This window comes from Bacillus sp. FSL W7-1034, from assembly GCF_038593365.1.
GTDB lineage: Bacteria > Bacillota > Bacilli > Bacillales > Bacillaceae > Bacillus > Bacillus altitudinis.
Window position 1 is genome coordinate 2,190,467 of the sequence record NZ_CP151989.1, and the last position, 57,671, is coordinate 2,248,137.

A 57,671-nucleotide genomic window follows, 5' to 3' on the forward strand; every position below is an offset into this window, starting at 1 on the left:
AGTGCCGTTAAAAAATACCGGCCATCTTTCATTGGATGCAAAGCCAAGTGATCAGGATGCTGCTCAAAATATGGCCGCTCCCTCAGCAAGTAATATAAATATTCCGCTAATGCGACTTCTCCCGTTGTACCAGATATGCTTTCATACTGCATCAGAGCTGTGAGTAGCTCCTTTAGTTCACTTTCCGTTTGCCATTTCATCCGTTTATCCCCCTTTGATGTCCATATCTTTCATTATACAAAATCATGTTCAAAAGCTATATGGTTTGAGCACCTTTTATGACGAATGTTTGAATGACTGTTATAATCGGCTATACCATTCTATGAGGAGGCGAAAGTAATTGGAAACAAAGCTTTTTTCACCTTGGACATTAAAAGGTGTCACACTCAAAAACCGCATCGTCATGTCCCCGATGTGTATGTATTCATCCCATGACCGTGATGGAAAATTACAGCCTTTCCACTTTGCACATTATATTTCCCGTGCGCAAGGTCAGGCCGGATTAATTATGGTCGAGGCAAGTGCTGTTTCACCTGAGGGAAGAATTAGTGATCAGGACCTCGGAATTTGGAGTGATGAGCACATTGAAGGATTTGCCTCATTAAACGAACAAATCAAAGCGTACGGAACAAAAACGGCCATCCAGCTAGCCCATGCAGGACGCAAGGCTGAGCTAGATGGTGACATTCTTGCTCCATCCAGCATTCCATTTGACGAGCAATCTAAAACACCTCTTGAGATGTCTATCGATCAAATAAAAGACACAGTTCAGGCGTTTCAAGATGCCGCTGTCCGCGCCAAGAAAGCTGGATTTGACATCATTGAGATTCATGGTGCGCATGGCTATTTGATTAACGAATTTCTCTCACCGCTTGCCAATCACCGGACAGATGAATATGGCGGTTCACCAGAAAATCGTTATCGCTTCTTGAGAGAAGTTGTTGATGCAGTCAATGAAGTGTGGGATGGACCATTATTTGTCCGTGTATCCGCTTCTGATTACACAACAAAAGGACTAGATATTGCAGATTATATTGGCATTGCCGCATGGCTGAAAGAGCAAGGAGTCGATCTAATTGATGTGAGCTCAGGCGCTGTGGTGCAAGCCAGTATTAAAACATTCCCCGGCTACCAAGTCACCTTTGCTGAGAAAATAAGAGAAGGTGCCGGCATCCAAACAGCCGCTGTCGGTATGATCACATCTGGTGTACAGGCCGAAGAAATTTTACAAAATCAGCGTGCTGACTTGATCTTTATCGGCAGAGAATTTTTACGGGATCCGTATTTCCCCAAAACAGCCGCTAAAGAGCTTCGTACATCCATCGAAAGCCCGCGCCAATACGATCGCGCTTGGTAACATCTTTAAGCAAAAAGGTGTCTATTTTTTGAAATAGGCATCTTTTTTGTTTTTAAGAGAAACATCTTTGCCTTTTGTGCCGTCTTTTAGCTAAAGAACCACTTAGAGGAGATGGAAGAATGAACTCGGCATTGATTGAAAGAACGTATCATATAGATGGACATCACTTTTATACAAGGCATCGTCAAGGAAAAAAGCAAGCCACCATTATTTTTGAAGCAGGATATGGAATTTCAGGCGATACGTGGGCGAATATCGCTCGTGATATTGACCCAGAGCTTGGTGTTTTCTTATATGACCGTTTAGGCAATGGAAAAAGCAGTGAAAGCAAAGAAGGAAGAACTTTGCATGATCTTGCGGATGATTTAGATACACTCTTACATCAAGCCAATATTCAGCCGCCATTTCTCATTGTGGCGCATTCATTTGGCTCTCTTGTCAGCCGCTTATGGGCAAGCCGCAGAAAAGAAGATGTTATCGGTATGGTCCTTCTAGACCCAGCAAGTGAGGAGCAAGAGCAGGTCATTCTGCCGCTCTTATCAAAGGAAGAACGCACTTCATATATGGCGCAATTCACAGCAGAATGTACACATGAGGACTTTGAGCAAATGCTGCGTACGATCAAAGAGGAGCAAACGCATTATGGAATGATGCCCCTTCTTGTCATTTCATCAGGCAAAAGCCGCTTGTTTCATCCAGCACATGAAGCTTGGCTCAGGCTTCATAAACGAATGCTCACATTGTCATCCCAAAGCGGATGGATTCAGGCGCAGAACAGCTCGCACTATATTCATCACGATGAACCACATATTGTGCAGCTTGCGATTTATGATGTATGGTGTGCAGCAAAACAGCCTGTCTCTTATTATCAAACAGCCAACTAAAAACAAAAACTCCTTGACCGGACATCAGTCAAGGAGTTTTTTCATTATACCGTTGGTGCTGATTGACTTTTCTCAGACAACAACTTTTCAATGCTGACAAGCTGAACGCATAACGTAAAGATGTCAATCGCCTGCTCTAGTTCTTCAAGTGTTGGGAACGTTGGCGCAATACGGATGTTACGATCAAGCGGGTCGTTTCCATAAGGATATGTCGCCCCTGCACCCGTTAGTGTCACACCGGCTTCTTTCGCTTTTTGCACAACAGCTTTTGCACAATGATCGAGTGTATTTAAGCTGATAAAATATCCGCCATTTGGTTTGTGCCACTCAGCGATATCCTTTCCACCAAGCTTTTCATCAAGGATCGAAAGAACGAGGTCAAATTTCGGCTTAATAATCGCTGCATGCTTTTTCATATGTTCCTTCAATCCTTCTGGATTCTTGAAGAAACGAAGGTGTCTTAATTGATTGATTTTATCTGGCCCAATGGTTTGAACTGATAGCTGTTTTTGAATAAAACTGACGTTGTCCTGACTAGATGCCATTAGTGCAACACCTGAGCCTGGGAACGTAATTTTAGAAGTAGAGGCGAACATAAACACACGGTTTGCATGTCCTGCTTTGTCTACTGCTTGAAAAATATCTTTTAACGTATCAGGCGTATCTGTTAGATGGTGGACTGCATAAGCATCATCCCAAAAAATACGGAAGTCGTCTGCTTTTGTCTGCATGGAAGCAAGACGGTCAACAACCTCATCTGAATACGTAATGCCGTCAGGGTTACTATATTTCGGTACACACCAAATCCCTTTGATGGCTTCATCTTCTGCAACCAATTTTTCCACCTGATCCATGTCAGGTCCATCCGACTTCATATCTACCGTAATCATCTCTATGTTAAAATGCTCACAAATGGCAAAATGACGATCATATCCTGGGCTTGGTGCAAGGAATTTTACCTTTGGAAGCTCTCCCCAAGGTATTTTGCTGCCATATACGCCGTGAGTCATAGCACGTGCAATTGTGTCATGCATCATATTCAGACTAGAATTACCGCCAATGATGATTTGTTCTGGCTTCAGATTGAGCACACTTGCAAAAAATTTCTTTGTTTCAGGAAGGCCTGTCAAGCCGCCATAGTTTCGCACATCTGTACCATCCTCAGCTGTCATTGCATCCTTTGATGTCACGACATCGAGCATGCCCATAGATAAATCGAGCTGTTTTGGTGAAGGTTTCCCTCTAGACATGTCTAAGTGTAAGTTTTTACTTTTGTACGTTTCATATTCTTTTTGTCGTGCTGCATATAGGTCATTTAATTCTGCTTCACTTAACGCTGTAAAACCGCTCATCTTTGATTGTGCCTCCCGTATTCTTCATAGTGTAATTCGTCATTTGTTTTTTCTTCACCATTTTACCACTACCTGAAAAAGAGCGTCATCATAAATATCAAAAAAATCACACAACTTTTTTTGACGATTCATCCAATTTTTACAGGGTACGGTCAATAGGAAAAGAAAAGAAATCATGTGCAGCTTCAGTCAGCGGGAATATATCGCGGGCTTCTTTGAGTAATTGTTTCAGTGACTCTTCCCCTTGGTACCGTGCACTAATATGGGTCAAAATCAGTCTTTTTGCGCCTGCTTCCTGCGCTGTTTTTGCTGCCTGTTCTGTCGTACTGTGATAATAATTATAGGCTAGTTCTGCATCTTCTTTCCCAAATGTTGCTTCATGGACTAACACATCCGCATTCTTGGCAAGCCTTGTTATATTCTCGCACAAACGGGTATCTCCTGAAAATGCAACGATTCTCCCTTTTTTAGGGGGTTCCAAATAATCGGTTCCATCAATCATTCTTCCATCTTCGAGTGTAACGGTTTCCCCATTTTTCAACTTCTGATACAAAGGTCCAGGTTTTACACCGATTTTTTTTAGGTCTTCGGCTTTTAGTGCACCAGGTACATCTTTTTCCACGACCCGATAACCGTAAGCTGGGATCCCATGAGACACTCGTCTTGCTTCTACTTGAAAGGTCTCATCTTCAAAAACGATCCCTTCCTCTATTTCTATGATATGCAGCGGATAAGTCAAATGCGTTTGTGTCGCTGAAAGTGTCGCGTTTACAAAAGCTTTAATGCCGCTTGGACCATATATCGTCAATTCATCCTCTCCGCCTTGAAAGGACCTGCTGCCAAGCAGACCCGGGAGACCATATACATGATCACCGTGCATATGCGTGATAAAGATCTTCTCAATTTTTCTTGGTTTAATCGTTGTATGTAATATTTGATGCTGCGTCGCTTCTCCGCAATCAAAAAGCCACACGGCTTTTCTCTCTTCTAAAAGCTTCAGCGCAGTGCAAGTGACGTTTCTTGTTTTTGCAGGAATGCCTGCACCTGTTCCTAAAAAGAGCAGTTCCATTACGATTTCCTCCTACAGCCGGTATACAATCTCTTCATTCATATAGAATACATGAAGACAGGATAAATGTGAATTCAGCGGAATTTTTGAAAAAAGTCAAACTCGGGCAGAAAAAGTCGAATCAAATGTTTGCTTTACGAACAATGAACCTTTAAAATAAAGAAAATGTACATACATTCTCGGTTTTTACAACAATGCTACGAATAAAGTGAGGTACTTTTCGTGAATACAGAAACTAACTATCCAAAAGCAGTCATTGTCATTTTTGGCGCAACAGGAGACCTTGCAAAACGCAAGCTCTACCCTTCTATACATAGACTTTATCATAGCGGAAAGCTTGGAGATCAATTCGCCGTTGTAGGTGTTGGACGTCGTCCTTGGTCTCATGAAGACCTAAGAGCTGTGGTAAAAGAATCGGTCTCTTCTGATGATGCAGAAGCAAAAGCAGAGGAATTTATTTCTCATTTCTATTACCATGATTTTGATGTCTCAAGCCCTGCTTCCTATCAAGCACTGAACACGCTTCTTTCTGGTCTTGAAGATACATACAGTATCCCGAATAACCGGATGTTCTATTTAGCGATGGCACCAGAATTCTTCGGAACCATTGCGAAGTTTTTAAAAAGTGAAGGCGTATCAGAAACGACTGGATGGTCTCGACTTGTTATTGAAAAACCGTTTGGTCATGACCTGCCTAGTGCCAAAACATTAAATGAAGAGATCCGAGATGCATTTACAGAGGATCAAATTTATCGTATTGACCACTATCTTGGTAAACAGATGGTGCAAAACATTGAGGTAATTCGTTTTGCGAATGCGATCTTTGAACCGCTTTGGACAAACCGCTATATTTCAAACATTCAAATCACATCGAGTGAATCATTAGGTGTCGAAGACCGTGCGAGATATTACGAGAGTTCTGGTGCACTGAGAGATATGGTACAAAACCATATGCTTCAAATGGTTGCACTACTAGCCATGGAGCCACCGATTAAGCTCAATACAGAGGAAATCCGTAGCGAAAAACGGAAAGCATTGCGTGCGCTTCGTCCATTCTCGAAAGATGAAGTGGATCAATTCTTTGTCCGCGGACAGTATGATGCAGGAACGATTGATGGCAATATGGTTCCTTCCTATCTTGAAGAGCAAAATGTCGACCCAAACTCCAACACAGAAACATTCGTTGCAGGAAAACTTCTCATCGATAACTTCAGATGGGCCGGGGTACCATTTTACATTCGTACAGGAAAACGTCTAGAAAAGAAATCCACTCAAATCGTGGTGCAATTTAAAGACATTCCGATGAACCTGTACTACGGAAACGGGAATTCCATGCATCCAAACTTACTTGTGATTCACATTCAGCCAGACGAAGGCATCACCCTTCACCTGAATGCTCGCAAGCTTGATGGCGGAACGTATGCTAAACCAATTAAGCTTGACTATCAAACAAATTACAACGACATCATGAATACACCAGAAGCGTATGAAAAGCTAATTCATGACTGTTTGCTAGGTGACGCAACAAACTTTGCCCACTGGGATGAAGTAGCACTGTCTTGGAACTTTGTTGATCCAATTTCAGAAAAATGGGCTGAAACCAAAACGTTAAAACCAAATTATCCTGCTGGTTCTATGGGACCAAAAGAAGCAGATCAGCTTCTTGAAAAAGATGGATATCACTGGTGGAATATATAAAATCAACAAAAAAAGAGCAGTCTCCCGATTGAGGGGGTTCTGCTCTTTTTTTAAAGTCGTGTTTTCGTAATTTCAACCGTTGAAAAATCAAATTTATCATAGCGATGATGGCTAAAGGAATATTCAAACGGCCGACCTGTGTTTAAATAAGCCACCTGTTCCACTTCTAGCACCGGATCCGTAGGGTCACAGCCTAAATATTGCTGATCAAGCTGATCTGATTTAGCCGCTCTAATTTTTTTGTGCGCTCCTGCTACTTTTAATTGCAGTGTGTTTGTAATGTAGCTATAGATGGAACCCAATAAAACCTCTTCATCTATTCCCTTAATGACATTGACAGGCATAAAGGTTTTTTCTAATACATATGGCTCTTCTTCTACCAAACGGAGCCGAATAATGTCATAGACAGGTGTGCTTGAGTCAATGGATAAATGAGCTGCCACCTCTTCACTTGGAAAATGCACATCAAAGCGAATGATTTGGCTCGTCACGTTTTTATCTGCCATCACTTTCGTGAACCCTTTATTTTCATGACCTGATACGTTGATCGCACCTTGATTTAGTGCTGCCTTCACAATAAATGTGCCATGACCTCTTTTTCTAAAGAGCAGACCTTCCGCCACTAAAAGATCGAGCGCACGCTTCATCGTCATTCTGCTGCATTTAAATTCAGCGGCAAGCGAGTTTTCATCTGGAATGGGTTGATCTTCTGGATAATATGCTGTTCCTATTCTTTTTCTAATTTCTTCTGAAATGAGTTCGTACTTTGTCATCTCACACCACCAACTGACTTGTTTTTTCATATCCTATTATAGCGCTTTCTAGCCTTCCTCTCATTCTACACTAAGCCTAGTGCGCTTAAAAGGTTCGAGCCACTTTCATTTCAACCCTTTCATCTTTACATAAGAAAAATACTTGCCCTTTTCAAGGAAAGAGCAAGTATCTTGATTAGAAACCATTATTCTCTGAAACCGATTGAAACCAGTAGCCACTTTTTTTGATGGTACGTTTCCCGTCTTCCTCAAGGTCCACTGAGACAAATCCATAGCGATTTTTATAGGCATTCGACCATGACCAATTATCCATAAACGTCCACAGATGATAGCCTTTTACATGACTTCCTTCTTGAATGGCTTGATGCACCCATTTAAGATGGTCAGAAATAAAATCAATGCGGTAATCGTCATGAATCATTCCTTCTTCATCCTGAAACCGCTCTTCTCCTTCGACACCCATTCCATTTTCAGAAATAAAGCATTCAATATTCCCATAGTCTGTCTGGACTTTTTTCAATATATCGTAAATACCCTTTTCATAGATTTCCCAGCCGCGGTACACATTCATTTTTCTGCCCGGCATTTCAAAAGAATCAAAATAATGATCTGGCATAAATGGTGCATCAGGGTGAGGCATATGTTCCTTTGCTTTCACTCTTCTTGGCTGATAATAGTTGATGCCGAGAAGGTCGATCGTGTTCTCTTGAATGAGTTCAAGGTCTCCTTCCTCCATAGCCGGCATCAATCCTTCTTTCTTTAACACGTCCACTAGCTTTTCAGGGAAATGTCCTTTCACTGCTGGATCTAGGAAGGACCGGTTAAAGAAGGCGTCAGCCATCTCAGCTGCTTCGACATCCCGCGGATTCTGGCTTCGTGGATACGAAGGAGTAAGGTTCAGGATAATGCCTATTTTCCCATCCTGCTTCATCTCTTTATAAGCCGCAATGGCCTTAGCATTTGATAAAATCTCATGAAATCCAACTTGTACTGCCTTTTGGAAATCAACTTCGTTTGGATAATGGAAGCTATACATATATCCACCCTCTACAGGGACAATCGGCTCGTTATGGGTAAACCATTTTTTCACCCGGTCGCCAAATAGCTGAAAACACAATGTCGCATAGCTGACATAATCGTCTACAACCTGCCTGTTTACCCATCCTCCCGTCTCCTGCAACGCCATTGGCATATCAAAATGATACAAGTTCACAAACGGTTCAATGTCATTCGCTATCAGTTCATTGATCACATCATTGTAAAAAGCCACAGCTTCTTCATTAACAGCCCCTTTTCCCTCAGGTAAAAGGCGTGACCATGAAATAGATAGACGAAACGAGTTGTGCCCAATCTCCTTCATGAGGCGGATATCCTCTTTGTATTTACGATAAAATTGTGAGGTTACACCTGGACCGACGCCCTGAAAAAAACGATTCGGCTCTTTTTCAAACCAGTGATCCCAAATGTTCGGCCCCTTTCCATCTCCTGGATAACTGCCTTCTGTTTGCGTAGCAGAGGCAGAAGATCCCCACCAGAAACCTTCTGGAAATGTATATAATTGACTGTTAGTTTCCATCGACATGTATTGAGTCTCCTTCACCTTTGATGTTTGTTTGTTTCGTTTTTTCTGTCGTGACTATTTTTTCATTTTTCACATTCATACGATCAATAAATTTTAGGAACGGGAACCAAATGACAAACACAATCATTAAATTAAACAGCTGAAGCAGACCGCCCGCTAATGAATTTGTTGCCATGACTCCGCTAATAAAGATCGGTACTGTCCAAGGTATATTCACGCCTGTCGGAGGCGGCACAATACCTGCGGCCATCGCAAAATAAGAAATACAAGTAATCACCATTGGCGCCAAAATCCATGGAATGAGAATAAGCGGGTTCATCACAATCGGTAAACCGAAGATAATGGGTTCATTGACGTTAAATAAACCTGGTCCTAAGCCGAGCTTTGCTACTTGTTTCAATTGCTTACTTTTAAGAAAAATTAAAATCGTAAACACAACAGCTAGCGTCATACCGGTTCCACCCATACCCACTGTATAGATTTCGATAAACTGCTTGCTGATAATGTTTGGAACCTCACCTGTTTTTGTGTAGCTTTCTAGATTTTGAATGGACAATGTATTCCAAATCGGGTCCATGACAGAGTTGATAATAATTTGGCCGTGGAGCCCAAAGAACCAAAGAATTTGTATAAAGAAAATAGCGATCAAGGTCGGAATGATACCGCTTCCAAGTCCGACAAGCGGCGCCTGAATCGCATTGTAAATCAAGTCATGCATGTTGGTTTTGAACCCTTGTGTAATGATGATATTGATCAGTAAAAAGGTTGTAAGTGTCAAAGTAGCCGGGATAAGTGCAGCAAAAGACTTAGAGACAGCTGGCGGAACCCCTTGCGGCATATTGATGACAAATTTCTTTTGAACAAAATAGCGATAAATTTCAGCAGACAAAAAGCCTGTGATCATTCCAAGGAACATTCCCTTTGCGCCTAAACGATCGACTGGGATGACGCCTGCAATGGATGCACCGCCCTCTTGTTCTAGTAAAAATGGCGTAAGGAGTAGAAAAGAGGCTAAAGCGATCACACCGCCAAAGACAGCTTCCACATCATAGCTTTTCGATAAATAGTAGCCAATCCCAAATACAACAAACACACTCATAATGCTGATGGTCGCACTAGGTGCAATATTCAGTGCAGACTGAACACCTTCCAGTGCTGTTTGACTCATGATCTTATCTAAAAATGGCAAATTCATTAATACGACCATGATGGAACCAAAAATTGTTAATGGGAACGCAAGCATAAAGGCATCCCTTAATACCCCTAGATAGCGATTGTTGTTCAATCTCCCAGCAATCGGAACCAAAATCGCACTTATTTTATCAAACATTGGTTTCCCCCCTTGTTTACACCCTTTATTGTTTCAGTGATTGCAATATCGGTAAGAGCTCTCCCACAAGCTCTTTTATTGTCATCGTTGACATGAAATGATCTTCGGCATGCATGAGCAGCAAGGAGAATGAAATCGTTTCTCCGCTTGCCTCTTGCTGTACCATTTGAAAATGGATATCATGTGCATTCCGCAAATCATCTTCCGCTTCTTTGAGAAGGTCAGATGCTACTGTTTCATGACCTTCTCTAAATTGTTTAAGAGATTGAAGCAATTTGCTTCGTGCATTTCCGCTGTGTAAGATCAATTGAAAACTGATTTGTTCTTCCGTGAGTCCTTCGAGCGTTTTCTTTTCCATCCTTTAAGATTCCCCCATCAATGAAACCGCTTGTTCATACGCTTTTTGTCCATCTGCTAGCCCATACGCCTGCATATCGATGACCTCTACTTCAATCCCATATTTTTGAGCTTCTTTTTGAAGATCCCCTTTTAAAAAGCTCATTTGCGGTCCAATTAATACAACATCGGCATGTGCCATTTCTTTTTTCGCTTGGTCTTGTCCGACTGCCCAAATCTCTGCTTCTTCCCCTATAGACTCAGCATGTGCTTTCATCTTTGTGACTAGTAAACTCGTAGACATACCTGAACTGCATGCTAATAAAATACGTTTCATTTCTCTCACCCCATTGTTGTAATAAAAGCGCTTCCAGTTAATATTATATATTTTTATTTTTAAATGTCTAGACATTTAATTTTATATGTATGTATTTTATTTTAAAAATGACCGTATCATTATTCATAACAAGCTTTCAGAACAAAAGAGATCTCATCCAGATATGAACGAGGCCCCTTTTCTTTTAAAAAATACTCTCCGAATGAACCATAAAGTAGCTTCTTCTTCAGAAGACAGTCTTTGAGAACTTTGTTAAAATAAGTGCTAATGACTTAGCTCATTCAAAAACCCATAAATCATGAGAAGTAACTGCCCCGAGATGGAAACAGATGCTATTCCCACTCAATTTGATAGATAGGTAAACGTCTTTTGCTGCTACTTTTCGAGTCTATTCATATCTTTGCAATCAAAAGGAGTCGATATCATGGCAGTCACTCATTTGTGTGAAGCCTGTAAAAGAAACGAGATTGATGTTGTAAAAACTTCTGATGAACCAGCTCAGCCTTATCGTTTATGCAATGATTGTCACAGGCGGCTCTTAACCTATTCTTTACGTCCAATTGAATGGTATCACTTAGCGATCATCCACTCTCCAAAGAAATTTTTATTGCACGATGATTTTTATGAAGAAGACGGAGAGGGTTGTCAGCCAGAAGAAGATGTATTGGTCACAGCAGAAGAGAAAATACCCACATTACAAGCGCTTCAACACGATTTGGAGTCTTTATTAGATTTCTCAATCACAAGATGGTTTCTTCAATACGATGTCATCAATGCCCTGAAAAAACACGATACACAAAAAATTTTGATGTCTGTAAAATCTAGATTTTATGGAACGGAAAATCATGAAGTTAAATCAAGAATGCTGGAGATCGCAGCTGATGTTTTAGGTACTACAGCTTCGGATTGGGTAAGAGAGCTTTGGGAGAATGATGCCGATAAATTTTTTCATCCGCTTTCTTGGGCAGCAGCCAGTAGTTTACCAGCCGAGGAAGGAATGAGACGTATTTTTGATCAATTGAAATGTGTAAGTGAAAAGGAATTGCCAATGACGGCTCTCTCCAGCCTATATCGTTTCCGTTCACATCACATACTTGATTGGATGGAGTCTCATTGCTCCTCTTTTAACGACAGTTGGGGCAGGTTGGCATCAGCATGCTTTCCAACATGGCTCAGAATGAAATCATGGCTAAACAAAGGAAGACCTTTCAGTTTAATTGCACTCGATACAATGGCGAACTGTCTAGCAGTTAAAAACGATCCATTTATCGAGGAGTTTTCTCCTAAAATACTTCGTACAGATATAAATGAAATAGAACCTATTTTATATGATTATCTTCAAAAAGATGGCGTTCCTCGTGTCAAAACCAAAGTAGGCATCATCGTGAACAACAAAGAAGCCATATTTGAATAAGGCGTATAAACGAATAAAAGCGTGTGAATGTTTATACACACGCTTTTCACTAGTCTTCACATGCACATACTAGATCATAATTTGATGTTGTGTTATCCTCTGGGCCCAGCCCGTGATTATCACGATTATCCTTTTCCTGCTTGGAATCCAGGGTACTTGGTCATACCGCCGTCTACATATAACGTCAACCCTGTCACATAGCTCGCCTCTTTTGATGCAAGCCAGACAGCACATGCTGCCACTTCTTCCGGTTTTCCGATATAACCAATCGGTATCAGCTCAATGACGCCCTTTTTCAATGCTGGATCATCAAATTTTTCGGCATTGATCGGGGTATCAATTGCGCCTGGTGCAATGCTGTTTACACGAATTTTTTTAGGCGCATATTCTAGTGCCAGCGTTTCCGTCAAAAGCTTGGCGCCTCCTTTACTTGCTGCATAATGGACAAAATGAGGCCACGGAATTTGCTGATGGACCGACGACATATTAATAATCGACCCCTCGATCCCGTGTTCTGTCATATACTTTAATGCATCACGGCACCCTAAAAACATACCTGTTAAATTGGTGGACATCACTTTGTTCCAGTTATCTAGCGTCATTTCAGTTGAAGGAACTTCATTTTCAATTCCTGCATTATTGATCATGACATCAAGACTGCCATATGTATCAACAGCTTGATCAATCATCGCCTTCATGTCCTCTTCTTTTGAAACATCCCCTTGAATTTTGACAGCCTGTCCGCCACTTTTTTGAATCTCAGCAATCGTGTCGTCCGGGTTTTCTTTATCTGAGAAATAATTGATCACTACATTGGCTTTTTCTTGTCCAAACCGGCGTGCCATCGCCTGACCTATCCCTGTACCTGCTCCTGTGATGAGAACTGTTTTTCCTTCCAAATCTGGATACATTCGCTTAAACCTCCTATTTTGTAAAACCTAGTAGCACACCGCCTGCGATAATCATCAAGCAGCCTGCAATGACAAAGCTTGTTTTTGATGCTTTCTCTTTTAATAAATAAATACCGCCTAAAGTCGAGATGACAATTCCTGTTTGAGACATGGAAAAACTTACTGCTACGCCAATGAGTGGAATCGCCAAAAGAAGTCCTAGATTTCCTGTCGACCACACAAGACCAGCAATGATATTTCTGAACGTATATTTGCTAAACGGGTCTTGCTTTAGACTAATCGCTAACGATGAAAGCAGCATGCCGACAGATTGTGGAACGAGCGCAGACCAGCCATCTATATGAAACCATCTTAAAATGACGACATATCCGACGTAGCCTACGGTTGAGATGAGCAAAATGATAATTCCCTTTTTAAAATTGCCGCCTTCGTTTCCGCCACTCTTTTTTTGACCGAGGGATGTCATGACAACGCCAGCAATAATAAATAAAATGGCACAAGAACCAATAAGTATGACCGTCATGGTTTGCCATTCTTTGAAAACGATGACACCAAATAATGTCGTGCTCACAAGCTGCATACCCGTTGATAAAGGAACAGCCTTTGACACCCCTAGAAAGGCGACACTTGAAAGCTGATTCATTTGCCCAATACTCCAAAAGATCCCAGAGATAACGGAAACCGCAAAAATAAGCGGTGTCAGTTCCGGCATTTTGATCAAATAGGCGCCGATTGAAAACAAAAAAGCGCCGAGGGTAATGCCGAGTGTTTGCTGATAGGCATTACCGCCAAGTTTGACACTGATGAGAACAATACTTCCCCAAAATATCGCTGGGAGAAGTGCATATAAAATGCCCACTTCTATCCCTACTTTCTGTTCTTTTTTACTTAGCATCCCTCTTTTTCGGATTTTTAGCCGAATAGATGTAAACACAAAAAAGACCTTACCAAAGGTAAGGTCACAGCGTGTAGACAAACCCTCGCATTCGGTGTCAGTCCTGCAAAGGTTTTCTATCACGCTAAAAAGAAGACAAAGGGCTAAAACCAAGTTCATTTTAGCCCTTTGTCAACAATCTAAGACCTTACCAAAGGTAAGGTCTTTTGAGGTTTTATACTTATTTCATCCATTCAGTATGGAAGACGCCTTCTTTATCTGTGCGCTCATACGTATGTGCGCCGAAGTAGTCACGCTGTGCTTGAATTAAGTTAGCTGGAAGGACAGCTGTACGATAGCTATCAAAGTAAGCTAGTGCACTTGAGAATGAAGGAACAGGAACACCTTGTTCTACTGCAAGTGAAATCACTTTACGAAGTGATGATTGATAGCTTTCTACGATATCCTTGAAGTAAGGATCAAGCAATAGGTTTTTCAATTCAGGGTTACGGTCATATGCTTCTTTGATTTGCTGCAGGAAGGCTGCACGAATGATACATCCACCACGGAAGATCATCGCAATTTCACCGTATTTCAAATCCCAGTTATACTCATCAGATGCTGCTTTCATTTGCGCAAAACCTTGTGCATATGAGCAGATTTTACTCATGAAGAGAGCTTTTCTAACAGCTTCGATTAATGCTTGTTTATCTTCAGCTGATTGAGTTGGCTCAGGCCCTTGAATTAATTGACTTGCTTCCACACGCTCATCTTTCATCGCAGAAATAAAACGAGCGAAAACAGACTCCGTAATGATTGGAAGCGGGACACCTAAATCAAGTGAGCTTTGGCTTGTCCATTTTCCAGTTCCTTTTTGGCCAGCTTTATCTAAGATGACATCTACTAGCGGCTGGTTCGTTTCCTCATCCACTTTTGTGAAAATGTCAGCTGTGATTTCGATTAAGTAGCTGTCAAGTTCGCCTTTATTCCACTCTGAGAATACTTCATGAAGCTCCCCTGCTGATAAACCAGCGACATGCTTCAAGATAAAGTATGATTCAGAGATCAATTGCATGTCTCCGTACTCGATACCGTTATGAACCATTTTGACATAATGTCCTGCTCCATCTGGACCGATATACGTTGTACAAGGCTCACCATCTACTTTCGCAGAGATGGCTTCTAAAATTGGTTTCACTAGCTCGTGCGCTTCTTTTTGACCGCCAGGCATGATAGAAGGACCTTTAAGTGCGCCTTCTTCACCGCCAGAAACACCTGTACCAATGAAGTGAATACCACTTTCCGCAAGCTCTTGGTTACGTCTTTGTGTATCCTTGTAATATGTATTTCCACCATCAATTAAAATGTCACCTTTCTCTAGGTGAGGAAGTAATGATTGAATGGTTGCATCTGTTGCTGCACCTGCTTTTACCATTAAAAGAATTTTACGCGGCGTTTCAAGCGATTGAACAAATTCTTCAATGCTGTATGTGCCTACAACGTTTTTCCCTTGTGATTCTTGAAGAAACTCTTCTGTTTTGCTGCTAGATCTGTTATAAACGGACACGGAGAAACCGCGGCTTTCAATATTTAGGGCAAGGTTTTTCCCCATAACGGCTAGTCCAACGACACCGATTTGTTGTTTTGACATAATTCTGACGTCCCTTCTAACACACTATATTGATTACTGCTGAAATGATGTACCCTTTGAAATTACCACAACATCACCTCTTTTATCAAGTTTTCAGGCTAGTCATTTCCTCTTTCGTCCTGAAAAAAGTCTTTATTAAAACTTGTACCACTTGTTTTGCTCTCTTTTTCCTTAATGGTCACTCCTCTTTGGATGAGTGGTTTACCATATTTTTCTTTCAGTCCGTCTAAAAGAGATTGGAGCGGTTCGTCTTTTGCATCTTCTGTATAAGAGAATAAATCAAGCTGCTTGACGGCTGATTTTCGTTCCACAAGATCGGTCCCCGTCACACCTAAAAGTCTTACTGGCTGGTCATTCCAATGCTTTAGGAATAGCTGCTTTGCCGCCTCAAATAGATCTTCCTTTCGATCAGTTGGATTCGTGAGTGTGACGCTCCGTGTGATATTTTTCCAGCTTGCATACCGAATCATAATGAGCAGCCGGTTTGCCATCACTTCTTTTCTTCGTAATCTGGCACTCACCGATTGCGACAGTTTCTCTATTAATGAGACGAGTTCATCTGTATCATCAGAATCGTGAGGAAGAGTGGAAGAATTTCCGACAGATTTAAATTCGTATATTCTTTCTGGGTCGACAATGCCGTCATGCTCTCCGTTTGCCTTTTGCTTTAACCTCGGTCCATTGATGCCTAATAACTCTTTCAGCGCATATTCATTCGCTTTCGCTAAATCTTCAATTGTATGAATTCCGATGGTTTTCAGCTTATCTGCCGTTTTCTGTCCAACCCCATGCATGTCACCTGCAGGGAGCGGCCAGAGCATTGTCGGGACATCTCGTTTACGCAAAATGGTAATGCCCATTGGCTTTTTCCAATTAGACGCCATCTTCGCTAGAAATTTATTCGGTGCAATGCCAATACTCGATGGAAGCATGAGCTCTTCTACGAGCCTCGTTTGAATATCATGAGCGGTTTTCACGGCATGCTCAGCATAAGGTGTATCGGTTAAATCAATATAGCCTTCATCAATTGAAACGGGTTCAACTAAGTCACTATATTCTCTTAGTATGGTAAACATTTCTTGTGAGGAGCTGCGGTACCGGTCGAAGTTGGGTGTACGCACAATCAGTCCCGGACATAGCCGCTTCGCTTCCCAGAGTGGCATCGGCGGCTTCACCCCGAGTGCTCTTGCCTCGTAGCTGCAAGTCACAACTATCCCTTTGCGCTCTTTTGCATTTCCGCTAATGGCTAAAGGTTTCCCTCTCAAAGAAGGATCATACGCCATTTCTACCGATGCATAAAAACTATTCATATCAATATGAAAAATGATTCGCCCCTTCTTTTGAGAATCAGCCATTCGCTTGCCCCCTTAGGTGATCTACTTTCCTTCACTTCACCGTGATTTCACCTGTTTGTTCCATTAGACATTTCATATGGTGTATAGTACACTGTGAGTAATGAAATGGATGTGATAATCATGATTATTGATACATTCAATGAAGTCTTTTTCCTTGTTGAATTCTTTACGATTATTCTTCCAGCGCTGACCGCCATCGGTATTGCCTTCTTATTAAAAGACTGCCGAATGAACGAGCACCTCGGAGGACATCGTTTAGAAGAGTTGGATGCATCTTGTTTGAATCGAACAGACTTTCTGTTTATCATATATGATCGCATTACAACTTGGATTAGTAAAGTCATTCGAATGAAAAGATCATCAAATGATGATGAAGACCATTCGCTTCCTCTCTCTTATTAGATTTTATTATTGAGGAGGAAATGAATTGAAACGTTTATTGACTATTTGTACGACTTTATTTTTTATGATGGTAGCGTCACCGGCATTTGCTGCAAGTGCGCAAACAAATACAAGCTCTGATGGGTTTTTCCATCATTATTTTGTTCAGCCTTTTTCTGAGTTGATTATCTGGCTTGCGAACTTTTTCCATGATGACTACGGTTTATCTATTATGTTCGTGACATTGATTGTCCGGCTGCTTATTTTCCCACTTTTTGCAAACCAATTTAAAAAGCAGAGAGTGATGCAAGAGAAAATGGCACTCGTTAAACCTCAGATTGACCAAATACAAAGCAAATTGAAAAAAACGAAAGAACCTGAAAAACAAAAAGAACTGCAAATGGAAATGATGAAAGTATATAAAGACAACAATGTGAACCCGCTGGCAATGGGCTGTCTGCCGATGCTGATTCAAATCCCAATTGTTCTTGGCTTTTACTCAGCAATCCGCTCAACACCTGAGATCGCAACACATTCGTTCTTATGGTTTAACTTAGGACAAACTGATCTTTTGGTGGCGATCTTTGCAGGGGCCATGTATTTCTTGCAATTTTATGTCACACAAAAATTCGCAAAGCAATCAGGCACCCAAACAGAAGCCGCACTGAAACAAGCAAAAATCATGGGCATGATTTTCCCAGTCATGATGCTGTTTCTATCAATTAATGCTCCCGCTGCTCTTCCTTTATATTGGATGACAAGTGGACTTTTACTCACCATTCAAACGATTATTTTAAATGTGATGTACCAAAAATCAAAAACAAAAGCTGCGGCAAACGATTCAATTAACCCAGCAGCTGAATAAATGATAGCCCCCTTACCCGAACATGATAAGGGGGCTTTATTTGTCTTCTGTAGAGCGCAACAAATAAAAGATGCGTGAGCTCCGGCACGCAAAATGACCCCTTATCCATGGATAAGGGGCCTTTGTTTATGCTAATTCCTCTTTCAATCGCTCAGGCAATTGATCAAGATCCTCAATTTTCCCTAGAAACTTATTAGGGTCCACTTGTAAAATCATCTTGCTCTCTCTCTCAACGACGCCGAAGAAATATTCAGATGCTTTTGTGTTCATATGAAATGGCTTGATCTCACTTAGCTCGATATCAATGATATCTTTTGCATCAGAAACAAGGCAGCCAATCATTTGATCGTTTAATTCAAATAGTAGAACCTTAGACTGTTCGGTTACATCCAGAGGTTTTCCGTGCAGCATGACACCTGTGTCACTGACTGGAATGACCTCTCCTCTTAACGACATGAGTCCTTTAATCTCTTTTGGAAGGTTCGATACTTCTTGTAAATAAGGGACCTTCTCAATTGAGCGTATATGTTCTACGCTGATACCAAAATCCTCTTGTCCCACTTGGAAAATAATGATCTTTTGCGTGCTCACAGAGTCTCCTGCCTTTACGATGGATTTGTCGTTTCTTCGATAATGGCGAGAACCATTTCAGCTGTCTTGACTAATTCTTCAATCGGCATTTTTTCATTTTTCGTATGAATATCTTCATATCCAACAGCTAGGTTGACGGTCGGGATGCCGTTTCCAGCAATGACGTTTGCATCACTGCCTCCCCCGCTTGTCTGTAGTTCTGAAGGACGGCCAATTTTCGCAGCCGCTTTTTTCGCCACTTCAACGACTTGATCGCCGTGTGAGAATTTAAAGCCTGGATACATGATGTCAATTTGTACATCGGCACTTCCGCCCATTTCTTTAGCGGTTTTTTCAAAGGCTTCTTTCATTTTCGCTACTTGCGCTTCCATTTTTGCCGGTTCTAAAGAACGTGCCTCTGCCAAAATATCCACTTGATCACAGACAATATTCGTTTGTGTTCCGCCTTCAAAGCGGCCGATATTCGCCGTTGTTTCTTCATCAATACGGCCAAGCGGCATGCTCGCGATCGCTTTTGATGCAATCGTAATCGCAGAGACGCCTTTTTCAGGTGCCACACCTGCGTGAGCTGTTTTTCCGTAAATGGTTGCACGTACTTTCGCCTGTGTTGGCGCAGCCACGATGATGGTACCGACCTTGCCATCTGAATCAAGCGCATAACCATATTTTGCTGTCATCAGTTTCGGATCTAACGCTTTTGCTCCTACAAGTCCTGATTCTTCACCAGCTGTAATGACAAATTCAATCTTGCCATGCGGTACATTTTTCTCTTTTAGGACACGGATCGCTTCAAACATTGCAGCAAGCCCTGTTTTATCGTCAGCACCAAGAATGGTTGTGCCATCTGTCTTGACATAACCGTCTTCAATGACTGGCTTGACACCATTACCTGGTACAACTGTATCCATATGAGAAGTAAAATAAATCGTATCTGCCTCTTGATTCCCTTCAAGTGTGCAAATAAGATTGCCTGCTCCATGACCGGTTGTCTCTTTTGAATCATCTTCGACTACATTAAGCCCTAAACCAGTAAATTTCTCTTTTAGGACTTCAACAATTTTTTCTTCATGTTTCGTTTCTGAATCGATTTGAACAAGTTCTAAAAATTCGTCTAATAAGCGTTTCTCATTGATCATGATGATGTTCCTCCTCTTATAGCGGCATGTTTCCATGCTTTTTTAACGGTCTATCTTCTTCCTTACTGCGAAGCAGGTCAAATGAGCGAATGAGCCGCTCTCTCGTTTCATCTGGCATTAAAATATCGTCGATTAATCCTAATTGTGCTGCCTTCATGACACTAGGTTCATTGTCCACCTCACGCAAAGCAGGATGAACAATTTCGTCTGCAAACGATTTTCCCATGACATCAATTTCTGCCTCTGGCCATGCATACACAAAGTCAGCACCTAAGCCCTTACTATTCATCGCAACGTATGCACCGCCAAATGCCTTTCGCAAAATCACAGTGATCTTTGGAACGGTCGCCTCAGCGTACGCATACAGAAGCTTTGCGCCGTGGCGGATAATGCCTGCATGCTCAGCTTTCTCACCTGGCAAAAAACCAGGAACGTCCACAAGGGTTAAAATGGGAATATGAAATGCATCGCAAAATCGAATAAACCGAGCCGCTTTATCAGCAGCATTGAGGTCAAGGCTTCCTGCCAGCACCTTAGGCTGATTGGCTACAAGACCAATGGAAGACCCTTGTAATCTGGCAAAACCTGTGACGATATTTTTGGAGAAACAACGCTGCGTTTCAAAAAATGAGCCGTGGTCGGTGATCGCTGTCACCACTTGTTTGACATCATAAGTACGTGATGGCTCCTTTGGCAAGATGTTCCCAAGATCGCTCGCATCATGCTTTTGCACCTTACGATGAATGACAGGCCGTCGTTTCGTTGGTATGTACGTTAAAAGCGTTCGAACTGCTTTTAACACGTCTCTCTCATCTTTCCCTGTATAGTGCACATTCCCGCTTGTTTGATGCTGAACCGCTGCACCTCCAAGTCGGTCAGGACAGACCGTCTCTCCTGTTGCTTTTTCTATCACTTTCGGACCAGTTAAAAACATATGAGCTGTTTGCTCCGTCATGAATACAAAATCCGTCAATGCAGGTGAATATACTGCACCTCCCGCACAGGAGCCTAAAATAACGGATATTTGCGGAATTTGACCAGAGTACAGCACATTCCGTTTAAAAATCTGACCGTATCCCTCTAATGATACCACACCCTCTTGAATTCTCGCACCACCTGAGTCTTTTAGACCGATAACAGGCATTTGATTTTTAGCAGCCAAATCCATTAAAGCCGCTATTTTTTTCGCATGCATGTCCCCTAGCGAACCCCCGTACACGGTCGCATCTTGTGCATAAACGCCTACTTGTCTCCCATGAATCAGTCCCGTCCCAGTGACAACGCCATCCCCTAAATGTTCTGAGCGGGAGCCTTTAGCAAATGACTGGATTTCCATAAAGCTGCCTTCATCAAGAAGTTCATGAAGCCGCTGACGAACAGTCAGCTTTCCTTTGTTTCGGTGAGCCGCTGCTCGTTTTTCACCGCCTCCCCTTAAAGCTTTCTCGCGCCATTCAGACAAGTCATTGAACGATTCATGCATCTTCCTGTTTCTCTCCTTTCAAAGGCTCACACAATTCAATTAGCACACCTGACGTTTCTTTTGGTGAAATAAACGCAATGCGCTTTCCGTTCGCACCATTTTGTGCGCCTTTTTGAATGAGCTGTACACCGAGCTCGTCAAGTTGACTGAGATCAGCCTGAATGTCACCTGACTTTAATGCAATATGATGAAGCCCCTCTCCTCTTTTTATTAAAAAGGTATGTAATGTGCTGTGATTTGACATCGGTTCAATCAACTCAATGTGCAGATCACCTAGGGAAGCAAAAGATACTTTGACCCCTTGATTCGGAAGTACTTCTATGTCTGAAAATTCCCAGTTAAACAGCCTAGAGAACGTACGTGCTGTTTTTTGAATAGAAAAAACGGCAATGGCTATATGATCGATTTGATTCATCCGTTCACTTCCTTTGTACATCACTTGTCGCCTGCGTAAAAACGAGCTAGAATAAAGAAAGGTGCGCTCGTCGCAAAAACATTTGATTATAGGGGTGCGATATGTCTCAGAAATTCATGAAATTTATGGTATTGCTCATGATTAGCTTACTGTTAATTTCTTCACTTTTAGCAGGAGCGGCAGCCTTTTTATAAAGTGTTGATAAAAAAGCAGACAAGCAGGTGATTCGTTTTTTAACGAATGGCCTGTTTGTCTTTGGCCAGCTTTTCAAATGCATCGCTTGATGTCGTGATCCATACCTTTGTACCAACTGGAAGCTGATCAAATAGCCGTTCTACATCTTGATTATGAAGACGTACACAGCCTGCCGTAATAAATTTCCCTATCGATGTCTCATCACTTGTTCCATGAATGCCATAGGTTCTCCCGTCGGTTCCTCGCGCATCAAATCCAATCCACCTTCGGCCGAGTGGGTTATTCTTTGCGCCGCCTTCAATATTTTTTCTTCTGTAATAAGGATCTTTCGCTTTGATCATAATCGTAAATTCCCCTTCTGGCGTTAAATCAGCTGTTTTGCCAGTAGAAGCCGGGTAGACTTTTTGAATTTTCCCATGATCAATATACGCAAGCTCGTTCGTTTGTTTATTAATAATGACATACGGATCTCCTGGAAGCGGGTTTTGCCCGAGCGGCCAGATGGGTGAAAGGGACATGGTCAGCACAGTATAAAATAAAAGACGCATAGGCTCCTCCTTTTTCATTAGATTGACCAATGAAGGAGGAACTCATGCGTCTTTATTCTTTCATCCCTTTAAAATAGCTTTTCAGTACCAAATATTGTTCCATTTCCCCGAGAAAATGAAAGAGTGCGGCTCTAGCTTCAAATTCTTCACGTGTTTGTGGAAGCGGCAGTGCATCGAACTCTTCTTTCATATCAATCAGGCGTCTTAAGAACTTATGCGCCGTGTTCCCTGGGTGAATATGTTCTCGTAAATCTCTAATATATTCTGCAATGATTTGCCCATGCTCCGTTGTAACAGATATGGACGTAATTTTCGGAAGCACCCGCTCAATGATTTCAAATTGCTTTTGTCTCATGTTGAAATAATGATAATACAGATTTTCATGTCTTAAGACATGGTTTTCAACATCACGGTATGCAAGAGCTTTCGCTTCTTTAATCAATTGATGCGTCTCTGGAATTTCTTTTCCTGTCCAGTCTTGTTTTCCGGTCATTAAATATTGCTCGATTTCTTCAAAGATTTTCGCAAAATTCGCTTCAATTTGTTCACTGTATTGTTTCAGCTTTTTATCAACGCTAGGCATATACAGGTTCATAATGAGTGCGACCCCTACACCAATGGTGATGAGTAAAAGCTCATTCCAGATGAGATGAAGCGTAATGCCTCCAGACATATACAAATGAAGGATAATCACTGAACTTGTGACAATCCCTTCTTTAATCCGAAGCAAGACCGTTGTTGGAATAAAGACGAGCAGCATCAGTCCAATGACGAAAGGATGATACCCAATCAGATCAAAAAACAAATAAGAAAATAAGATGGCAAGACTGCATGCGGCAAAGCGAGCCCCCGATGCGAGGAGTGACCTTTTTTTCGTCACCTGAATACAAAGGATCGTAATAATGCCGGCAGCTGAATAGTTTTGCAGACCGAGCATTTGTGCAATATAAATGGCTAGAGCTGTTCCTAATGCTGTTTTCAGCGTTCGGTAGCCGATTTTAAACATGATGTGATTCACTCTTTTCTGTCTACTTTTGTGAAATGATGAACTTTTTTTACTTTCCCCATTATAATCAAAAAAAGAAGGAGATGTTAAGTCTCCCCCTCGTTTTTTTCATTATAATATTTTTTGCAAGAAATCTTGAGCACGCTGTGAAGACGGAGATTCAAAGAATTCTACAGGATTTGCATCCTCTACAATTTTCCCATCATCCATAAAGATCACACGGTCTGCTACTTCTTTTGCAAAGCCCATTTCATGTGTGACGATCATCAGCGTCATCCCAGATTGAGCGAGCTCTTTCATGACCTCTAATACTTCCTTTACCATTTCTGGATCAAGAGCAGACGTCGGCTCGTCAAAAAGCATGATGTCTGGTGTCATCGCAAGGGCACGTGCAATGGCGACACGCTGCTTTTGACCACCTGACAGCCGGTTTGGATAATCATCTTTTTTCTCTAAAAGTCCGACCTTTTTTAAAAGATCCTCTGCCTGCTTGATGCTGTCTTCCTTCGATTGGTTCTTTACATTCATTGGCGCATACGTAATATTTTCTAGCACTGTTTTGTGCGGGAATAAGTGAAAATGTTGAAACACCATACCAATATTCTCGCGCACTTTTAGTGCATTTGTTTTTGGATTGGTAATTTCCGTCCCCTGAATCGTAATCATTCCAGAAGTCGGTTTTTCAAGTAAGTTAATACAGCGAAGAAATGTTGATTTTCCTGAACCAGACGGCCCGATGACAGCTACCACTTCGCCTTCTTTAATCGTGGTATCAATCCCTTTCAACACTTCATTTTTACCGAAAGATTTTGTGAGTTTCTCTATTTTAATCATTTGATTTTAACTTCCTTTCCACCGATTTGCCGACGAAGGTGAGAATAAGCACGATGACATAATAGATGAGACCCGCAAAAATAAGCGGTTCAAGATAGTTATAGGTGACGGCACCTGCTTGATAGGCTCGTCTCATGACATCGCCCAGTCCAATGACTGTGACAATCGCTGATTCTTTTGTCAGTGTAATCGTTTCGTTCACTAGTGCTGGGGAAATATTTTTGAATGCTTGCGGAAGCAATAAGTCCTTCATCATTTTAGCATACGGGATACCTAAAGCAACGGCTGCTTCTTTTTGCCCTTTATCAATGGCATTGATTCCTGCACGAATGATCTCAGAAACGTACGCCGCCGAGTTTAGTGAAAAGGCGGCTACAGCTGCCCAGTATTGATCAATTTGAAAGCCGAGCAGCTGCGGAAGACCGAAATAGATGATCAAAAGCTGAAGCACAAGCGGTGTGCCTCGGAAGATTGACGTATAAAAATCGGCTAGCCAGATAAGCGGCTTAAATACACTAATTTTACAGAGCGTTAATAAGATTCCTAAAATAAAACCAAGGAACAGTGATACCACAACAATAGAAAGCGTTACTTTAAGACCTTCTAAAATAAAGGGCATCTGAGGTATTACTTCTTTAAAATCCATCATGATATTCTCCTTTTTTCCTTCAGATAAAATCAAAGAATAAACAGGAAAAAAGTTCAACACATGTTGAACTTTTCAGCGCTTTCTACTTGATTTTCATGAATGACGCTGATCCTTTTCCTGACTTACTTTTCATCAGCAAACCATTTTTTAATGAGTTTATCAAGTTCGCCATTATCCTTCATTTCTTTTAATGATTTATTGAATTTCGCTGTTAAGTCGCTATTTTTTTTGAATGCAATGGCTGAACCTTCGTTTGAGCTATTCAATCCAAATGCTTGGAAATCTTTTTCCTTTTTCAAGTAGCCAGCCGCTACTTTATCTTCAATAATGGCTGCATCAAAACGGCCTGCTTTAATTTCTTGAATGATATCAGAGATTTTATTACGATCTTCAACCGTTAAGTTATATTTCTTTTGCAATCCGTTTGCTTCATCTTGCTGGATAGAACCTAATTGAACGCCAACCGTTTTGTCTTTTAAATCTTTCTCTGTTTTTATACCGCTAGATTTTTTTGATACAACCAAGTTTTCAGCATTGTAGTAAACATCTGAGAAATCAACTTGTTTTTTACGCTTTTCAGTAGGTGTCATGCCTGCAAGCACAATATCAGCTTTATTTGTTTTAAGAGCTGACACGAGGCTTGCAAAGTCCATATCTTGAATTTCTAGCTTATAGCCGTTCTTTTTCGCTAGAGCTGTAGCAAGGTCGACATCAAAACCGATAATTTTATCACCGTCTTTTGATTCAAATGGCGGATAATCTGCTGAAGTCGCCATAATGAGTGTTTTGTCGTCTCCTGATGCGTTTGAATTATTAGAAGAAGTTCCGCATGCTGCTAATGCAGCTGCAAGACCAGCTGTCATAAGTAATAATAACCACTTTTTCATATGATAATGCCTCCTAGTATTTAAAATCATGAGTAGATTTGAATATTTATTCACTATAATGTATTTTAAACACTTTCTTTTTGATATGCAATAGTATTTTGCTAAAATTATTTTGATTCGTATGTCATATAAAACAAAAAAAACAGACCGATCAAAAGACCGGACTGCCTCTAAATGATTCATTCAAAAGTAACATGTTACACTTCTTCGCAATACTCATCGAAAGCGGCTTGAAGTTTTGACACCACTTCCATCGGTTCATGTCCTTCGATTTCGTGACGTTCGACCATTTTCATGATTTTCCCGTCTTTTAATAGAGCAAATGATGGTGAAGATGGCGGGAAGCCTTCAAAGTATTCACGTGCTCTTGCGGTTGCTTCTTTGTCCTGTCCAGCAAACACTGTGAGCAATTGATCTGGACGCTTATCGTAATGAACAGAATAACCAGCCGCTGGTCTAGCAATACCGCCTGCACAGCCGCACACTGAATTCACCATGACAAGTGTCGTTCCTTTTTTCGTCAGCGCTTCATCGACTTCTTCAGCTGTTGTCAGTTCCGTATAACCTGCCTGTTTAATCTCTTCTCGTGCTTGTTTCACAATATCATTCATAAATAAATTAAAATCAATATTCATAACCGTCCACTCCTTCTACGTACCAAACCATTTTAACTACATCATATCAAGGAAAACGCCGGCGGGCAAATGTCTTGTTTCGCCCCCTTCACTTTTTTCAAACGTCGTTTATGACCTGTGGAATTGGGGAAAAGTGATAGTAAAGTGATGAAAGGGAGAACTGCGTGATGGCACAATTCAAAAAAGCAATACTCATTTATAACGGAAATGCTGGTCAAAAAAACATGGAAAAAACACTAGGTCAAACAGTGCCTCTTCTTTCTTTACATATTGATGAACTCATCCTTAAGCCTACAAAACAGCCGAATGATGCCTATCATTTCTGCCGTGAAATGGATGAGTCGGTTGAATTGCTGATTATACTAGGCGGAGACGGAACCGTCCATGAATGTATGAATGGAATTGGCGGTTTAGAAAAAAGGCCGACTGTAGCGATCTTACCTGGCGGGACGTGCAATGACTTTTCTAGAACGCTGGGCATCCCTCAGCAGATGCCAAAGGCCGCTCAAATGGTGATAGATGGCACTGAAAAAAAGGTCGATTTAATCAAAGCAGAGGATCGATACCTTTTAAATTTTTGGGGGATTGGTCTCATCGCAGATACCTCAAACAATATTAATGATAAAGAAAAAGCCGTCCTCGGAAAAATCAGCTACTTCACGAGCGCTCTTCGAACCCTTCAGCAGACAGAACCTTTCTACGTACGCATTGAAACCGAAGAGGAAAACTGGGAAGAAGAAGCTGTGATTGTCCTTGTCATGAATGGGCACTTTATCGGTACAAATAAAATAGATCTGCCAAATGCTTCAATTGATGATGGAAAAGCCGAAATTTTAATTTGCAGAAATACGAGTTTCTCTGCTTTAAAAGAGATTTTTTCAATGAATCGCGAAGAGCTAGAAGATTTTAAAGGTGACCTGTCTCTTATACAAGCATCCCGCATTCATATTCATACTAAAGAGGAAATGGATGCAGATACAGATGGTGAAGTATACATGACCGCTCCTTCTTCCCTTGAAGTATTAAAACAGCATTTGACCTTTATTGTTCCAGCAGAATAAAGAAAACGCCTGCATCATTTCGATGCGGGCGTTTTTTTGATATAACGTCTGTATAAATATTCAAGTGCATACCCTAGCAGTGTACCTATCAGAAGGGAAATGCCTAATAAACTATTGGCGACTCCTTTAAATCCACCTATCATCAACAAGCAATAGGCGATTTGAATGATTGAAACGATCGATATGATGAGCAGTAAGCGTTCAGGATGATTGCGTGATTTGGAAATATACCGAAGAAAAGCGAACGCAATGGCTGTGATAAACATCAGACCGATCGTAAGAAAAGCAAAAAAATCTAGTCCAGACATCTCATCGCTCCTTTCTGATTGATATGGAAATCCCCCTCTCATTGTGAGAAGGGGACATATAAATGAGCTTAATAGACGGACGTCTCTTCGTCAATGCCTTCAAGAATTTGTTTGATTCTTTGCAGGAATCTACCGCATACAAGACCATCGAGTACTCTATGATCTAATGAAAGACAAAGATTCACCATATCTCTTGCGGCAATCATTCCATTTACAATCATCGGGCGCTTTACAATAGATTCTACTTGTAAAATGGCTGCTTGCGGATAGTTAATAATCCCCATTGATTGAACCGAACCAAATGATCCTGTGTTGTTCACAGTGAAAGTGCCGCCTTCCATGTCACTTTGCTTCAGTTTGCCTTGTCTGACCTTGAAAGCAAGTTCATGTATTTCTTTGGCGATTCCCTTAATCGTTTTCTCATCCGCATCTTTGATCACTGGGACAAAAAGAGCATCATCTGTCGCAACAGCAATGGAGACATTGATCGCTTTCTTTTGAACAATTTTATCACCAGCCCACATGCTGTTCATTTCAGGGAATTCCTTTAAGGCCTGAGCCACTGCTTTGACAAAGAACGCAAAGAACGTCAAATTAAAGCCTTCTTTTGCTTTGAATTGATCTTTTAGCTGATTTCTTCTTGTCACAAGGTTTGTCACATCCACTTCCATCATCGTCCAGGCATGTGGAATTTCATGCTTGCTTCTTAGCATGTTTGCGGCAATCGCCTGTCTAATCGGAGTGACCGGCAGTTCAACATCTCCAGGCATTGAAGAGATGGAAGGAGCCGCTTTTGCTTGTGACGGCTTCGCAGGTTCTGTTTGACCCGCACCTTCACTCACAGGTGCTGCCGTTTCTTTTACGCCTCCACTTTCGATAAGCTTCAGCAAATCTTTTCTTGTGATTCTGCCGCCAGCTCCCGTTCCTTGAACAGCCGTTAAATCAATTCCGTGTTCATCTGCTAAACGCAGGACTGCCGGAGAGTATCGTTTCTTTTGACTCTGATCCACATTTGTTTGGTCAGGTTCTGGTGCTTCATCTTGCGCAGGCGCCTCTTCTGCTTTCGCACTCTGCTGCGCACTGCCTTCTACTTCAATTTCACAAAACACTTCTCCTACTTGAAGTGTATCACCCTCTGCAGCCGCTAGTTTAGTGATTGTTCCTGTAAAGGATGACGGAACCTCTGCATTTACTTTATCTGTCATGACTTCCGCAATCGGATCGTATTTATTCACATGATCGCCAGGTGAAACGAGCCATTTGCTAATGGTTCCTTCTGTTACACTTTCACCAAGCTGAGGCATTTTCATTTGTTCAGTTGCCACTTTGAAACCCTCCTCTTTCTTAAAACGCCGCTAGTTCTCTCATTTCAGCTTCTACCTTATCCGGATTAACCATGAAGAATTTCTCCATTGTCGGTGCATAAGGCATTGCAGGGATATCAGGTCCTGCTAGACGTTTAATAGGCGCATCTAAATCAAACAAGCAGTGCTCTGAAATGATGGCAGCTACTTCACTCATGATGCTTCCTTCTTTTGTATCTTCTGTTAACAAGAGTACTTTCCCTGTTTTTGATGCCGCTTCAATAATCGCTTCTTGATCAAGCGGGTACACTGTACGTAAATCGAGAATATGAGCAGAAATTCCGTCCTTCGCAAGGCGCTCTGCTGCTTGGAGGGCAAAATGAACACAAAGGCCATATGTAATGACCGTAATGTCATCGCCTTCTCGTTTCACATCCGCTTTTCCAATAGGGAGCGTATAATCCTCTTCAGGCACTTCTCCTTTAATGAGACGGTATGCACGTTTGTGTTCAAAGAACAATACAGGATCTGGATCACGCACTGCGGCTTTTAACAACCCTTTGACATCATAAGGTGTAGAAGGCATCACAATCTTTAAGCCTGGCTGATTGGCAAAAATGGCTTCGACCGATTGTGAATGATAAAGCGCCCCGTGTACGCCGCCCCCGTAAGGAGCACGAATGACCATTGGGCAGCTCCAATCATTATTGGAACGATATCTAATTTTTGCAGCCTCTGAAATGATTTGGTTGATGGCTGGCATAATAAAATCCGCAAATTGCATCTCTGCGATCGGACGCATTCCATACATAGCAGCCCCAATACCTACACCTGCAATCGCTGATTCGGCAAGAGGTGTATCCATGACGCGCGCTTCTCCAAATTGCTCGTAAAGACCCGCTGTTGCTTTAAATACACCGCCTTTTTTCCCGACATCCTCTCCGAGCACAAACACTTTCGGATCTCGCTCCATTTCTTCTTTCATCGCTAGTGTAATAGCGTCTATATATGACATAACAGGCATTTTTCTTCCCCCTTACTCCGCATACACGTAACGAAGTGCGCTTTCTGCATCGGCATAAGCTGCGTTTTCCGCTTCATCAGTGGCTTCGTTTACGATTTGCATGATTTCTTTTGTCATCTCTTCTTTCATTTCAGAAGTCATGACATTTCCTTCGATTAAGTACATTTCATATTGAATGAGCGGATCTTTCTTTCTTGCTTCGAGCACTTCTTCTTTTTCTCGATAGCTAGAATCATCGTCATCACTTGAATGCGCAGTTAACCGGTAAGAAATGGTTTCGATTAATGTTGGGCCTTCGCCTCTTGCCGCACGGTCTCTCGCTTCTTTGACCGCTGCATACACTTCGAGCGGATCATTTCCATCAACCGTCACACCAGGCATTCCGTACCCTATTGCACGATCTGAAATACGCTCACATGCCACTTGTTTGTCATACGGGACAGAAATCGCATACTTATTGTTTTCACACATGAAAATAACAGGCAGCTTATGCACCGCAGCAAAGTTGGCGCCTTCGTGGAAGTCCCCTTGGTTTGAAGAGCCTTCACCGAACGTGACAAAGCTAACAAAATTCTTTTGCTCTAGACGCCCAGCAAGTGCGATTCCAACCGCATGAGGAACCTGTGTTGTCACAGGTGATGATCCAGTCACAATTCGGTTTGATCTTTGCCCAAAATGACCTGGCATCTGTCTCCCGCCTGAGCTTGGATCGTCTTTTTTCGCAAAACCAGACATCATTAAATCTTTCGCCGTCATCCCGAATGCAAGGACAACCCCCATATCACGGTAATAAGGTAAAACGTAATCCTCTTCCCTATTGAGGGCAAAAGCGGCACCGACTTGCTGCGCTTCCTGTCCTTGACAAGAGATGACGAATGGAATCTTTCCAGAACGGTTTAACAGCCACATCCGTTCATCAATTTTTCTTGCTAAAAGCATGGTTCTATATATGTCAATCGCTTGTTCATCTGATAATCCTAATTCCTGATGACGCATGTTACTCATCATGTTTCCCTCCTTGATTAAAAATGGATCGCCTTTCCGTCAACAGCCAGTGCTGCCTCGCCAATTGCTTCTGACAAGGTTGGGTGCGGGTGGATCGTCTGCCCCACTTCCCACGGAGTTGCATCTAGTACTTTGGCTAATCCAGCTTCAGATATCATATCTGTTACATGAGGACCAATCATATGAATCCCTAAGATATCATCTGTCTTTTGGTCAGCAATGATTTTAACAAATCCATCAGACTCTCCAAATACAAGCGCTTTTCCGATGGCCATGAAGGGAAACTTCCCAATCTTGACTTCGTAGCCTTGCTCTTTTGCCGCCTGTTCAGTCAGTCCAACACTAGCGGTTTCTGGGTGAGAGTACACACATTTAGACACGAGCGTTTCATCAAGCGGCTTTGGATCTTGACCAGCCATATGTTCCACTGCAATCATGCCTTCATGTGATGCGACATGTGCCAGCTGAAGACCGCCAATGACATCACCTATTGCGTAAATATGCGACTCTTTCGTTTGATAATGCTCATTCACGACAATGCCTTGCTTTTCTGTCTGGATGTCCGTGTTTTCAAGTCCTATGCCTTCCACGTTTGGCACTCGGCCAACTGAGAGAAGCAGTTTCTCTGCTTCAAACGACTGAGTGTCTCCACCTTGTTCGACTTGGATCTTGACGAGATTCTCGTGCTTTTCGGCAGTATCTGGCAGAACCTTCGCATTTGTCACTAAGGTGATGCCCTTTTTCGTTAAAAGCTTTTCCATTTCTTTAGAAATATCTTGATCCTCTGTTGGCAAAATGCGATCTGCAAATTCGATCACTGTGACTTTTACGCCAAAATCGTTAAGCATGGAAGCCCATTCGATCCCAATCACGCCTCCGCCGACAATCAGCATGGACTGAGGGAGTTCTTGCAGTTCAAGTGCTTCGTCTGATGTAAGGATGTGTGTTCCATCCGCTTCAAGCCCAGGCAGGACGCTCGGTCTTGACCCAGTCGCAATGATGACCTGCTTTGGAATCAGCATTTCATTTTCATCGCCATTCGCCATTTCTACCGAGATGGTGCCTGGCATTGGCGAAAAGATCGAAGGGCCTAGGATACGGCCTATTCCTTCGTATACATCAATTTCCCCTTGTTTCATTAAGTGTTTGACGCCGCCTGCTAATTTGTCGACAATCTCTGTTTTTCTTTTTTGTACGTTGGCAAATTGTAAGGCAATTCCGCTTGCTTCAACGCCAAAATCAGCGGCACGTTTGACCGTTTGATAGACTTCTGCACTTCTAAGAAGCGCTTTAGATGGGATACAGCCTTTATGAAGACATGTTCCACCGAGCTTTGATTTTTCTACGACTGCTGTTTTCAATCCAAGTTGAGAGGCACGAATGGCCGCTACATAGCCGCCTGTGCCTCCACCAAGAATGACGAGGTCATATTCAGTTGCCATGACTTGTCACTCCTTTCTCCGCCTTTTGATCATTTGGGTATTCTTTTGGTGATTCTTCTTCTTTTAAAATGCGAAGCGCCCCTTCTGCTAAGGATTGCAATTCATTTTCACCTGGGTACACAACAACATCTGAAATCCAGTCAATGTATCCTCTAATGCTTGACGTAATTTGTTTGCTGTACGCAAGGCCACCTGTTAACACAATGACGTCAACAGCTCCTTTTAAAACCGCACTAGCCGCACCGATTTCTTTGGCAATTTGATAGCACATCGCTTCATAAATAAGCGCCGCACGCTCATCGCCTGCTTCAATCATGCGCTCTACTTTTACTGCATCTGTCGTACCAAGATAGCCCGCAAGACCGCCTTCGCCAATAATGCGTTTGAGCATTTCCTCTTGCGAATATTCACCAGAAAAGCATAAATTAACAAGGTCACCTGTTGGAAGAGTACCTGCCCGCTCTGGGCTGAAAGGACCCTCGCCATGAAGACCGTTATTCACATCAATGACTTTTCCTTTTTGATGTACACCAATCGTAATTCCGCCGCCCATATGGGTAATGATCATGTTCAAATCTTCGTAACGCTTTCCAAACGAAGCAGCCGTTTTTCTTGCGACTGCTTTTTGATTTAACGCATGAAAAATGCTTTTTCGCTCAATTGTTGGCAGTCCTGAAATACGAGCAATCGGCTGAAGTTCATCTACGACTACGGGATCAACAATAAAAGCTGGGATGTTAAGGCCAAGTGCAATTTCTCGGGCAATAATTCCGCCTAGATTAGAGGCGTGCTGGCCAGCATACCCTTCTTTTAGATCTTCAACCATTTGCTCATTTACTTCATATGTGCCACCTTCAATCGGACGAAGAAGACCACCGCGTGCGCAAACTGCATCAAACTTTGAGATGTTCATCCCCTGTTCATGCAGTGTTTTCAAAATGGTTTCTTTGCGGAATGAAAATTGATCAATGATATGAGGAAACTGCTTGATTTCCTCATCTGTATGTCTTAATGTCGTTTCAAAAATAGATCGTTCATTATGAAACACACCGATTTTTGTTGAAGTAGAGCCAGGATTAATAGTGAGAATACGCCATTCTTTTGTCAGCAAAAACAAAACCTCCGTTTCAACTCATTCATCCATTTAGCGACGACTTAAAATATGTTGACCATTTTGCAGGAATTGGCTTCTTGATTTGCGCATTCTTTCAATTCGCTCTTCAGCCAATCGGTCTGCCGCTTTATAAGTTGGAATGGCATCACGGTTAGAGATTTCAATCACTCGCTCAATGTTTTGGTAAATGCCTTCTACTTTTTTCATTGCACGATCTGCATTATAGCCATAAAGCTCATCTGCAACGTTAATCACACCGCCTGCATTGATCACATAATCCGGTGCGTACACAATGCCCATTTCATGAATAAGATCTCCATGATGTGTTTCTCTCAGCTGGTTATTCGCTGCACCTGCGATGACTTTTGCCTTTAATTTAGGAATCGTCACATCGTTAATGGTTGCACCGAGTGCACATGGTGCGTAAATATCACATTCTTGATCATAAATATCATCAGGGTCTACCGCTTTTGCACCGAAGTCTTCTACAGCTCGCTGAACTGAGTCTTTGTTGATATCAGTGACGATGAGCTGTGCGCCTTCTTCATGCAGGTGTTTACATAGGTTGTAAGCCACGTTTCCAACACCTTGAACGGCAATTGTTTTTCCTTCTAATGAATCTGTACCGAATGCTGCTTTTGCAGCTGCTTTCATCCCTTTATATACACCGTAAGCAGTCACTGGAGATGGATTTCCTGAAGAACCAAATGCAGGAGAGATGCCTGTGACAAAGTCTGTTTCTTCATGGATAAGATCCATATCTTCTACCGTTGTACCGACATCTTCAGCGGTGATATAACGGCCATTTAATCCTTGAATGTAACGGCCAAAAGCACGGAACATTTCTTCATTCTTGTCTTTTCTCGGATCACCGATGATGACCGTTTTACCGCCGCCAAGGTTAAGCCCTGCCGCCGCATTTTTATAAGTCATACCTCTCGCAAGACGCAAGGCATCTTCGATAGCTGCTTCTTCATTTTCATATGTCCACATTCTTGTTCCGCCGAGTGCCGGCCCAAGTGTTGTATCATGAATGGCAATGATGGCTTTTAAACCAGACTGTTCATCCTGACAAAATACAAGCTGTTCATAATCGTATCGTTCCATATATTTAAAAAGTTCCATTTTCTATTCCTCCTAATACTTTCGCTTAATTAGATGTACAGATGGCAAGTGCAATTGAATAGAGCTTGCTTTCAGCTGAATCAGACCGGCTTGTTAAAGCAATCGGTGCTTTCGCTCCTGCCACCACAGCTCCCACTTTTGCATGAGCAAAGTAGATGAGAGATTTATAAAGAATGTTGCCTGCTTCAATGGTTGGCACAAGCAAAATATCTGCATGACCAGCCACATCACTCGTAATATTTTTATGAGAAGCTGCCGTTTGAGAAATGGCATTATCTAAAGCAAGCGGCCCATCAATCAGACAGCCAGAAATTTGACCTCTTCGATTCATTTGCGCAAGGCTTGCAGCTGTGAGCGTCGAATCCATCGCTGGGTTTACGACTTCTACCGCTGATAATACCGCCACTTTGGGCATATCATTTCCGACAGCTTGTGCGACTTGAACGGAATTCACCGTAATTTCTTTCAGCATATTTAAATCAGGCGCAATGTTCATCGCAGAGTCCGTCACATAGATAAAACGGTCAAAGCCAGGTACTTCGAAGGCTGCAACATGTGAAAGGACACTCGCTGTCCGAAGCCCATATTCTTTATTTAGGACAGCTTTTAACAGTACGGCTGTCGGGACATGACCCTTCATGAGAATATCTGCATGATTTTCACTTACTGCCTGAACGGCAATTTTGGCAGATTCTTCGGGTGAATCTGAATGAATAATATCTATCCAGTCTTCATTAATCTCATGCTGTTTGACTAGCTCCTTTAGGTTGCGTTTGTTTCCAACCAGCAGGAAGCGAGCGACTTTTCGTTCGATTGCCATTTTGATGGCATGAAGCACTTCTTCGTCTTCTGCATGAGCCACAGCCGCTGTTTTATTCTGCAGCTGCGAGGCTTTGATAATCAGATCGTCAAGCTTCATACTTGCCCACCTTTCCTTGTGCTCGGTTCCTCTTTTTATATGCAAGTTCCGTGCCAGCTTGAAATGTGTGAAAAATTAGCCTTTTTGCAAAGAAATTATGCAATTTCTTGCAGGTTACGTGCATGTTACTGCATGCTATCTTTTGCAAGCTGATACTTATCCATTTTATAGTAAAGATTTCGAATGCTGATCCCTAACGTTTTCGCTGTTTTTGTGCGATTGAATTGATGTTTTTCAAGGGTTTGTTTGATCAGCTGCGCTTCAAATGCTTCTACAGCATCTGAGAGCGTCTCCCCCTCAAATTGACTAACAGCCAGTTCCTGCTGCTCTTTTTCCTCATGCTCGTCTGACTCCATGAAGGCGATATGCGCTTCATCGATCCATTCTTCTTGCGGATTCAAAAAGATCATCGCTCGTCCAAGCACATTTTCAAGCTCTCTCACGTTGCCTGGCCAGCTGTATGATCGAAGTCTATTAAGCGCACGATCTGTTAAGCCGCTGACATTTCGCCCATAGTCTAAATTGATCTTCTGGATGAGGCGTTTACTTAATGATTCAATATCTTCGAGGCGCTGTCTGAGCGGTGGGATCGATATCGGGTATCTGTTCATTCGATAATATAAATCCTCTCTGAACTTTCCTTCTGCCATCGCCTTTTCAATATTGACATTTGTCGCTGTGATCACACGCACATCAACCGGTATCGCTTTCGTTCCGCCTACCCGAACAATTTCTTTTTCCTGCATGACACGCAGCAATTTCGCTTGGGTACTTGGCGTCATTTCACCGATTTCATCTAAAAAGATACTGCCGTGATTGGCTTCTTCAAACAGCCCTTTTTTCCCGCCACGCCTTGCACCAGAAAACGCTCCTTCCTCGTAGCCAAACAGTTCTGACTCTAAAAGAGTTTCTGATAAGGCAGCACAGTTGACACGGACAAAGCGGTTGTACTTGCGATCACTTTCATTGTGAATGGCATGCGCAAACAGCTCTTTCCCAGTACCTGATTCTCCGCGGAGTAAAATGGTTGCCGGCGTTTTTGCGCCCAGCTTTGCCTGCTCAAGTGCGACAAGCATTTGTTCACTTTCTCCAATAATGTCTTCAAATGTGTACTTTGCTTCAAGTGTTCGGATGAGCTGTCTTGCTTTATTTAATTCATTCGTCAATGATTGAATTTCGGATACATCGTGAATGACCCCGACACTGCCTTTTAGAATGCCGTCCACAATAACAGGTGCTACATTGACGATGACATCTTTTTTATTTGGACCAACCTTCATTCTGACGCCTCGAACAGGTCTTCTTGTTTCAAGCACTTTTAAGTGCATGCTTTCCCCTTCGGAAATATCAGCTCCTGCTGGTTTACCCACGACCTCTTTATCCGTTAAACCAGTCATTTTCGTATAAGCACGGTTGATCAAAATACCTTTCCCCTGCTCATCGACAACCGATATGGCTTCATCTGATGATTGAATAATAGCCTCAAGCATCGTTCTTACTTCTTTGAGGTTCGTTACTTCCTCCGCAAGCTCCACCGCATCTGTAATGTCTTTAAAGATAGATAATGCACCTAACATTCTCCCCGCATCATCAATAATCGGCAGACGGGTGGTCACAATTTGAATTTGCTGATTCAAAAATTGCTTTTGGTTAAATTCCGGCTCCCTTGACCTTAATATATCGGGAAGTTTCGTGTTCGGAATCACTTCTCGAATGTGACGGCCAATCGCATCCTTTTGCGAACACCCCACCATTTTGGCAGCCGATCGATTAAACAGGACCACTTCTTCATCCATATTAATAAAAATCATGCCATCGTTCGTTGCATTAAAAATGCGGTCATGTTTATAGGTTTGTTCCTTCAATATTTGAATGAGCTGTTGTTTCTCTGCCATTAATTCTGAAATGACGTATGCCATCGAGCTTGGCACAATCACAGCATGCTCTGGTTTTTGTTCAATTAATTCTTTCAGTACAGCAGAACTGCCTGTGGTTTCAATGATGATATCAATGTCATCTTTTATGTATTCTTTCCAATCCGTCGTCGTCTCAATTCCATTCTTTTTCGCTTCATCCATCCCCGGTGCCTCGAGATCAAAGTCGGCGATCGCAATGATTTGAACCGTATTTGTTTTCAGCAATGTTTCAAGCAGTGCTGATCCACCTTGTCCTGCACCGACAATCAAGACTCTCTGCATCCCGTTACCCCTTTATATGAAAAATTTTGCACACCATATTTTTCCGTTGCAAAAAATTGCACAACACCTATATTACCACGTTTTCCTTTCTTGACAAAATATTTTTTGAATTAGACAATGGAAGTAAATGACGTTTAAGGGGACATTTGATGGGGAGAATACTGGCATTAGTGATTATTTTAATACCTGGAGCCTTTGCAGCACTTGGCATTAAGCTGCTGCGTGACACTGTTTTCGGCATCATCATTGCACCATTTCCATATTTATGGCTGCAAGGAATTGCAGGGTTGTTATTTTTAGGGGGAGGTCTTTACGTTGTTGCAGGATTTATTTTATATAGGGACCGTAAACGAAATAAAGTAACAACTCGTTTTAAGCAAAGGTAATCATGAAAAAGACCCGCTGTTGATAGCGGGTCTTTATTTCATTTCTTCTCTTATTTTGACGGCTCGATCAGGAAAATCAGTAAAGATTCCATCAACACCCAATCTCAACATATTTTTTATTTGCTTCTCACTGTTTACAGTAAACGGTCTAATCACTTGTTGGTCCGCATGGAGAGCGGCTACTACTTCTTTTGTCACCCCAGCGCCCTTTATATTCGGATGGTAGCCCTTTGCCGGGATTGTTTTTAAATACATGTCCGGCTGATGAATCACATCCATTGTGAGGACCGCCAGTTCAATGTGCGGCATCAGCTTGTGAAAAAGAGCTAAGCTGCCGTGATGAAATGATGAGACAAGCACTCGATCCTCTATTTGAAAGTGCTCAATTTGCTCTTTTACTTTTTCTTCAATCCCTGGATATCGATAAATAGAGTTTTTTAATTCAATGTTGATCATAAAGGATGATCTCTGCGTCACTAGCTCTAATACTTCTTCTAAAAGAGGAATGGAGACCGCACCCGTTTCTTCATAGAAAGAATGACTGGCATCTCCTCTTTTTAACTCTTCATATGTATAGTCTTTCACTAACCCTTTCATATTGGTCGTTCGGTTCAGCTTTTCATCGTGAATGACAGCTAGTCTGCCGTCTTTGGTGAGCTGAACATCAAGCTCAATCCCATCCGCTCCAGAATGGAGTGCGTGCTCAAAGGCAATCATGGTGTTCTCTGGATAGTTTCCTTTAAAGCCTCTATGTGCAAAAATTTTCGTCATATGCCACCTCTAAATATGATGATTACCTATATTATGACGTGTCTTTTTTCGTTTTTCCAGTTTGAGCACATAAAAAAACCTCTTCTAATAAGAGAGAAGAGGTTGACAGGTAAATTCGATCACGTAATCGCTCTGATGGCTTGCTCTGTCGTCTCTGCGTCAAGAGCAAAAAGGGAAGAAACAACTGCGACTGCTGTAACGATTGTTACACCTAACAACAACTTTTTCATAAGATAACCTCCACTTTCTTTTGAAGTATTTGTGCATCGAATTTCTTTTCAAGAAAACGAATGGCATTTTGATAATCATTTCGTTCCTTGAAGTATTTCGATATTTGTTCAGACAAATCCTCAAGCTCCACATATAATCTATTTTTTTCTATGTAGTCTAATTTTTCAGAGAATACGTCTGCTGCTCCACTATTTTCGCACATCAAATCCAAAATTTCAAATTTTACTATATATTCATTATTTTGGATATCACAGCTATATTGAATCCCCTCTTTAATATATTCTTTCGCCTCATGATCTCCTAAATGAACTAAGGCATTTGCGAGAACATATAAAGATTGGATGAAATAATGGCTATTGTCGCGATGAATTTGAATGCTCATCCCTTTTTTGGCGTATTGCGCACTTTTTTCATAATCAGGTTTTGCGTAATAAAGAACCGCTAAATTGTGATAGCACTTCCCAATCAGCACTTCATTGTTAATGCGCTTACTTTTCTCAAGTGCCTCTTGGTACTTTTCCTCAGCTTCATCAAACTGTAGTAAATCAATACAGTTGCTCGCATGTAAAATTAAGCTGTCAATCGCCTGTGCGGTATATTCCTCATGCGCTTTAAACGTATCAATGGCTTTTTTAATATGATTAATGGAAATGAAATTTTGCTTCAGTTCGTAATAAATGGAAGCGACTTTATGATGAAAAGTTCCGACTTCAAGATCTTCATTCACACGTTTTAGCCGCTGCTCAGCAATCTTATAAAAACTAATCGCCTCATCATATTTTTTGACATAGGCAGCATATTGGCCTTTATAAAAGTAAAAATAAAAATTAATAATGTCATCTGCTTTTTCATCCAGCGTTCCGACACTTTTCATAATCTGATTGGCTTTTTCAATATTTCCAAGTAACATTTCATGTCTGCCGTCGACTAGCTGATAATAAAGAAGAACTTCTCGATCCTCATCTGTATTTTTTAGCAAATTCTGAATTTTCTCTTTATAGACAGCAGATTTTTCTAGGTCATTCTGAGAAATGACCCTCGTCCACTTGCTAATTTCGTTCGCAACCTCAGCAGAGTGGATTTTCAGCTTTCCCATAACCTCACCCTCTTCTTTTCATTATTATAGCATAGTAAAAGAATGTGAAAATTATTAAATTCGACAATGGGAATATTCAGTTCAAATGGCACAATCTCTAAGAAGCCAGTGACTTTAAAACGCCAACCAATCAGGTCAATAGAAATAGAACTTTCGATCTCATTTACTTTATTTACTAATTACATAAGACCTTTTCCTCTCATCCTTTTTCTTACGAATGAGCGTTTTCTTCTTCTATAAGCCAATTGATTAGCGTAGCTGATTACCACTATTTTATGTCCTATTCATTTCTTTCATGCTTTATTTTTCATTTTATTCTGAAAATAAAGCGACCCGTTTGTCCAATTTAAACATTAAAGATGATTTTATCAACATAACCATTTTTTAGCAATATTTTACAAAAATAAAAAAACGCCTCATTGAAGAAACGTTTTTTTATGGAAGGTGACTTAGCTTGCTCTATGCTCTAAACGCAGACGATCAGCCACCATGGCAATAAATTCGGAATTGGTCGGTTTGGCTTTTGACATGCTGACTGTGTAACCAAAGAGTGACGAAATGGAGTCAATATTCCCTCTGCTCCAAGCCACTTCAATAGCATGACGAATCGCTCGTTCTACCCTGCTGGCTGTCGTGTTAAATTTCTTTGCAATGTCTGGGTACAATACTTTTGTAATACTGCCGAGTAGTTCAATATCATTGTACACCATCGAAATGGCTTCTCTTAAGTATAAATAGCCTTTAATATGAGCTGGCACGCCAATCTCATGAATAATCGTCGTAATGCTCGCATCTAAGTTCTTACGTTTCGGTTCAGGTTTGCTGCGAAGGACACTGTTTTGGATAGATGAAGATCGATGGCTGACTTGTGTGCCGTTTCCACTGACTTGACGAATATGACCTACGAGGTTTTCCATATCGAATGGTTTCAAAATGAAATAGGATGCGCCCAAATCGACTGCTTTTTTCGTTACGTCTTCTTGTCCGAAAGCCGTCAGCATAATGACACTTGGCTGTTTCGTCATTTCATTGTTTTCACGGAGGCGTTCCAGTACAGCAAGACCGTCTAAATGAGGCATGATAATATCTAAGAGGAGAACGTCGGGCTCTTTATCTTTAAATAATGTCAGACATTCCTGACCATTATACGCCACGCCAAGTACTTCCATATCTTCCTGTCCCTCAATATACTCTGTCAAAAGGCCAACAAGTTCTCGATTGTCATCAGCTACACACACTTTAATTTTCTCCACGTTCTTTCCTCCCCAATGTCGATTCCTTAGTCTTTTGCATTTCTCTTCTGAGTGTTCAATTCGACAAAACCATGCTATCCCCTTTAAAAAAGTTTAATTTTCCGAATAATAGAGCATTATCTAGCTTTTTCTACGTTTTTCTTAATGAATCGACGATTATTGCAATTTGACAACAAACTGTTTTCCATTTTGTCGAAAAATCTCTTTTTCCTTATTTTATAACATGATGGAAGAGAAAGAAAGGGTAGAAAAAAACTGCCGGAAGATTCGCGGCAGTTTTTCATCAGCTTGCTTTTTTGTTTTTTTGATAAAGATCAATTCCTGCTTCTGACAGCATCCATTCAATGTGTACGCCGTATCCGCTTGTCGGGTCATTGACGAACACGTGAGTGACCGCTCCAATGACTTTGCCATTTTGAATGATCGGACTTCCGCTCATTCCTTGAACGATCCCGCCCGTTTTGCTTAATAAGCGTTCATCTGTTACTTTAAGCACCATTCCTTTTGTTGCTGGGAATTTTTGCGGTGTTGTGCTGACGATTTTAATATCAAATTTCTCTACTTTATCATGGTCCACAACCGTTAATATTTCGGCTGGACCTTCTTTTACTTCATTTGATAATGCGACTGGAAGTGGTTTGTCTGCTACATGATTTTCAAGTTTTTCGGTTAACGTACCAAATATACCGAATGGACTGTTACGTGAAATATCACCTATCGTTTTTCTTTCGGAAGAAAACCTGGCCAATTTTTCTCCAGGGTTGCCTCCTGTCCCTTTTTCAATGGATGTGACAGTTGATCTGACAATTTCACCATTGTCAACCACGATTGGTTTTTTTGTATCCATGTCAGAAATCACATGCCCAAGGGCACCATATTTTTTAGAAGATGGTTCAAAGAAGGTCATCGTACCGATTCCTGCTGCGGAATCACGAATATAAAGACCGATTCGATAAGTACCTTCACTTGCATCTTTCGCGGGTGTTAATGTCGTTTGAAAGGTTTTATGGTCTCTTTTTATGAGTAAATGAAGGGTTTCCCCCGTTTTTCCGGCTTTCTGAATAAATGGGGTGAGGTCATTCATCTTCTCCATTTTCTGACCATTGATCTCAATGATCATATCCCCTGATTGAATGCCTGCAGCTTCACCTGGTGATTTTTTGCCGTCTGCTGTTGTGATTTGATGAAAACCGACAACGAGAACTCCGACAGAATGGAGTTTGACGCCAATGGATTGTCCTCCAGGAATGACTTTTAATTCGGGAAGAACATCGACTTTTGTTTTCTTAATAGGAAATCCTTTAAAATCATAAACAATTTCGGCTTTTCCCGCCTTTTGTCCCGTTACTTCAAGTTGATTCTTTTTCTCTGAAAGACTAAAGGCTGGTGAAGAAGCATTGGCTGACGCTTCAATGGATGTATCAATCGAATGCTTCTCGTGTTCAAATACTGCGACAGTTGTTGGAATGCTGATATATTCCTTCACTATGCTCATAAACCCTGTACTTATTAAAGAAACAAGGAGAATCACACCAATGGCTTTTCTCATCTTTTCGGGCATTCATTTTTCACTCTCCTCGCTCCTTACCCACACCAGAACATTAATGTTTTGGCTACATCTTTACTTTTGCCTTCTTAGCGAGGATTTATAACCGACACCTTTAGAAAATGATTGGATAAATTGATAAAAGAAAAAGACGATTTCATGCGTATATACGGCGAATAGGAGACAATATAAAAAAGGCAGCTGTTGTTTCAGCTACCCTGTCGTTTTGACATCATTTGCTTGGTGCAGTAATTCTTTTGCATGCTGTTTTGTGAGCTCAGTGACTTCTACACCAGCAATCATTCGGCCAATTTCACTCACTTTTTCATCATCACTAAGTGGTTTGACGTTCGTCATTGTTCTACCAGCTTTAGCGCGTTTAGAAATAAAAAGATGTGTATCAGCCATTGCTGCAACTTGCGGCAGATGGGTAATACAGAGTACTTGTGAGCCTGCTGCTACTTTATAAATTTTTTCAGCAATGGCTTGTGCGACTCTGCCGCTAACGCCCGTATCCACTTCATCAAATATAATGGACGTCACTTCTTGTTTCGCTGAGAAAATACTTTTCACTGCCAGCATGACACGTGAAATTTCTCCTCCAGATGCTACTTTTGACAAAGATTTCATCGGTTCACCCGGATTTGTAGAAATGACAAATTGCGCTTGATCTATGCCATTTTTCCCGAGCTGTACGGGTTTTCCATCTAAAAGCGGGCAGTCCGTACTGCCAAAAGGTGCATATCGAATTGTAAAAGCGGTATCAAAAGAAGACTTCTCCATATATAAATCCTTCAATTCAGCTTGAATGTGCTTCGCCAGTTTTTTCGCCCATTTTTTACGGAGCTCTGACACGTTAAGCGCTTCAAGCAATGCATCCCGGCTTATCGCATCAAGTTTGTTTTTAAGTGTCTGCAAATGGCTGTCTCGATTTTGGATTTGGTCTATCTCCTCTTCAATCTTAGCCGCATATTCTAAAATTTCCTCAACGGTTGTGCCGTACTTTCGCTTCAGCTGCTTCATCTCATTTAGCCTAGACTCAATAAAATCAAGACGGGCTGGGTCAAATTCTAATTGATCAAGCATGCTGCGCATTTGAAAAGTAGAATCTTCTAATAAATAATAGGAGTTTGACACTTGCTCAGAGAGTGTTTTCAGATCGTCGTTGATCTCAGAAACTTGCTCAAGCTCGCTTGAAGCCATTCCAACCCAATCAAGTCCTCCCTGCTCATTACGCAGAGCATTATATGCGTTTTGAAGCGAGGAAAAGATTTTTTCAAAATTGCTGATTTGATGACGTTCCTCTTGAAGCTTCTCATCTTCCCCAGGCTCTAATTGTGCCGCTTCAATCTCTTCCAGCTGAAATTGCAATAAGTCTAACCGGTGAACCATTTCTTGTTCATTTTCAGACAGCTGTTTGAGTTTTTGCGCCGTCTTCATATATTGATCATACGCTTCTTGATACTGCGAGAGAGCAGGTACAATTTCTTCTGCTCCAAATTGATCAAGCAAATGCAAATGATTTTCATCCTCCATTAACAGCTGATTATCGTGCTGTCCATGTATATCAAGCAAAAGCCGGCCAACTTCTCTTAAAAGCGAGATGGTGACAAGCTTCCCATTAATGCGGCAAATGCTTTTCCCGCTTTGATTGATATCACGGCGAAGAATCATCATTTCATCAGATGCATCAATTCCTTGCTCCTCGCAAAGGGCAAATACAGGATGATCTGCTGGTACAAGAAAAAGACCTTCCAGCTCTGCTTTTTTTTCGCCATAACGGACAAATTCGGATGATCCTCTTCCCCCTACGAGAAGTGAGACAGCGTCAATCATGATTGATTTTCCGGCACCTGTTTCCCCTGTTAGAACTGTGAGTCCTTTTTCAAACGAAACCGTTAACTCCTCAATGATTGCAAAGTTTTTAATGGTCAGTTCTGCTAACACTCATTTGACACCTCTTTTTGTAAACCTGATCTCTTTATAGAAGCTCTAAAATTTTGGACGAAACGGTATCCGTATCGTCTGGCGTGCGGCAAATGATTAAGATGGTATCATCCCCACAAATGGTTCCCATAATTTCTTCCCAATCTAAATTATCCATTAAAGCACCGATGGCTTGAGCGTTCCCAGGCATTGTTTTTAAAACGATTAAATGACTGGCAGCATCCATTTTAATAAATGCGTCCATTAAGGAACGCTTTAATTTCGATAGCGGGTTAAACCGCTGATCTGCAGGAAGGCTGTATTTATATGTTCCATTATTTGTTGGCACTTTGACTAAATGCAGTTCTTTGATATCTCTTGATACGGTCGCCTGTGTGATGTTATATCCATCCGCTTTCAAAATATCGACTAATTCGTCTTGTGTTTCGATTTCTTGGCTTGCGATAATTTCTCTAATCTTAATATGTCTTTGACCTTTGTTCATTTTGACCCCCCTAGGCGTTAGAATCTCAGTTTGTCTTTACGTTCTATGTTATATGATGCACACTTCAAAAAACAAGCATTACGTGAGAAACGGTTAATTCTGATCTTTTGACCATGTAAAAAGGAATAATAGCGAGCTATTATTCCTTTTGTTTCAATAATTCATGTGTCAGCCGGCTCAGGACTGTTTTTCTTTTCTTTCAATACGGCATGGGCTTCTTTGACGACTTTTTCAAGTTCAGATACTGGAAGTGCCGTATTCTCTTCTTGATCGGGATGCAGGACCAAGTGGAGGAGAAATTCGATATTTCCATCTCCGCCTGTAATCGGTGAAAACGAAACATCCTTTACATCATAGCCTTCTTTTGCAGCAAATTGATTCATTTCTTCTAGCACACCAAGATGTACAGAAGGTTCTCGCACAATGCCTTTTTTTCCAACAAGCTCTCTGCCCGCTTCAAACTGCGGCTTCACTAGCGCAATACAGTCGCCGCCTGGGATAAGAATATGCTTTAGTGCGGGAAGAATGAGTTTGAGCGAGATAAATGATACATCAATAGATGCAACCTCTGGTAATCCTTCGGTGAAATCTGCCGGAACAGAATGGCGGAAGTTGGTGCGTTCCATGACGATCACCCGATCATCCTGTCGTAATTTCCACGCAAGCTGATTGTAACCAACATCCACAGCATAGGATTTGACTGCTCCATTTTGGAGTGCGCAATCTGTAAATCCCCCTGTTGATGAGCCGATATCAATTAAAAGCTTTCCTTCAACGGTTAAATCAAATTCCTGAAGTGCCTTTTCGAGCTTTAGCCCACCTCGGCTGACATATTTCAGCGGATTCCCCTTCACAGTCAGCGGGGTATCACGAGCGATTTTTTCTCCTGGCTTATCCAAACGGTTTTCATTTGAGTAAACGATCCCTGCCATAATGGCGCGTTTTGCTTTCTCTCTCGTTTCCATTAGTCCTTGTTCGACTAATAAAACGTCAAGTCGTTCTTTCTTTGATGTCATGATCCAATTCCTTTTCTTGGTGCTGCGGGAAGCAGGTCACGTAACGTTTCAGCAACCTGTGTTTTCGTCAGTCCAATTTCCTCAAGTAGCGCATCGACACTTCCATGCTCAATAAATTCATCTGGAATGCCCATACGTTCTACTTTGATATGAGACGCTTTTTTGTCGTGAATATATTCTAATACGCTGCTGCCAAATCCACCCTGAAGCACCGCTTCTTCTATTGTTAAAATTGGCAAACCTTCAGACAGTATCTCATTTAACATGCCTTCATCAAGAGGCTTAATGAAACGTGCATTGACAACACGGATTGATTTTCCTTCTTTTTGCAGTTCTTCTGCTGCCTGCAGCGCCATTTTAATGGTTGTACCGAATGTTAAAATGACAGCATCTTTCCCGGGACGAAGAACTTCCCAAGAACCAATTGGGATGGTTTTCAGCTGTTCATCCATTTTGACGCCTAGTCCATTTCCACGCGGGAAGCGCATGGCGATTGGACCATCATCATATTGAATGGCTGTGTTGACCATATGCTGTCCTTCATTTTCATCCTTTGGCATCATGAGAACCATATTCGGCATATGACGCATGAAAGCAATGTCAAACACACCTTGATGTGTTTCTCCATCTGCACCGACAAGACCTGCACGGTCAATTCCAATGAACACATTGAGATTTTGACGGCAAATATCATGCAACACTTGGTCATAGGCTCTTTGAAGGAACGTTGAATAAATCGCTAAAAATGGCTTCATGTCCTGTGTAGCAAGTCCAGCTGCCATTGTTGCAGCGTGCTGCTCTGCAATTCCAACATCAAACATTCGCTCAGGGAATTCTTTTGCAAATCCTTCAAGCTTTGAGCCAACGGGCATTGCAGGTGTAATTGCGACAATCCGCTCATCTTCCCGTGCCAGCTTTCTGACGGTTTCACTGACGAGACCACTCCACGACGGTGCAGCTGCTGTCGGTTTTACAAAGTCACCTGTGTCGATTTTGTATGGGCCTGTTCCGTGCCATGTGCCGATCTTATCAGATTCGGCCGGCTTATAGCCTTTTCCTTTTTTCGTGATGACATGAAGGAGAACCGGGCCTTTTGTTTTCTTTGCGTACTCAAGATTCTCAAACAAATCTTCATAGGAATGTCCGTCTACTGGTCCTAAGTAAGTAAAGCCCATTTCCTCAAAGAACATACCAGAGACAAGCAAATATTTCAGACTGTCCTTGATACGTTCTGCTGTTGCAGCAAGCTTCCCGCCTACTGCTGGGATACGCTTGAATAAGTATTCAAGCTCGTCCTTTACCCATTGGTATTTACCAGCTGTACGTAGTCTGCCAAGCATTGTATGGATCGCACCAACGTTTGGCGCAATACTCATTTCATTGTCGTTTAAGATCACAATCATGTCTTTTTTTTCATCCCCGATATGGTTCAGTGCTTCTAACGCCATACCGCCGGTTAGTGCACCATCGCCGATAATCGGGAGAATGTATTCATCTGTTCCTTTAATGTCACGCGCTGCCGCCATTCCCATTGCACCAGATAATGAGGTTGAACTGTGTCCAGTCTCCCAAACATCATGTTCACTTTCATTTCGTTTTGGGAAACCGCAGAGCCCTTTATATTGACGAAGCGTATCAAACTCGGCGCCTCTTCCAGTTAACAGCTTGTGAACGTAAGACTGATGTCCAACATCCCAAAGAAATTTGTCTTTCGGGCTGTCAAATACTTTGTGAAGTGCAACAGTAAGTTCAACGACACCAAGGTTTGGACCAATGTGCCCACCAGAGTTCGCTAACGACTCAATTAAAAACGTGCGAATGTCCGCACTCAGCTCCTCTAATTCTGCATTTGACATTCCTTTTAGAAACGTTGGATTTTTTATTGATAAAAGATCCAATCAGGATCAACTCGCTTTCAACAAAATTTCTATCTACATATATAATGCCTTATTCCTACGAAAACCAATTCAGGAATAAGAGTTGTCTCATCATGATAAACTGTTTACAGTTTACCACAATTGCTCGAGGACCCTCAAATCTAGGCTGTTTTTAGTGATCTCGTGAGGCAATCAGATCGCATAAATCATGCAGCAAGTTTTGCTCCAACTCAAGATTTGAGACAATTTCTTTCGCACGAGTGATATGTTCATCCAGCTTTTCTTTTGCTCCTGAAAGCGTTAATAAAGAAGGATATGTCGACTTTTCATTTGCTGTATCGGAGCCGATCCGCTTTCCTATTTTCTCTTCGCTGCCTTCAAGATCTAAAATATCATCACGGATTTGAAAAGCAATGCCAATATGATAGCTGAATTCTCTCAGCTTTTCGATCTCATCATCAGATGCACCTGCCAGTATCGCACCTGCAACCACACTAAAGGTGAGTAGCTTTCCTGTTTTGCGGGCATGAATCGATTCTAATTCAGAAAGAGAGATTTGTTTCTGTTCTGCTTCCATATCATCAAATTGCCCGCCAACCATTCCGAGTGCACCTGCTGATGTAACAAGTTCATCGATGATTCGAAGCTTTTGATCAGCAGGTACATCGTCAGATAATTGCGATGTAATGAGACGGAAGCTTTCAGTGAGCAGCGCATCACCTGCAAGAACAGCTGTTGCCTCGCCGTATACTTTATGGTTGGTCGGCTTTCCTCGGCGCAGATCATCATCATCCATACAAGGAAGATCATCGTGTATCAAGGAATACGTATGAATCATTTCCACTGCACAACCTACTGGTATACCGTCTTCTTCCTTTTTCCCATACGCATTTAAAAGAGCAAGAACAAGGACAGGACGCAGTCTTTTTCCGCCAGCTTTCAGAGAATAAAGCATAGATGATTTCAGCTCTTCTGGAATAGACAATTCCTGCACATATGTAAATAAATAGTCTTCAATTGCATGTTTTCGTGTTGTTAAAAATTCGTTTAAGCTACTTGTCACCAGCATCTGCCTCCTTCACAGAAAAAGGAGCCAGTTCACCGTCCTCTTTTAAAATGAAATCCATTTGCTTTTCAACATGCTGTAATTTTTCATGGCAAAGTTTTGAGAGCGTCATACCCTCTTGGAAATAGTGGATAGCTTGTTCTAGCGGTACATCGCCTTCTTCGAGCTTTCCCACAATCTCTTCAAGTCCTTTCATGGCCTCTTCAAATGTCATTTGTTCTTCTTTTTGTTTATTTGATTCTGTCATGATAATTGCCCTCCTTCTCAATAACCTCACAAATCAGACGTCCATCCTTCATTGTAATCGTCAGTTGATCCTTCGTTTCTACTTGATTCACACTTTTAATGAGCTCATCTTCTTTATAAGCTAAACTATAGCCTCTTTCCATGACTTGAAGCGGGTTTAATGCATTTAGTTTACCAAGAACCGATTGGAACTGCGAATGAATTGTTTTCATTTGCACATTCATGCTCCGAACGAGCTGTTCTGTTTCATTGGCGTGACGTTTTTTCGCCTGAAGCAGCTGCTCTTTTGGATGAAGCGGCTTCAGTCTATATGTTTGGCGGTCAAGTTGACTGCGTTTTTGTTCCATTTGTCTTGTCAGCTGTTTTTGAAAACGATCAAATATCATATCGAATTGCTGCTCTTTTTGCTCTTGTAATCGTTTTGGAAAACGGAAAGCATAAGACGATTGAAGTGCCACAAGACGGTCTTTTGCTTGTGACGTTCGATTTTTTACTGCTCTTGTTAACCGAATGTCGATTGATTTGATTCGTTCAATTAAATCAGCGGTGCTTGGAACAGCTAGTTCTGCTGCTCCTGTTGGTGTGGGTGCTCTCATGTCTGCAGTGAAATCACTAATAGTAAAGTCTGTTTCGTGCCCAACTGCAGAAATGATTGGAATGTCTGATGCGAAGATCGCTCTTGCGACTGCTTCTTCATTAAAGGCCCAAAGTTCTTCAATCGATCCTCCGCCTCTCCCGACAATCAAGACATCACAAAGTTGTTTTTCATTGGCTTCTTTAATCCGTTCCACAATCGAACGCGGAGCATTTTCTCCTTGGACTAATGCCGGAAGCACAATGATCTTGGCCTGCTGATAGCGCCGATTGATCGTGGTAATGACATCTCGAACAGCTGCTCCTGTTGGGGATGTAATGACACCAACAACCTCTGGATATTCAGGAATTGTTTTTTTATAGCGCTCATCAAATAAGCCTTCACTTGCTAGTTTCTTCTTCAGCTCTTCATAGGCAAGATGAAGAGCACCAACACCATCAGGCTGCATTTCTTTTGCATATAATTGATAGCTTCCGCTCGGTTCGTAGACTTGAATTCCGCCACGTACGAACACTTTCATTCCGCTCTTTGGTGAAAAAGGTAGCTTGGACGCGGAGCGCTGGAACATAACAGCTTGCATACGTGCATTTTCGTCCTTTAAGGTGAAATAAACATGACCTCTTGAATGAATCTTCACATTTGATAACTCACCTTTGATCCAAATATCTTCTAAATGAGGGTCAACATCAAATTTTCTTTTTATGTATTTTGTAAGGGCTGTGACCGTCACAAAGGCTTTTTCACTCATGACGTATTCCTCCTCTTCAAAAACGCACATTCATCCACCGGCAGCACGCAGGTGGATGAATGGATCAAGCTTATGATAATGTACGTTTTGCTGATTTAACCGTATTGTGTGCAAGCATCGTAATTGTCATTGGGCCCACTCCGCCAGGGACTGGTGTGATGTAAGAAGCTTTTTCTTTTGCTGCTTCAAAGTCAACGTCCCCTACAAGTTTCCCTGTTTCTAGACGATTGACTCCTACATCGATGACAATAGCGCCCTCTTTAATTTGGTCAGCTTTAATAAAGTTTGCTCGACCGACGGCAACAACTAAAATGTCCGCTTTTAACGTATGTTCTGAAATGTTCGCCGTTCTTGAATGACAGTAGGTGACGGTTGCATTTTCGTTTAATAGCAATTGTCCAACTGGTTTGCCGACGATATTGCTTCGTCCTACAACGACCACTTCTTTGCCAGAGAGATCCACACCTGTTTTGTTCAATAATTCAACAATACCTGCTGGTGTGCAAGGGAGGAATGTGTCTTCCCCAAGTAGCATTTTCCCGATATTCAGCGGATGAAAACCATCTACGTCTTTCTCTGGTGAAATTCGTTCAATGACGGCTTTTTCAGAAATATGTTTTGGCAGTGGAAGCTGAACAAGAATTCCATGGAATTGATCATTCGCATTGTACTGATCAATCATCTTTAGCAATTCCTCTTCTGTTAAAGAAGCATCTAAATGATCAAGCTGGAAATGCATGCCCATGGCTTCTGCTGCTTTTTTCTTCCCGCGTACGTAAGAAAGTGAAGCCGGATCATCACCGATTAGAATAACGGCAAGACCAGGTGTGACTCCTTTTTGTTTTAGCTCTTCTACTTCTTTTGCTAATTGTTCACGCTTTTCTTTTGCTGTTTCTTTCCCATCGATGATTGTTGCTGTCATGTCAAATCCTCCTATTGCTGCTTTAGGTCGTTTTTAATGTTTGAAAGTACACCATTTACAAATTTCGGCGCCTTATCGTCACCGAACAATTTAGCCAGTTCAATGGCTTCATTCATTGAAACACTCACCGGGATATCTTCTTGATATACCATTTCGTACACAGACAGCCTTAAAATGGCTCTGTCTACGTTCGCAATACGATCAAGTTTCCAATTTACAAGATGCTGTGAAATCATGTCATCGAGCTTGTCCTTTTGTTCGAGCACACCGAAAACCAGTTCCTCGAAAAAAGGATCTGATTCTTGTTCATCCAGCGCATGTGTAATGGCCTCTTTCGGATCAATATTGCTGACATCAATTTGAAATAATGTTTGTAGCGCCTTTTCTCTTGCAGTTCTTCTTTTCATTATTTACTCCTTTAACCACTTTATCCGCTTGTCGTTAAGCCATACAGAGATCATAACATATTTTGACCGTAGTCGCACCAAGATCCATGCGAGCTGTGACGAAAAACGAATCACTCCATGCGTGACGTAATCATCATGCGGAATTTTCCCAAAAATGGGCTTTAAAAAACCAAAGAGGCAATGCCTCCTTGGTTTCACTTCAACCCTTTTTACATTTCTTGATCAACTTCAGCTTCAGCTGTTTTTGTATCAAATTGAATGCCAACGACATGAATGTTGATTTCATTAATCGTTAAGGCCGTCATGTTTAAAAGGGTTTGACGGATATTTTCTTGAACAGCAGTGGATACCTTTGGAATGGATAGGCCAAATTCAACCACACAATACACATCAATTGTGATGCCTTCATCAGAGACATCTACTTTCACACCTTTACGGTGATTTTTCTTCCCAAAGCGTTCTGCCACATCAGCAGCGAAGTTGCCGCGCATTTCCGCAATTCCTTCGACCTCTGATGCAGCGATCCCAGCAATGACTTCAATCACTTCTGGCGCAATTTGCACTTTTCCCAATTGATCTTCATCAAGGTTCATTTCAAGCAAATTGTTTTCTGACACGATCATTCACCTCCGAAAGCTGTTATTATTTCATAATTTGATACGTTTCTAAAAACTTCGTATTAAAATTACCGCTCACAAATGTTTCGTGCTCTAGTAATCTGAGGTGGAATGGAATCGTTGTGTAGACTCCTTCAATGACGAATTCTTGAAGCGCACGTTTCATTCTTGCAATTGCTTCTTCTCTCGTTTTACCATATGTGATCACTTTCGCAATCATACTATCGTAATATGGCGGAATCACATAACCAGGGTAAGCGGCAGAATCAATACGTACTCCTAAACCGCCTGGCGGAAGGTACATTTTAATTTCACCAGCAGAAGGCATGAAATTTTTCTCAGGGTTCTCTGCGTTAATACGACATTCAATCGCCCAGCCTTCGTATACGACATCCTCTTGCGTAAGGGAAAGCTTTTCACCTGAAGCTACTTTGATCTGTTCTTTGATCAAATCAACACCAGTAACCATTTCCGTTACAGGATGCTCTACTTGGATACGTGTATTCATTTCCATGAAGTAAAACTTCTCTTCATTATAATCGTAAATGAATTCAACCGTTCCGGCACCTGTGTATTCAACAGCTTCGGCTGCTTTTACGGCAGCTTCACCCATTTGCTCACGAATATCTGCATTTAGTGCAGGTGATGGCGTTTCTTCCAGAAGCTTTTGCATTCTTCTTTGGATAGAACAATCACGTTCACCTAAGTGAATGGTATTCCCATGCTGATCAGCAAGGACTTGAATTTCAACGTGTCTAAAGTCTTCAATGAATTTCTCCAAATAGACACCTGGGTTCCCGAAGTTTTGTGCTGCTTCCTGCTGCGTGATGGTGACACCGTTAATGAGCTCTTCTTCTGTGCGAGCCACACGGATACCTTTACCACCGCCGCCTGCAGTTGCTTTAATAATGACAGGATACCCAATACTAGCTGCTGTTGAAACAGCATCATCAAGATCTTTTACAATTCCTTGAGAACCAGGGACAATTGGAACTCCAGCTTGCTTCATTGTTTCTCTTGCCACATCTTTCGTTCCCATTTTGGAAATTGCTGACGCAGTTGGTCCAACAAAGATGACATTACATTCCTCGCAAAGCTCTGCAAAGTCTGCATTTTCAGCAAGGAAACCATATCCTGGATGGATGGCATCAGTACCTGTTAGTTTTGCGACACTGACAATATTTGTCACATTTAAATAACTATCTTTTGAAGCAGTCGGTCCGATGCAATATGCTTCATCAGCCATTTGAACATGCAGCGCATCACGATCCGCTTCAGAAAATACCGCAACTGTTTCAATTCCAAGCTCTTTACAAGCACGGATGATTCTAACTGCGATTTCTCCTCTGTTTGCAATTAATAGCTTTTTAATCATGATCGTACTCCTTACTCTGCTTTCACTAGAAAGAGGGGTTGTCCGAATTCTACAAGCTGACCGTTTTCAGCTAATACTTCGACGATTTCGCCTTTTACTTCTGCTTCGATTTCATTAAACAGTTTCATCGCTTCAACGATACATACAACTGAGTTTTCCTTCACTTTAGAACCTGTTGTCACATATGGATCTGCTTCTGGTGAAGAAGAAGCGTAAAATGTGCCAACCATTGGGGATGTGATTTTATGCAGGTTTTCAGACGCAGTTTCCTCTTGTGCAGGGGCTTCGGTCTGAGCTGGAGCTTGTGCTTTAGGAGCTTGTTGAGCTGGAGCTGCTTGGACAGGAGCCACTGGTGCTTGTGCCGCAACTTGCTGAACGACTTCTTTATTTTTCTTTAACTTGATTTTTGCGCCTTCATTTTCGTACGTAAATTCATCAATTGTTGATTCGTCAATTAATTTAATCAGTTCATGAATCTCTTCAATTTTTAACATGGATTTGCACCCCTATGTATGGATTTATCTTTTTTTATAGGCTAGTACTAAAAGTACATACTATAACCATCTTACAGGAGGATTTCGTTGAATTCAACTATTAATGTGATGAGACACCTCGCGCAAGCACCTGAAAAAGGGCGTCAACCCGCATGAAAAAACGCCCTTTTCAGAAAAGGGCGCTTGTGCATTTTTATTGATTCGATGGCTCAAAAGTGACGGCTACGTTATCAAGCCCTCTCATTTCTTTTGTGACCAAATCAATAATATCTGCTGCTTGGGACTTTGATTTTTTATCAGAACGAACCGTGATGTTCACTTTATCTCCTTCTGCACTGACGAGCGCATCTTTATACCCTTTTGTTTTGATTAATGTCTCCAGCTGACGCTCTGTTCCTTCGGCCTCACTAAGCGCTGTCATTTGATCATAAGCTTCACTTTTTTCTTGCGCTGTTGCATCATCGCTAGACACGATTTCGTTATACTCTTCACGCTGCTTGCTGCGCTTATCTTCCAGTTCAAGTCTGTAGGTTGTGAAAAGTTCATCGTCGGTCTGCTCTGATACAGCCTTTCCTTCTTCTCCACTTGTTTCAACATCTTCTTGTTTCGCATTGGTTTCTTTGTCAGTTGATTTCTCTTCTGCGTTCTTTTCGGTTCCTTTATCAGTCCCTTTTTCTGGCTCAGCCTTTTTCTCTTCCATTCCTTTTGATTTTGTATCTTCTACTGTCACAGCATTCTCACCTTGTGGGGACATGATATAGTACACACTTAATACGACAACTAAACTTAGCATCGTTAATAGCCAAACCGTTTGTTTTTTTAACATCATTCCGAATCCTCCTTGATTTTTTTAGGGGCAACAGCCACTCTATGGCTCGGTACATCAAGCACTCGTGTAACCGCTTCAATGATGGTTTTCTTTATTTGAACGTTGTCTACTCCTTGAGCAACAACGAGGACACCTCGAATGTCTGGCTTTTTCGTTTGGACAACAACAGGTGTTTCTTCATTGCCATTTTTAATAATGACAATCTCTTCTTCTTTTGTTTGATCCGTGACACTTCGCACGCCGCCTTCTTTGTCTGTTTCCTCGGTCGTAGTGCTTTTATTGGATTTGTTTTTTTCAAACACTTTTAAAGAAGTTGCGTCTACATTTACCACGATGGATACATCCTCAACACCAATGATCGTTTCTAAAATCTCTTTCAGCTGATTTTCGTATTCTTGTTCAACATCCTCTATCGAGTTGTTTGACTTACCTGAAGAGGATGGTTTGAACACCGCCTGCTCTTCTGAGGATGTTTTTTTAGACGCAGGAACAGCAGCCTCTTGTTTACTTGATGGCGGTGACAGAATTTGACTGACTAACATGAATGACACGCCGATGATGAAGACAAGTAGTAAGTAATGGTGCTTCGTTAATTTTGGTTTCCCTTCACCTTTTTCAGGTGCTTGGAACATTGATTTCAGTTTTTGTCTCCAGTCCTTGTTATTCATGATCTGCTGCGTCACCTCCCTCAATGTTGAGCGCAATGTGTTCAGGCCGTGTATTCCAAACATCTGCAAGCGTCTCTTTCACCCTCGCCATCTCTTTTGCTGACGTCTCGGCGCTTTCCTCCTTTTGCCTGGAGAGATCAATGTCGACCTTTGCCACCGTTTCTACAGCATCACCTGTGAGCGGGACAAGGACTGCTTTGATGCGAAATTGATCTGCCTCCATATTCTGATCAAGGTGCTCCTCATCTGCCAACACTTCTACGTGTTTCATTTCATAGCTCTCCTTCTCCAGTGGCTCCTTTGCGCTTTTTTCTAGTTGGACAGCCATTTGCTTTAAAATATATGCACGCTGTGAAGCTTGTATTTCTTTTTTTTCTAAATTCATCTGATTTTTTATTTCTTCTGATTGCGCTTGGTCCTTCCCTTTCATGATTTCTGAGAAAATTTGGTCCGGATCTGCCCGGAATAACGCAAAGATCGGATTGAGCATCACGACAATTAACAATAAGCTGACGACCATTTTTGCATACTTCTGCATGCTTGAATTGGGAAGCAAAAGATCAATCACAATCGCAAATAAAATAAATAGGATAATACTTGTGATCCATTCTGTGAGAAAACTCAAATGGTGTCCCCTCCTTACTTCATCATCATGGTGAGGTTGCCAGCTGTGATGATAACGGTAATGCTTAAAAAGAACATAAGCGATACAACAGCTAATGCAGCAAATATATAAAGAACACTTTTTGAAATGACATCAAGGCAGCTAATAATCGGCCCGCCCCCTAAGGGCTGAAGAATCGCAGCGGCCAGTTTATAAATCAGAGCGAGCGACAGCACTTTAATCGCTGGGAAAGCCGCAATTGAAATCAAAATGGCGACGCCTACAAGGCCAACCGTATTTTTCAGCAGCACAGAGGCGCTGATAACGGTATCTGTCGCATCAGTAAACATTCTGCCAAGGACAGGGATGAAATTTCCGGTAATAAACTTGGCTGTGCGAAGAGCGATTCCATCAGTGATAGCAGCAGATGCCCCCTGTACAGAAATGA

At 41.7% G+C, this 57,671-nt stretch carries 60 protein-coding genes (2 of these 60 running past the window's edge); 9 read left to right on the forward strand and 51 right to left on the reverse strand.

Going from position 1 to position 57,671, the window contains the following annotated elements:
• A protein-coding gene (locus NST73_RS11220) for a M20/M25/M40 family metallo-hydrolase (RefSeq protein ID WP_342499098.1) crosses the window boundary here: on the reverse strand, positions 1–200 show its 5' portion. 1,414 nt of this gene lie to the left of the window's left edge; 200 of the gene's 1,614 nt are visible here — the first part of the coding sequence; the start codon lies at positions 198–200; its stop codon lies beyond the left edge, outside the window.
• Between the two features lie 140 nt (positions 201–340).
• Between NST73_RS11220 and namA the strand changes: the two genes are divergently transcribed.
• Together namA and NST73_RS11230 are read left to right on the forward strand one after the other, a co-directional pair.
• Positions 341–1,357 carry an NADPH dehydrogenase NamA gene (gene namA / locus NST73_RS11225; RefSeq protein ID WP_144679374.1) on the forward strand — a complete coding sequence of 339 codons (1,017 nt, stop codon included), beginning with the start codon at positions 341–343 and terminating at the stop codon, positions 1,355–1,357.
• Positions 1,358–1,476: 119 nt separating this feature from the next.
• A complete protein-coding gene (locus tag NST73_RS11230) occupies positions 1,477–2,241 on the forward strand; it encodes an alpha/beta hydrolase (RefSeq protein ID WP_041091946.1) in 765 nt (254 codons plus the stop codon).
• 44 nt (positions 2,242–2,285) lie between these two features.
• Here NST73_RS11230 and NST73_RS11235 read toward each other — a convergent pair whose 3' ends face one another.
• On the reverse strand, positions 2,286–3,593 hold the full coding sequence (locus tag NST73_RS11235) for an aminotransferase class I/II-fold pyridoxal phosphate-dependent enzyme (protein ID WP_274660586.1): 1,308 nt from the start codon (positions 3,591–3,593) through the stop codon (positions 2,286–2,288).
• Positions 3,594–3,732: 139 nt separating this feature from the next.
• Positions 3,733–4,662: a ribonuclease Z gene (rnz, locus tag NST73_RS11240; protein WP_041091778.1), complete on the reverse strand. Its 930-nt coding sequence runs from the start codon at positions 4,660–4,662 to the stop codon at positions 3,733–3,735.
• A 222-nt stretch (positions 4,663–4,884) separates the two neighbouring features.
• On the opposite strand from rnz, the gene zwf reads away from it, so the two are divergent.
• Positions 4,885–6,360, forward strand: a complete 1,476-nt coding sequence (gene zwf, locus NST73_RS11245; RefSeq protein WP_008342269.1) for a glucose-6-phosphate dehydrogenase — start codon at positions 4,885–4,887, stop codon at positions 6,358–6,360.
• Positions 6,361–6,410: 50 nt separating this feature from the next.
• On the opposite strand, the gene NST73_RS11250 is transcribed toward zwf, so the two are convergent.
• The 5 genes from NST73_RS11250 to NST73_RS11270 form a co-directional block, all read right to left on the reverse strand.
• On the reverse strand, positions 6,411–7,133 hold the full coding sequence (locus tag NST73_RS11250) for a GntR family transcriptional regulator (RefSeq protein WP_008342268.1): 723 nt from the start codon (positions 7,131–7,133) through the stop codon (positions 6,411–6,413).
• A gap of 175 nt (positions 7,134–7,308) precedes the next feature.
• Positions 7,309–8,715 (reverse strand): glycoside hydrolase family 1 protein, encoded by a 1,407-nt coding sequence (locus NST73_RS11255; protein WP_342467436.1) that lies wholly within the window; start codon positions 8,713–8,715, stop codon positions 7,309–7,311.
• The gene (gene celB / locus NST73_RS11260; RefSeq protein WP_007501108.1) at positions 8,699–10,045 is read right to left on the reverse strand and encodes a PTS cellobiose transporter subunit IIC; all 1,347 of its coding nucleotides are present in this window, start codon (positions 10,043–10,045) and stop codon (positions 8,699–8,701) included. The genes NST73_RS11255 and celB overlap by 17 nt, the downstream gene beginning before the upstream one ends.
• A 25-nt stretch (positions 10,046–10,070) precedes the next feature.
• Complete coding sequence (locus tag NST73_RS11265) at positions 10,071–10,403, reverse strand: PTS lactose/cellobiose transporter subunit IIA (RefSeq protein WP_017357943.1); 333 nt, start codon at positions 10,401–10,403, stop codon at positions 10,071–10,073.
• A 3-nt stretch (positions 10,404–10,406) separates the two neighbouring features.
• Entirely contained in the window at positions 10,407–10,718 is a 312-nt protein-coding gene (locus tag NST73_RS11270) for a PTS sugar transporter subunit IIB (protein WP_017367558.1), read from the reverse strand.
• A 424-nt stretch (positions 10,719–11,142) separates the two neighbouring features.
• Here NST73_RS11270 and NST73_RS11275 point away from each other — a divergent pair, with 424 nt between their 5' ends.
• Complete coding sequence (locus NST73_RS11275; RefSeq protein ID WP_160757540.1) at positions 11,143–12,132, forward strand: hypothetical protein; 990 nt, start codon at positions 11,143–11,145, stop codon at positions 12,130–12,132.
• 125 nt (positions 12,133–12,257) lie between these two features.
• On the opposite strand, the gene NST73_RS11280 is transcribed toward NST73_RS11275, so the two are convergent.
• The 4 genes from NST73_RS11280 to NST73_RS11295 all read right to left on the reverse strand — a co-directional run bounded on the left by NST73_RS11280 (position 12,258) and on the right by NST73_RS11295 (position 16,923).
• Complete coding sequence (locus NST73_RS11280) at positions 12,258–13,043, reverse strand: SDR family oxidoreductase (RefSeq protein ID WP_008342255.1); 786 nt, start codon at positions 13,041–13,043, stop codon at positions 12,258–12,260.
• A 13-nt stretch (positions 13,044–13,056) separates the two neighbouring features.
• Complete coding sequence (locus NST73_RS11285; protein ID WP_024718904.1) at positions 13,057–13,902, reverse strand: GRP family sugar transporter; 846 nt, start codon at positions 13,900–13,902, stop codon at positions 13,057–13,059.
• Between the two features lie 256 nt (positions 13,903–14,158).
• Positions 14,159–15,568: an NADP-dependent phosphogluconate dehydrogenase gene (gene gndA / locus NST73_RS11290; protein ID WP_025207592.1), complete on the reverse strand. Its 1,410-nt coding sequence runs from the start codon at positions 15,566–15,568 to the stop codon at positions 14,159–14,161.
• Positions 15,569–15,666: 98 nt separating this feature from the next.
• On the reverse strand, positions 15,667–16,923 hold the full coding sequence (locus NST73_RS11295; protein WP_007501120.1) for a DNA polymerase IV: 1,257 nt from the start codon (positions 16,921–16,923) through the stop codon (positions 15,667–15,669).
• Between the two features lie 120 nt (positions 16,924–17,043).
• Here NST73_RS11295 and NST73_RS11300 point away from each other — a divergent pair, with 120 nt between their 5' ends.
• Together NST73_RS11300 and NST73_RS11305 are read left to right on the forward strand one after the other, a co-directional pair.
• A complete protein-coding gene (locus NST73_RS11300; protein WP_008342247.1) occupies positions 17,044–17,325 on the forward strand; it encodes a hypothetical protein in 282 nt (93 codons plus the stop codon).
• Positions 17,326–17,389: 64 nt separating this feature from the next.
• The gene (locus tag NST73_RS11305) at positions 17,390–18,169 is read left to right on the forward strand and encodes a membrane protein insertase YidC (protein ID WP_045034397.1); all 780 of its coding nucleotides are present in this window, start codon (positions 17,390–17,392) and stop codon (positions 18,167–18,169) included.
• Between the two features lie 126 nt (positions 18,170–18,295).
• Here the strand turns inward: NST73_RS11305 and NST73_RS11310 are convergent, their stop codons facing one another.
• From NST73_RS11310 to mce, 4 genes are read right to left on the reverse strand one after another with little or no spacing between them, the layout of a single operon-like run.
• Complete coding sequence (locus NST73_RS11310; protein WP_024718901.1) at positions 18,296–18,760, reverse strand: chemotaxis protein CheW; 465 nt, start codon at positions 18,758–18,760, stop codon at positions 18,296–18,298.
• Positions 18,761–18,774: 14 nt separating this feature from the next.
• On the reverse strand, positions 18,775–19,896 hold the full coding sequence (locus tag NST73_RS11315) for a tripeptidase T (protein ID WP_035390776.1): 1,122 nt from the start codon (positions 19,894–19,896) through the stop codon (positions 18,775–18,777).
• A 16-nt stretch (positions 19,897–19,912) separates the two neighbouring features.
• On the reverse strand, positions 19,913–21,376 hold the full coding sequence (locus NST73_RS11320) for an acyl-CoA carboxylase subunit beta (protein WP_047945445.1): 1,464 nt from the start codon (positions 21,374–21,376) through the stop codon (positions 19,913–19,915).
• Positions 21,369–21,791, reverse strand: coding sequence for a methylmalonyl-CoA epimerase (mce, locus tag NST73_RS11325; RefSeq protein ID WP_217967007.1), 423 nt, complete (start codon positions 21,789–21,791; stop codon positions 21,369–21,371). The genes NST73_RS11320 and mce overlap by 8 nt, the downstream gene beginning before the upstream one ends.
• 101 nt (positions 21,792–21,892) lie before the next feature.
• Here mce and prli42 point away from each other — a divergent pair, with 101 nt between their 5' ends.
• A complete protein-coding gene (gene prli42 / locus NST73_RS11330) occupies positions 21,893–21,985 on the forward strand; it encodes a stressosome-associated protein Prli42 (RefSeq protein WP_017357951.1) in 93 nt (30 codons plus the stop codon).
• Positions 21,986–22,024: 39 nt separating this feature from the next.
• On the opposite strand, the gene NST73_RS11335 is transcribed toward prli42, so the two are convergent.
• The 6 genes from NST73_RS11335 to NST73_RS11360 all read right to left on the reverse strand — a co-directional run bounded on the left by NST73_RS11335 (position 22,025) and on the right by NST73_RS11360 (position 26,545).
• Positions 22,025–22,534, reverse strand: coding sequence for a L,D-transpeptidase (locus NST73_RS11335; protein ID WP_008342241.1), 510 nt, complete (start codon positions 22,532–22,534; stop codon positions 22,025–22,027).
• Positions 22,535–22,586: 52 nt separating this feature from the next.
• On the reverse strand, positions 22,587–23,540 hold the full coding sequence (locus NST73_RS11340; RefSeq protein ID WP_007501130.1) for an aromatic acid exporter family protein: 954 nt from the start codon (positions 23,538–23,540) through the stop codon (positions 22,587–22,589).
• Positions 23,541–23,651: 111 nt separating this feature from the next.
• Positions 23,652–24,374, reverse strand: a complete 723-nt coding sequence (locus NST73_RS11345; RefSeq protein WP_338703591.1) for an amino acid ABC transporter ATP-binding protein — start codon at positions 24,372–24,374, stop codon at positions 23,652–23,654.
• Positions 24,367–25,026 (reverse strand): amino acid ABC transporter permease, encoded by a 660-nt coding sequence (locus NST73_RS11350; RefSeq protein WP_041507129.1) that lies wholly within the window; start codon positions 25,024–25,026, stop codon positions 24,367–24,369. The genes NST73_RS11345 and NST73_RS11350 overlap by 8 nt, the downstream gene beginning before the upstream one ends.
• A 119-nt stretch (positions 25,027–25,145) precedes the next feature.
• Entirely contained in the window at positions 25,146–25,910 is a 765-nt protein-coding gene (locus tag NST73_RS11355) for a transporter substrate-binding domain-containing protein (protein ID WP_008342238.1), read from the reverse strand.
• Between the two features lie 197 nt (positions 25,911–26,107).
• On the reverse strand, positions 26,108–26,545 hold the full coding sequence (locus tag NST73_RS11360) for a BrxA/BrxB family bacilliredoxin (RefSeq protein ID WP_024718894.1): 438 nt from the start codon (positions 26,543–26,545) through the stop codon (positions 26,108–26,110).
• A gap of 167 nt (positions 26,546–26,712) precedes the next feature.
• Between NST73_RS11360 and NST73_RS11365 the strand changes: the two genes are divergently transcribed.
• Positions 26,713–27,606 (forward strand): YegS/Rv2252/BmrU family lipid kinase, encoded by an 894-nt coding sequence (locus NST73_RS11365; RefSeq protein ID WP_017367568.1) that lies wholly within the window; start codon positions 26,713–26,715, stop codon positions 27,604–27,606.
• 14 nt (positions 27,607–27,620) lie between these two features.
• On the opposite strand, the gene NST73_RS11370 is transcribed toward NST73_RS11365, so the two are convergent.
• The 9 genes from NST73_RS11370 to NST73_RS11410 form a co-directional block, all read right to left on the reverse strand.
• Positions 27,621–27,914 carry a YesK-like family protein gene (locus tag NST73_RS11370; protein ID WP_008342236.1) on the reverse strand — a complete coding sequence of 98 codons (294 nt, stop codon included), beginning with the start codon at positions 27,912–27,914 and terminating at the stop codon, positions 27,621–27,623.
• A gap of 68 nt (positions 27,915–27,982) precedes the next feature.
• Complete coding sequence (locus NST73_RS11375) at positions 27,983–29,239, reverse strand: dihydrolipoamide acetyltransferase family protein (RefSeq protein ID WP_100325327.1); 1,257 nt, start codon at positions 29,237–29,239, stop codon at positions 27,983–27,985.
• A 19-nt stretch (positions 29,240–29,258) separates the two neighbouring features.
• Positions 29,259–30,242: an alpha-ketoacid dehydrogenase subunit beta gene (locus NST73_RS11380; RefSeq protein ID WP_007501148.1), complete on the reverse strand. Its 984-nt coding sequence runs from the start codon at positions 30,240–30,242 to the stop codon at positions 29,259–29,261.
• A gap of 12 nt (positions 30,243–30,254) precedes the next feature.
• Entirely contained in the window at positions 30,255–31,247 is a 993-nt protein-coding gene (locus NST73_RS11385) for a thiamine pyrophosphate-dependent dehydrogenase E1 component subunit alpha (RefSeq protein ID WP_342499559.1), read from the reverse strand.
• 17 nt (positions 31,248–31,264) lie between these two features.
• On the reverse strand, positions 31,265–32,689 hold the full coding sequence (lpdA, locus tag NST73_RS11390; RefSeq protein ID WP_342499099.1) for a dihydrolipoyl dehydrogenase: 1,425 nt from the start codon (positions 32,687–32,689) through the stop codon (positions 31,265–31,267).
• On the reverse strand, positions 32,679–33,806 hold the full coding sequence (buk, locus tag NST73_RS11395; RefSeq protein ID WP_026050108.1) for a butyrate kinase: 1,128 nt from the start codon (positions 33,804–33,806) through the stop codon (positions 32,679–32,681). The genes lpdA and buk overlap by 11 nt, the downstream gene beginning before the upstream one ends.
• Positions 33,807–33,833: 27 nt before the next feature.
• Positions 33,834–34,928, reverse strand: coding sequence for a branched-chain amino acid dehydrogenase (bcd, locus tag NST73_RS11400; RefSeq protein WP_007501155.1), 1,095 nt, complete (start codon positions 34,926–34,928; stop codon positions 33,834–33,836).
• Between the two features lie 25 nt (positions 34,929–34,953).
• Positions 34,954–35,847, reverse strand: a complete 894-nt coding sequence (gene yqiS, locus NST73_RS11405) for a phosphate butyryltransferase (RefSeq protein ID WP_008342231.1) — start codon at positions 35,845–35,847, stop codon at positions 34,954–34,956.
• A 125-nt stretch (positions 35,848–35,972) separates the two neighbouring features.
• On the reverse strand, positions 35,973–38,045 hold the full coding sequence (locus tag NST73_RS11410) for a sigma-54-dependent Fis family transcriptional regulator (RefSeq protein WP_342499100.1): 2,073 nt from the start codon (positions 38,043–38,045) through the stop codon (positions 35,973–35,975).
• A gap of 149 nt (positions 38,046–38,194) precedes the next feature.
• Between NST73_RS11410 and NST73_RS11415 the strand changes: the two genes are divergently transcribed.
• Positions 38,195–38,431 carry a DUF2627 domain-containing protein gene (locus NST73_RS11415; RefSeq protein ID WP_017357960.1) on the forward strand — a complete coding sequence of 79 codons (237 nt, stop codon included), beginning with the start codon at positions 38,195–38,197 and terminating at the stop codon, positions 38,429–38,431.
• 33 nt (positions 38,432–38,464) lie between these two features.
• Here the strand turns inward: NST73_RS11415 and NST73_RS11420 are convergent, their stop codons facing one another.
• The 20 genes from NST73_RS11420 to spoIIIAE form a co-directional block, all read right to left on the reverse strand.
• Positions 38,465–39,202 carry a glycerophosphodiester phosphodiesterase gene (locus NST73_RS11420; protein ID WP_024718886.1) on the reverse strand — a complete coding sequence of 246 codons (738 nt, stop codon included), beginning with the start codon at positions 39,200–39,202 and terminating at the stop codon, positions 38,465–38,467.
• Between the two features lie 226 nt (positions 39,203–39,428).
• Entirely contained in the window at positions 39,429–40,529 is a 1,101-nt protein-coding gene (locus NST73_RS11425) for a Rap family tetratricopeptide repeat protein (RefSeq protein ID WP_019743381.1), read from the reverse strand.
• A gap of 449 nt (positions 40,530–40,978) precedes the next feature.
• Positions 40,979–41,782 carry a sporulation transcription factor Spo0A gene (spo0A, locus tag NST73_RS11430; RefSeq protein ID WP_008342226.1) on the reverse strand — a complete coding sequence of 268 codons (804 nt, stop codon included), beginning with the start codon at positions 41,780–41,782 and terminating at the stop codon, positions 40,979–40,981.
• Between the two features lie 283 nt (positions 41,783–42,065).
• On the reverse strand, positions 42,066–43,343 hold the full coding sequence (spoIVB, locus tag NST73_RS11435) for a SpoIVB peptidase (protein WP_007501161.1): 1,278 nt from the start codon (positions 43,341–43,343) through the stop codon (positions 42,066–42,068).
• A gap of 198 nt (positions 43,344–43,541) precedes the next feature.
• Entirely contained in the window at positions 43,542–45,275 is a 1,734-nt protein-coding gene (recN, locus tag NST73_RS11440) for a DNA repair protein RecN (RefSeq protein ID WP_342499101.1), read from the reverse strand.
• A 34-nt stretch (positions 45,276–45,309) separates the two neighbouring features.
• Complete coding sequence (argR, locus tag NST73_RS11445) at positions 45,310–45,759, reverse strand: transcriptional regulator ArgR (protein ID WP_007501163.1); 450 nt, start codon at positions 45,757–45,759, stop codon at positions 45,310–45,312.
• Between the two features lie 161 nt (positions 45,760–45,920).
• Positions 45,921–46,775: a TlyA family RNA methyltransferase gene (locus NST73_RS11450; protein WP_007501164.1), complete on the reverse strand. Its 855-nt coding sequence runs from the start codon at positions 46,773–46,775 to the stop codon at positions 45,921–45,923.
• On the reverse strand, positions 46,772–48,673 hold the full coding sequence (gene dxs, locus NST73_RS11455) for a 1-deoxy-D-xylulose-5-phosphate synthase (protein ID WP_007501165.1): 1,902 nt from the start codon (positions 48,671–48,673) through the stop codon (positions 46,772–46,774). Before dxs ends, NST73_RS11450 begins: the two co-directional genes overlap by 4 nt.
• Positions 48,674–48,824: 151 nt before the next feature.
• Positions 48,825–49,715, reverse strand: coding sequence for a polyprenyl synthetase family protein (locus tag NST73_RS11460; protein WP_342499102.1), 891 nt, complete (start codon positions 49,713–49,715; stop codon positions 48,825–48,827).
• The gene (locus NST73_RS11465) at positions 49,705–49,965 is read right to left on the reverse strand and encodes an exodeoxyribonuclease VII small subunit (protein WP_003215880.1); all 261 of its coding nucleotides are present in this window, start codon (positions 49,963–49,965) and stop codon (positions 49,705–49,707) included. Before NST73_RS11465 ends, NST73_RS11460 begins: the two co-directional genes overlap by 11 nt.
• Positions 49,949–51,307: an exodeoxyribonuclease VII large subunit gene (xseA, locus tag NST73_RS11470; RefSeq protein ID WP_274660595.1), complete on the reverse strand. Its 1,359-nt coding sequence runs from the start codon at positions 51,305–51,307 to the stop codon at positions 49,949–49,951. Before xseA ends, NST73_RS11465 begins: the two co-directional genes overlap by 17 nt.
• A gap of 70 nt (positions 51,308–51,377) precedes the next feature.
• A complete protein-coding gene (gene folD, locus NST73_RS11475) occupies positions 51,378–52,229 on the reverse strand; it encodes a bifunctional methylenetetrahydrofolate dehydrogenase/methenyltetrahydrofolate cyclohydrolase FolD (RefSeq protein WP_007501171.1) in 852 nt (283 codons plus the stop codon).
• An 11-nt stretch (positions 52,230–52,240) separates the two neighbouring features.
• On the reverse strand, positions 52,241–52,636 hold the full coding sequence (gene nusB, locus NST73_RS11480) for a transcription antitermination factor NusB (RefSeq protein WP_012010530.1): 396 nt from the start codon (positions 52,634–52,636) through the stop codon (positions 52,241–52,243).
• A gap of 209 nt (positions 52,637–52,845) precedes the next feature.
• Positions 52,846–53,253: an Asp23/Gls24 family envelope stress response protein gene (locus tag NST73_RS11485; RefSeq protein ID WP_017357965.1), complete on the reverse strand. Its 408-nt coding sequence runs from the start codon at positions 53,251–53,253 to the stop codon at positions 52,846–52,848.
• A 25-nt stretch (positions 53,254–53,278) separates the two neighbouring features.
• Positions 53,279–54,628, reverse strand: a complete 1,350-nt coding sequence (gene accC / locus NST73_RS11490) for an acetyl-CoA carboxylase biotin carboxylase subunit (protein WP_024718863.1) — start codon at positions 54,626–54,628, stop codon at positions 53,279–53,281.
• A gap of 11 nt (positions 54,629–54,639) precedes the next feature.
• The gene (gene accB, locus NST73_RS11495; RefSeq protein WP_041506969.1) at positions 54,640–55,122 is read right to left on the reverse strand and encodes an acetyl-CoA carboxylase biotin carboxyl carrier protein; all 483 of its coding nucleotides are present in this window, start codon (positions 55,120–55,122) and stop codon (positions 54,640–54,642) included.
• Between the two features lie 193 nt (positions 55,123–55,315).
• Entirely contained in the window at positions 55,316–55,948 is a 633-nt protein-coding gene (locus NST73_RS11500; protein ID WP_024718861.1) for a SpoIIIAH-like family protein, read from the reverse strand.
• The gene (gene spoIIIAG, locus NST73_RS11505; protein WP_035390787.1) at positions 55,948–56,619 is read right to left on the reverse strand and encodes a stage III sporulation protein AG; all 672 of its coding nucleotides are present in this window, start codon (positions 56,617–56,619) and stop codon (positions 55,948–55,950) included. Before spoIIIAG ends, NST73_RS11500 begins: the two co-directional genes overlap by 1 nt.
• Positions 56,612–57,244 (reverse strand): stage III sporulation protein AF, encoded by a 633-nt coding sequence (gene spoIIIAF / locus NST73_RS11510; protein WP_024718859.1) that lies wholly within the window; start codon positions 57,242–57,244, stop codon positions 56,612–56,614. Before spoIIIAF ends, spoIIIAG begins: the two co-directional genes overlap by 8 nt.
• A 14-nt stretch (positions 57,245–57,258) precedes the next feature.
• Positions 57,259–57,671, reverse strand: partial view of a stage III sporulation protein AE gene (gene spoIIIAE, locus NST73_RS11515; RefSeq protein WP_230677075.1) — the end only. The gene runs 736 nt beyond the window's last position; only the last 413 of its 1,149 coding nucleotides appear in the window; its start codon lies off the right edge, out of view; the stop codon is at positions 57,259–57,261.

Bases quoted from the DNA above. Each gene is read 5' to 3' on its own strand.
- NST73_RS11230 (WP_041091946.1), top strand. From the start codon at position 1,477: ATGAACTCGGCATTGATTGAAAGAACGTATCATATAGATGGACATCAC.
- NST73_RS11235 (WP_274660586.1), bottom strand. From the start codon at position 3,593: ATGAGCGGTTTTACAGCGTTAAGTGAAGCAGAATTAAATGACCTATAT.
- rnz (WP_041091778.1), bottom strand. From the start codon at position 4,662: ATGGAACTGCTCTTTTTAGGAACAGGTGCAGGCATTCCTGCAAAAACA.
- NST73_RS11250 (WP_008342268.1), bottom strand. From the start codon at position 7,133: ATGACAAAGTACGAACTCATTTCAGAAGAAATTAGAAAAAGAATAGGA.
- NST73_RS11255 (WP_342467436.1), bottom strand. From the start codon at position 8,715: ATGTCGATGGAAACTAACAGTCAATTATATACATTTCCAGAAGGTTTC.
- celB (WP_007501108.1), bottom strand. From the start codon at position 10,045: ATGTTTGATAAAATAAGTGCGATTTTGGTTCCGATTGCTGGGAGATTG.
- NST73_RS11265 (WP_017357943.1), bottom strand. From the start codon at position 10,403: ATGGAAAAGAAAACGCTCGAAGGACTCACGGAAGAACAAATCAGTTTT.
- NST73_RS11270 (WP_017367558.1), bottom strand. From the start codon at position 10,718: ATGAAACGTATTTTATTAGCATGCAGTTCAGGTATGTCTACGAGTTTA.
- NST73_RS11275 (WP_160757540.1), top strand. From the start codon at position 11,143: ATGGCAGTCACTCATTTGTGTGAAGCCTGTAAAAGAAACGAGATTGAT.
- NST73_RS11280 (WP_008342255.1), bottom strand. From the start codon at position 13,043: ATGTATCCAGATTTGGAAGGAAAAACAGTTCTCATCACAGGAGCAGGT.
- gndA (WP_025207592.1), bottom strand. From the start codon at position 15,568: ATGTCAAAACAACAAATCGGTGTCGTTGGACTAGCCGTTATGGGGAAA.
- NST73_RS11295 (WP_007501120.1), bottom strand. From the start codon at position 16,923: ATGGCTGATTCTCAAAAGAAGGGGCGAATCATTTTTCATATTGATATG.
- NST73_RS11300 (WP_008342247.1), top strand. From the start codon at position 17,044: ATGATTATTGATACATTCAATGAAGTCTTTTTCCTTGTTGAATTCTTT.
- NST73_RS11305 (WP_045034397.1), top strand. From the start codon at position 17,390: ATGATGGTAGCGTCACCGGCATTTGCTGCAAGTGCGCAAACAAATACA.
- NST73_RS11315 (WP_035390776.1), bottom strand. From the start codon at position 19,896: ATGATCAATGAGAAACGCTTATTAGACGAATTTTTAGAACTTGTTCAA.
- NST73_RS11320 (WP_047945445.1), bottom strand. From the start codon at position 21,376: ATGCATGAATCGTTCAATGACTTGTCTGAATGGCGCGAGAAAGCTTTA.
- mce (WP_217967007.1), bottom strand. From the start codon at position 21,791: ATGAATCAAATCGATCATATAGCCATTGCCGTTTTTTCTATTCAAAAA.
- prli42 (WP_017357951.1), top strand. From the start codon at position 21,893: ATGTCTCAGAAATTCATGAAATTTATGGTATTGCTCATGATTAGCTTA.
- NST73_RS11335 (WP_008342241.1), bottom strand. From the start codon at position 22,534: ATGCGTCTTTTATTTTATACTGTGCTGACCATGTCCCTTTCACCCATC.
- NST73_RS11340 (WP_007501130.1), bottom strand. From the start codon at position 23,540: ATGTTTAAAATCGGCTACCGAACGCTGAAAACAGCATTAGGAACAGCT.
- NST73_RS11345 (WP_338703591.1), bottom strand. From the start codon at position 24,374: ATGATTAAAATAGAGAAACTCACAAAATCTTTCGGTAAAAATGAAGTG.
- NST73_RS11355 (WP_008342238.1), bottom strand. From the start codon at position 25,910: ATGAAAAAGTGGTTATTATTACTTATGACAGCTGGTCTTGCAGCTGCA.
- NST73_RS11360 (WP_024718894.1), bottom strand. From the start codon at position 26,545: ATGAATATTGATTTTAATTTATTTATGAATGATATTGTGAAACAAGCA.
- NST73_RS11365 (WP_017367568.1), top strand. From the start codon at position 26,713: ATGGCACAATTCAAAAAAGCAATACTCATTTATAACGGAAATGCTGGT.
- NST73_RS11370 (WP_008342236.1), bottom strand. From the start codon at position 27,914: ATGTCTGGACTAGATTTTTTTGCTTTTCTTACGATCGGTCTGATGTTT.
- NST73_RS11380 (WP_007501148.1), bottom strand. From the start codon at position 30,242: ATGCCTGTTATGTCATATATAGACGCTATTACACTAGCGATGAAAGAA.
- NST73_RS11385 (WP_342499559.1), bottom strand. From the start codon at position 31,247: ATGAGTAACATGCGTCATCAGGAATTAGGATTATCAGATGAACAAGCG.
- lpdA (WP_342499099.1), bottom strand. From the start codon at position 32,689: ATGGCAACTGAATATGACCTCGTCATTCTTGGTGGAGGCACAGGCGGC.
- bcd (WP_007501155.1), bottom strand. From the start codon at position 34,928: ATGGAACTTTTTAAATATATGGAACGATACGATTATGAACAGCTTGTA.
- yqiS (WP_008342231.1), bottom strand. From the start codon at position 35,847: ATGAAGCTTGACGATCTGATTATCAAAGCCTCGCAGCTGCAGAATAAA.
- NST73_RS11410 (WP_342499100.1), bottom strand. From the start codon at position 38,045: ATGCAGAGAGTCTTGATTGTCGGTGCAGGACAAGGTGGATCAGCACTG.
- NST73_RS11415 (WP_017357960.1), top strand. From the start codon at position 38,195: ATGGGGAGAATACTGGCATTAGTGATTATTTTAATACCTGGAGCCTTT.
- NST73_RS11420 (WP_024718886.1), bottom strand. From the start codon at position 39,202: ATGACGAAAATTTTTGCACATAGAGGCTTTAAAGGAAACTATCCAGAG.
- NST73_RS11425 (WP_019743381.1), bottom strand. From the start codon at position 40,529: ATGGGAAAGCTGAAAATCCACTCTGCTGAGGTTGCGAACGAAATTAGC.
- spoIVB (WP_007501161.1), bottom strand. From the start codon at position 43,343: ATGCCCGAAAAGATGAGAAAAGCCATTGGTGTGATTCTCCTTGTTTCT.
- argR (WP_007501163.1), bottom strand. From the start codon at position 45,759: ATGAACAAAGGTCAAAGACATATTAAGATTAGAGAAATTATCGCAAGC.
- NST73_RS11450 (WP_007501164.1), bottom strand. From the start codon at position 46,775: ATGACATCAAAGAAAGAACGACTTGACGTTTTATTAGTCGAACAAGGA.
- NST73_RS11465 (WP_003215880.1), bottom strand. From the start codon at position 49,965: ATGACAGAATCAAATAAACAAAAAGAAGAACAAATGACATTTGAAGAG.
- xseA (WP_274660595.1), bottom strand. From the start codon at position 51,307: ATGAGTGAAAAAGCCTTTGTGACGGTCACAGCCCTTACAAAATACATA.
- folD (WP_007501171.1), bottom strand. From the start codon at position 52,229: ATGACAGCAACAATCATCGATGGGAAAGAAACAGCAAAAGAAAAGCGT.
- nusB (WP_012010530.1), bottom strand. From the start codon at position 52,636: ATGAAAAGAAGAACTGCAAGAGAAAAGGCGCTACAAACATTATTTCAA.
- accC (WP_024718863.1), bottom strand. From the start codon at position 54,628: ATGATTAAAAAGCTATTAATTGCAAACAGAGGAGAAATCGCAGTTAGA.
- accB (WP_041506969.1), bottom strand. From the start codon at position 55,122: ATGTTAAAAATTGAAGAGATTCATGAACTGATTAAATTAATTGACGAA.
- NST73_RS11500 (WP_024718861.1), bottom strand. From the start codon at position 55,948: ATGTTAAAAAAACAAACGGTTTGGCTATTAACGATGCTAAGTTTAGTT.
- spoIIIAG (WP_035390787.1), bottom strand. From the start codon at position 56,619: ATGAATAACAAGGACTGGAGACAAAAACTGAAATCAATGTTCCAAGCA.